37 protein-coding genes and 1 pseudogene (1 of these 38 running past the window's edge) are annotated in these 40,817 nt (G+C 65.8%); 14 read left to right on the forward strand and 24 right to left on the reverse strand.

What is annotated here, in order from left to right:
* Positions 1 to 186, reverse strand: partial view of a LysR family transcriptional regulator gene (locus HWX55_RS08430; protein ID WP_175975314.1) — the 5' end (the start) only. 192 nt of this gene lie to the left of the window's left edge; 186 of the gene's 378 nt are visible here — the first part of the coding sequence; the start codon lies at positions 184 to 186; its stop codon lies off the left edge, out of view.
* Between the two features lie 414 nt (positions 187 to 600).
* Here HWX55_RS08430 and HWX55_RS08435 point away from each other — a divergent pair, with 414 nt between their 5' ends.
* The 5 genes from HWX55_RS08435 (at position 601) to HWX55_RS08455 (ending at position 8,619) form a co-directional block, all read left to right on the forward strand.
* Positions 601 to 1,680, forward strand: coding sequence for a Dyp-type peroxidase (locus HWX55_RS08435; protein ID WP_175975275.1), 1,080 nt, complete (start codon positions 601 to 603; stop codon positions 1,678 to 1,680).
* Positions 1,673 to 2,488 (forward strand): family 1 encapsulin nanocompartment shell protein, encoded by an 816-nt coding sequence (locus HWX55_RS08440; protein WP_175975276.1) that lies wholly within the window; start codon positions 1,673 to 1,675, stop codon positions 2,486 to 2,488. Before HWX55_RS08435 ends, HWX55_RS08440 begins: the two co-directional genes overlap by 8 nt.
* Positions 2,489 to 2,590: 102 nt before the next feature.
* The gene (locus HWX55_RS08445; RefSeq protein WP_050014023.1) at positions 2,591 to 2,860 is read left to right on the forward strand and encodes a hypothetical protein; all 270 of its coding nucleotides are present in this window, start codon (positions 2,591 to 2,593) and stop codon (positions 2,858 to 2,860) included.
* Positions 2,861 to 3,376: 516 nt separating this feature from the next.
* A complete protein-coding gene (locus tag HWX55_RS08450) occupies positions 3,377 to 6,217 on the forward strand; it encodes an AAA family ATPase (RefSeq protein WP_175975277.1) in 2,841 nt (946 codons plus the stop codon).
* Positions 6,218 to 6,339: 122 nt separating this feature from the next.
* Entirely contained in the window at positions 6,340 to 8,619 is a 2,280-nt protein-coding gene (locus HWX55_RS08455; RefSeq protein WP_175975278.1) for an FdhF/YdeP family oxidoreductase, read from the forward strand.
* Between the two features lie 135 nt (positions 8,620 to 8,754).
* Here the strand turns inward: HWX55_RS08455 and HWX55_RS08460 are convergent, their stop codons facing one another.
* A complete protein-coding gene (locus HWX55_RS08460; RefSeq protein ID WP_175975279.1) occupies positions 8,755 to 10,176 on the reverse strand; it encodes a cytosine permease in 1,422 nt (473 codons plus the stop codon).
* Between the two features lie 393 nt (positions 10,177 to 10,569).
* Between HWX55_RS08460 and HWX55_RS08465 the strand changes: the two genes are divergently transcribed.
* Positions 10,570 to 11,493 (forward strand): LysR substrate-binding domain-containing protein, encoded by a 924-nt coding sequence (locus tag HWX55_RS08465; protein WP_175975280.1) that lies wholly within the window; start codon positions 10,570 to 10,572, stop codon positions 11,491 to 11,493.
* A 65-nt stretch (positions 11,494 to 11,558) separates the two neighbouring features.
* Here the strand turns inward: HWX55_RS08465 and argE are convergent, their stop codons facing one another.
* From argE to HWX55_RS08505, 8 genes are all read right to left on the reverse strand, one after another.
* The gene (gene argE, locus HWX55_RS08470) at positions 11,559 to 12,722 is read right to left on the reverse strand and encodes an acetylornithine deacetylase (protein WP_175975281.1); all 1,164 of its coding nucleotides are present in this window, start codon (positions 12,720 to 12,722) and stop codon (positions 11,559 to 11,561) included.
* Complete coding sequence (locus tag HWX55_RS08475) at positions 12,715 to 13,392, reverse strand: DUF1028 domain-containing protein (protein ID WP_175975282.1); 678 nt, start codon at positions 13,390 to 13,392, stop codon at positions 12,715 to 12,717. The genes argE and HWX55_RS08475 overlap by 8 nt, the downstream gene beginning before the upstream one ends.
* Positions 13,389 to 13,838: a RidA family protein gene (locus HWX55_RS08480; RefSeq protein WP_175975283.1), complete on the reverse strand. Its 450-nt coding sequence runs from the start codon at positions 13,836 to 13,838 to the stop codon at positions 13,389 to 13,391. Before HWX55_RS08480 ends, HWX55_RS08475 begins: the two co-directional genes overlap by 4 nt.
* Positions 13,839 to 13,907: 69 nt before the next feature.
* The gene (locus tag HWX55_RS08485) at positions 13,908 to 15,230 is read right to left on the reverse strand and encodes an NAD(P)/FAD-dependent oxidoreductase (RefSeq protein WP_175975284.1); all 1,323 of its coding nucleotides are present in this window, start codon (positions 15,228 to 15,230) and stop codon (positions 13,908 to 13,910) included.
* Positions 15,231 to 15,416: 186 nt separating this feature from the next.
* A complete protein-coding gene (locus tag HWX55_RS08490) occupies positions 15,417 to 15,863 on the reverse strand; it encodes a hypothetical protein (RefSeq protein WP_175975285.1) in 447 nt (148 codons plus the stop codon).
* Positions 15,864 to 16,096: 233 nt separating this feature from the next.
* Positions 16,097 to 16,702, reverse strand: a complete 606-nt coding sequence (locus HWX55_RS08495; RefSeq protein ID WP_244140526.1) for a hypothetical protein — start codon at positions 16,700 to 16,702, stop codon at positions 16,097 to 16,099.
* A 35-nt stretch (positions 16,703 to 16,737) separates the two neighbouring features.
* Complete coding sequence (locus HWX55_RS08500) at positions 16,738 to 17,031, reverse strand: RebB family R body protein (protein ID WP_050014033.1); 294 nt, start codon at positions 17,029 to 17,031, stop codon at positions 16,738 to 16,740.
* Between the two features lie 114 nt (positions 17,032 to 17,145).
* Positions 17,146 to 17,703 carry a sigma-70 family RNA polymerase sigma factor gene (locus tag HWX55_RS08505; protein WP_069619138.1) on the reverse strand — a complete coding sequence of 186 codons (558 nt, stop codon included), beginning with the start codon at positions 17,701 to 17,703 and terminating at the stop codon, positions 17,146 to 17,148.
* A 255-nt stretch (positions 17,704 to 17,958) separates the two neighbouring features.
* On the opposite strand from HWX55_RS08505, the gene HWX55_RS08510 reads away from it, so the two are divergent.
* Complete coding sequence (locus tag HWX55_RS08510) at positions 17,959 to 18,789, forward strand: Crp/Fnr family transcriptional regulator (protein ID WP_244140527.1); 831 nt, start codon at positions 17,959 to 17,961, stop codon at positions 18,787 to 18,789.
* Between the two features lie 85 nt (positions 18,790 to 18,874).
* Here the strand turns inward: HWX55_RS08510 and HWX55_RS08515 are convergent, their stop codons facing one another.
* From HWX55_RS08515 to tssI, 9 genes are all read right to left on the reverse strand, one after another.
* Entirely contained in the window at positions 18,875 to 19,198 is a 324-nt protein-coding gene (locus HWX55_RS08515) for a RebB family R body protein (RefSeq protein ID WP_175975287.1), read from the reverse strand.
* Positions 19,199 to 19,370: 172 nt separating this feature from the next.
* Positions 19,371 to 19,733 carry a RebB family R body protein gene (locus HWX55_RS08520; protein ID WP_175929862.1) on the reverse strand — a complete coding sequence of 121 codons (363 nt, stop codon included), beginning with the start codon at positions 19,731 to 19,733 and terminating at the stop codon, positions 19,371 to 19,373.
* 190 nt (positions 19,734 to 19,923) lie between these two features.
* Complete coding sequence (locus tag HWX55_RS08525) at positions 19,924 to 20,256, reverse strand: RebB family R body protein (RefSeq protein ID WP_175975288.1); 333 nt, start codon at positions 20,254 to 20,256, stop codon at positions 19,924 to 19,926.
* A gap of 79 nt (positions 20,257 to 20,335) precedes the next feature.
* The gene (locus HWX55_RS08530) at positions 20,336 to 20,977 is read right to left on the reverse strand and encodes a hypothetical protein (RefSeq protein WP_175975289.1); all 642 of its coding nucleotides are present in this window, start codon (positions 20,975 to 20,977) and stop codon (positions 20,336 to 20,338) included.
* A gap of 762 nt (positions 20,978 to 21,739) precedes the next feature.
* Positions 21,740 to 22,243 carry a pentapeptide repeat-containing protein gene (locus tag HWX55_RS08535; RefSeq protein WP_175975290.1) on the reverse strand — a complete coding sequence of 168 codons (504 nt, stop codon included), beginning with the start codon at positions 22,241 to 22,243 and terminating at the stop codon, positions 21,740 to 21,742.
* Positions 22,240 to 22,545 carry a hypothetical protein gene (locus HWX55_RS08540; protein ID WP_175975291.1) on the reverse strand — a complete coding sequence of 102 codons (306 nt, stop codon included), beginning with the start codon at positions 22,543 to 22,545 and terminating at the stop codon, positions 22,240 to 22,242. The genes HWX55_RS08535 and HWX55_RS08540 overlap by 4 nt, the downstream gene beginning before the upstream one ends.
* Positions 22,546 to 22,555: 10 nt before the next feature.
* Positions 22,556 to 24,118, reverse strand: a complete 1,563-nt coding sequence (locus tag HWX55_RS08545; RefSeq protein WP_175975292.1) for a DUF6396 domain-containing protein — start codon at positions 24,116 to 24,118, stop codon at positions 22,556 to 22,558.
* Positions 24,119 to 24,227: 109 nt separating this feature from the next.
* Positions 24,228 to 26,309, reverse strand: a complete 2,082-nt coding sequence (locus tag HWX55_RS08550) for a phospholipase D-like domain-containing protein (RefSeq protein WP_175975293.1) — start codon at positions 26,307 to 26,309, stop codon at positions 24,228 to 24,230.
* Between the two features lie 35 nt (positions 26,310 to 26,344).
* Positions 26,345 to 29,215, reverse strand: coding sequence for a type VI secretion system tip protein TssI/VgrG (gene tssI / locus HWX55_RS08555; RefSeq protein WP_175975316.1), 2,871 nt, complete (start codon positions 29,213 to 29,215; stop codon positions 26,345 to 26,347).
* A 513-nt stretch (positions 29,216 to 29,728) separates the two neighbouring features.
* Between tssI and HWX55_RS08560 the strand changes: the two genes are divergently transcribed.
* Together HWX55_RS08560 and trpS are read left to right on the forward strand one after the other, a co-directional pair.
* Entirely contained in the window at positions 29,729 to 29,884 is a 156-nt protein-coding gene (locus tag HWX55_RS08560) for a hypothetical protein (RefSeq protein ID WP_175975294.1), read from the forward strand.
* A gap of 208 nt (positions 29,885 to 30,092) precedes the next feature.
* Positions 30,093 to 31,106, forward strand: coding sequence for a tryptophan--tRNA ligase (gene trpS, locus HWX55_RS08565; protein WP_175975295.1), 1,014 nt, complete (start codon positions 30,093 to 30,095; stop codon positions 31,104 to 31,106).
* A 9-nt stretch (positions 31,107 to 31,115) separates the two neighbouring features.
* Here trpS and HWX55_RS08570 read toward each other — a convergent pair whose 3' ends face one another.
* From HWX55_RS08570 to HWX55_RS08585, 4 genes are all read right to left on the reverse strand, one after another.
* Complete coding sequence (locus tag HWX55_RS08570; RefSeq protein ID WP_175975296.1) at positions 31,116 to 31,529, reverse strand: VOC family protein; 414 nt, start codon at positions 31,527 to 31,529, stop codon at positions 31,116 to 31,118.
* A 93-nt stretch (positions 31,530 to 31,622) separates the two neighbouring features.
* On the reverse strand, positions 31,623 to 32,543 hold the full coding sequence (locus HWX55_RS08575; RefSeq protein WP_175975297.1) for a bestrophin: 921 nt from the start codon (positions 32,541 to 32,543) through the stop codon (positions 31,623 to 31,625).
* Between the two features lie 117 nt (positions 32,544 to 32,660).
* Positions 32,661 to 33,668 carry a cytochrome d ubiquinol oxidase subunit II gene (gene cydB, locus HWX55_RS08580; protein ID WP_175975298.1) on the reverse strand — a complete coding sequence of 336 codons (1,008 nt, stop codon included), beginning with the start codon at positions 33,666 to 33,668 and terminating at the stop codon, positions 32,661 to 32,663.
* 2 nt (positions 33,669 to 33,670) lie between these two features.
* On the reverse strand, positions 33,671 to 35,071 hold the full coding sequence (locus tag HWX55_RS08585) for a cytochrome ubiquinol oxidase subunit I (RefSeq protein ID WP_050014043.1): 1,401 nt from the start codon (positions 35,069 to 35,071) through the stop codon (positions 33,671 to 33,673).
* Positions 35,072 to 35,494: 423 nt separating this feature from the next.
* Here HWX55_RS08585 and fdhD point away from each other — a divergent pair, with 423 nt between their 5' ends.
* The 5 genes from fdhD to moaD all read left to right on the forward strand — a co-directional run bounded on the left by fdhD (position 35,495) and on the right by moaD (position 39,853).
* Positions 35,495 to 36,367 (forward strand): formate dehydrogenase accessory sulfurtransferase FdhD, encoded by an 873-nt coding sequence (gene fdhD, locus HWX55_RS08590; protein WP_175975299.1) that lies wholly within the window; start codon positions 35,495 to 35,497, stop codon positions 36,365 to 36,367.
* Positions 36,364 to 37,578, forward strand: a complete 1,215-nt coding sequence (gene glp, locus HWX55_RS08595) for a gephyrin-like molybdotransferase Glp (RefSeq protein ID WP_175975300.1) — start codon at positions 36,364 to 36,366, stop codon at positions 37,576 to 37,578. The genes fdhD and glp overlap by 4 nt, the downstream gene beginning before the upstream one ends.
* A gap of 217 nt (positions 37,579 to 37,795) precedes the next feature.
* Entirely contained in the window at positions 37,796 to 38,920 is a 1,125-nt protein-coding gene (gene moaA / locus HWX55_RS08600; RefSeq protein WP_175975301.1) for a GTP 3',8-cyclase MoaA, read from the forward strand.
* 47 nt (positions 38,921 to 38,967) lie between these two features.
* Entirely contained in the window at positions 38,968 to 39,540 is a 573-nt protein-coding gene (locus HWX55_RS08605) for a molybdenum cofactor biosynthesis protein MoaE (RefSeq protein WP_175975302.1), read from the forward strand.
* A 55-nt stretch (positions 39,541 to 39,595) separates the two neighbouring features.
* On the forward strand, positions 39,596 to 39,853 hold the full coding sequence (gene moaD, locus HWX55_RS08610; RefSeq protein WP_175975317.1) for a molybdopterin converting factor subunit 1: 258 nt from the start codon (positions 39,596 to 39,598) through the stop codon (positions 39,851 to 39,853).
* 728 nt (positions 39,854 to 40,581) lie between these two features.
* Here the strand turns inward: moaD and HWX55_RS08615 are convergent.
* A pseudogene (locus tag HWX55_RS08615) lies at positions 40,582 to 40,722 on the reverse strand (integrase core domain-containing protein); the annotation flags it as partial.
* Positions 40,723 to 40,817: the final 95 nt, after the last annotated feature.

Consider the following 40,817-nt stretch of genomic DNA (forward strand, 5'->3'; position numbering starts at 1 on the left):
GGCCTCGGTGCACACGACGTCGTTGCCCGAGCGGTCCAGCAGCAACCGGCAACCGAGATAGCGTTCGAGGCCATCGAGCCGCGTGCTCACCTGCGCGACGTCGAGCTTCAGATCGGACGCCGCGCCGGACAGCCCGCCGTGCTCGACGATTGCACCGAAAATACGCATCGCTTCCAAAAGGTTCATCATGATGGTCGTCGTCGGGCGGAGCGGAACCTAATCTACTGCACGCGACACGCACGCTCAAGAGCACAGCGCCGCGCGCGCCAGGAGTACAGCTGCGCGGGCGCCGCACAAAACCGGGCCCTGTTTGATCCATTCGAATGACAGATCATCGATACGTGTTCCAAAGACCCGTCGAAGCTGCTAGATTGCAGGCTCGACGACGTTACGCGGTGCGGACAGCTCACGCGCCGGGCGAACGCGCGGCCGCCACGTCCGCCTCCCCTTCGCGCCGGGGGCCGGCCGCCGCCGCTGCGGCCCGTTGCGCGATGCCCGCGCAACGTCCTTCATCCGCACGTCACAAAGAGAACCGTCGCATGACACAGTTCAACCGTTCGCGTTCGCGCGCCGCGGCTGCCGCGGCCCGTCCGTCCCGACATGACTGACCGGCAGGCCGCGATGCAGATCACCCCTCCCCCGCTCTCCCAGGCCGTCCACAGCCCGATCACGCGCAGCGCGATCTTTCTCGTGGCGACGATCAATCCCGGCGCCGATCACGCCGACACGATCCGTTCATGGTGCGGCGACATCGCCGCGCTCGTGCGCTCGGTCGGCAAGCGCGTGCCGGGCGGCAACCTCACGTGCGTCTGCGGCTTCGGCTCCGACGCATGGGATGCGCTGTTCGGCGAGCCGCGCCCCGCGTCGCTGCATCCGTTCCGCGAATTCGGCGCCGGCCAGCGCGTCGCAGTGGCGACGCCCGGCGACATCCTGCTGCACATCCGCGCGGAAGCGATGGACCTGTGCTTCGAATTGGCGACGCAATTGCTCAATGCGCTCGGCGACGCGGTCACGGTCGTCGACGAGGTGCACGGCTTCCGCAATTTCGACCAGCGCGCGATGATCGGCTTCGTCGACGGCACCGAGAACCCTGAAGGCCGCGAAGCGGTCGACTTCACGGTGATCGGCGACGAAGACGCCGAATTCGCGGGCGGCAGCTACGTGCTCGTGCAGAAGTACCTGCACGACATGGCCGGCTGGAACGCGCTCGCGGTCGAGACGCAGGAGCGCATCATCGGCCGCACCAAGCTGTCCGACATCGAGCTCGCGCCGGACGTGAAGCCGTCGTGCTCGCACAGCTCGCTGACCACGCTCGACGAGGGCGGCCAGGAAGTGAAGATCCTGCGCGACAACATGCCGTTCGGGCGCCCGGGCGCCGGCGAATTCGGCACCTATTTCATCGGCTATGCGCGCTCGCCGGCGCCGATCGAGCAGATGCTCGAGAACATGTTCGTCGGCCGCCCGCCCGGCAACTACGACCGCCTGCTCGACTACAGCCGCGCGGTCACCGGCTCGCTGTTCTTCGTGCCGTCGGCCGACCTGCTCGAAGCGCTCGCCGACCGCCCCGCGCCGGCCGCCGAAGCCGCCCAACCGGAATCCACGCCGTCCGCGCCTGCCGCACCGCGGCGCGACGGCTCGCTGAACATCGGCTCGCTGAAAGGAACCCCGACCTATGAATAACCTGCATCGCGAACTCGCCCCGATCTCGTCGTCCGCCTGGGAACAAATCGAGGAGGAAGTGGCGCGCACCTTCAAACGATCGGTGGCCGGCCGCCGCGTCGTCGACGTCGAGGGCCCCGCGGGCCCCGAGCTGTCGGCCGTCGGCACCGGGCACCTGCTCGACGTCGACGCGCCGCGCGAACTCGTGAACGCGCGGCTGCGCGAAGTACGCGCGATCGTCGAGCTGACGGTGCCGTTCGAGCTGAGCCGCGACGCGATCGACAGCGTCGAGCGCGGCGCGCGCGACGCCGACTGGCAGCCGGCGAAGGAAGCCGCGCAACGGCTCGCGTTCGCCGAAGACAGCGCGATCTTCGACGGCTACCGCGCGGCCGGCATCATCGGCATCCGCGAAGGCACGTCGAACCGCCGGCTCACGCTGCCGGCGGACGTCGGCGCGTACCCGGACGCGATCAGCGACGCGCTGGAAGCGCTGCGCCTCGCCGGCGTCGACGGCCCGTACTCGGTCGTGCTCGGGTCGGACGCATACACCGCGCTCAGCGAAGCGCGCGACCAGGGCTATCCGGTCCTCGGCCATATCAAACGCATCGTCAGCGGCGAGATCATCTGGGCGCCGGCGATCAGCGGCGGCTGCGTGCTGTCCACGCGCGGCGGCGATTACGAGCTGCACCTCGGGGAAGACCTGTCGATCGGCTACACGAGCCACACCGACAAGGGCGTCCGCCTGTACCTGCGCGAAACGTTCACGTTCCTGATGTTGACGAGCGAGGCATCGGTGGCCGTGGCGCCGCAGGGTAACGCAGCCGCCTGAGTGCGATTGCAGGCGCGCGATGTCCGCCCGGGCGTCGCGCGCCGGCCGCGCCGCCGGCCATGGGTTCGTCGCCGCTCCAGCCCATTTTGCATGGAGGATTTCATGAGCGAATCGAATGATGCATTACAGGCGCTGCAGGCGTCGGTCGCGACCCTGAAGCAGACGGTCGACGCGAACGCCAGCCGCCAGGCCGGCGACACCGCCGTGCTGTTTACCGTCGTGTCGCTGATGCTGGCCGAGCTGCCGCCCGACACGCGCAACCTGATCGAGGATTCGTTCTCCGTCTGGGCCAATGGTCTGCAGAATGCGGCACTGTCGGCCGACGTCAAGCAGATCGCGCGGCAACGGCTCGCGATGACACTCTCCGACTGATCGTGGTGCACCGCGGTTGCGCGATGGTCGGCGCGTGCGGTGTCACCCGCCTTCGCCTTCCCCGGCCGCACCGCGCGTCTCGGCTGCGGTGCGCGCATGGCCGGACGCCACCGGTTCGCGCTGGCGCGTCGCGTCCCGTCTGGCCCCCGTTCGGCCGCTGCCGGCGCACTGCGCGCCGATGTCGCACCGCGCGTCGTTCGCGCGCCGCCCTTTCCCGCGCCTTCCACCGCAAGCCGTACGCGCCGCACACGCCCGCGCCGCCGACCGCTTGCGCGTCTGTACTCCTTGCCGCCCCGGCCCGCGTCCATGTGAGGGTGCAATTCACGGCCGGTCCGGCATGGAACTGTGTCTTGGACGGGCCGCGTCGATTCGTTATTTTGAACGCAGTCGAAGCGATGCCGTGGGCTCCTTGCGGCACTCGCGCTTCCCGCCCCGACCGCGATCGGGACGCGCGAGCGCCGCACCGCATCGGGCGTCACGCTTCGACCCACCTTCACCGACAGGAGCCAGACCACCATGCCCGCACTTTGCGATATCTGCCACGCGCGGCCGGCCGTTGCACGCGCCACCGTGATGCAGGACGGCGAGCGCAAGACGATCTCGATCTGCGATTACCACTTCCGCCAGCTGATGCGGCATCAGAGCATGCTGAATCCGTTCGATTCGCTGCTCGGCGGTGGCGGACCGTCGTCGCTGTTCGGCGGGCTCGGCGACGAATCGCCGCTCGCCGCCGAGATTCCGCGCGAATCGGTCGATCCGACCGACGCGTTCAGCGAACAGACGCTCGAACTGCTGCAGCGCGCGGCCGAGAAGGCGCACGAGCTGCGCCGCAGCGAGCTCGATTCCGAACACCTGCTGTACGCGCTCGCGGACACCGACGTATGTGCCGCGCTGCTGAAGGAACTGAAGCTGTCGCCGGAGGACATCAAGACGTACATCGACGCGCACGCGCACACCGGCACGGCCGCTCCCGACGCGCCGCTCGACAAACTGTCGATCTCGCCGCGCGTGAAGAAGGCCGTGCAGTACGCGTTTCAGGCGTCGCGCGATCTCGGCCACTCGTACATCGGCCCCGAGCACTTGTTGATCGGGCTCGCATCGGTGCCTGACAGCGTCGCCGGCACGCTGCTGAAGAAATACGGCGTGACGCCCGAGGCGCTGCGCCAGAAGGTGGTGAAGGTGGTCGGCAAGGGCGCCGAGGACGGCCGCGTCGATGCGCCGACCGGCACGCCGAACCTCGACAAGTTCGGCCGCGACCTCACCGCGATCGCGCGCCAGGGCAAGCTCGATCCGGTGCTGGGCCGCGCGCAGGAAATAGAGAGCACGATCGAGGTGCTCGCGCGCCGCAAGAAGAACAATCCGGTGCTGATCGGCGAGCCGGGCGTCGGCAAGACCGCGATCGTCGAGGGGCTCGCGCAGCGGATCGTCAACGGCGACGTGCCCGAAGTGCTGCGCGGCAAGCGGCTCGTCGAAGTCAACATCAACTCGATGGTGGCCGGCGCGAAGTATCGCGGCGAATTCGAGGAACGCGCGAAGCAGCTGATCGACGAAGTGACCGCGAAGCAGGATGAACTGATCCTGTTCATCGACGAGCTGCATACGATCGTCGGCGCGGGCCAGGGCGGCGGCGAAGGCGGCCTCGACATCGCGAACGTGCTGAAGCCCGCGCTCGCGCGCGGCGAGCTGAGCCTGATCGGCGCGACGACGCTCAACGAATACCAGAAGTACATCGAGAAGGACGCCGCGCTCGAACGCCGCTTCCAGCCCGTGTTCGTGCCGGAGCCAAGCGTCGAGCAGACGATCGTGATCCTGCGCGGGCTGCGCGACAGTCTCGAGGCGCACCACCAGGTGACGTTCGCCGACGCCGCGTTCGTCGCGGCCGCCGAGTTCGCCGACCGCTATATCACGTCGCGCTTCCTGCCCGACAAGGCGATCGACCTGATCGACCAGGCCGCCGCGCGCGTGCGGATCGGCGCGACGTCGCGCCCGGTCGACATTCAGGAAGGCGAAGCGCAGATCGCGCAACTGAAGCGCGAGCAGGACTACGCGACGTCGCGCAAGCGCTTCGACGAAGCGAAGCAGTTCGAAGAGCAGATCAGCGCGAAGCAGAAGGCCGTCGACGAGATGATGGAGGCGTGGCAGCGCAAGACCGGTTCGGAGACGCTCGAGGTGACCGTCGAATCGGTGGCCGAGGTCGTGTCGCGGCTGACCGGCATCCCCGTGTCCGAACTCACGCAGGAAGAGCGCCAGAAGCTGCTGAAGATGGAGGAGCAGTTGCGCGAGCGCGTGGTCGGCCAGGCCGATGCGGTGGTCGCCGTCAGCGATGCGGTACGGCTGTCGCGCGCGGGGCTCGGCCAGACGCACCGGCCGATCGCGACGTTCCTGTTCCTCGGGCCGACGGGCGTCGGCAAGACCGAGCTCGCGAAGGCGCTGGCCGAGACCGTGTTCGGCGACGAGCAGGCGATCATCCGCATCGACATGTCGGAATACATGGAGCGCCACGCGGTCGCGCGTCTGATCGGCGCGCCGCCCGGCTACGTCGGCTACGACGAAGGCGGCCAGCTCACCGAGCGCGTGCGGCGTCGCCCGTACAGCGTGATCCTGCTCGACGAGATCGAGAAGGCGCATCCGGACGTCTACAACGTGCTGCTGCAGGTGTTCGACGACGGGCGTCTCACCGACGGCAAGGGTCGCGTGGTCGATTTCAGCAACACGATCATCATCGCGACCAGCAACCTCGGCGCGGCGATCATCATGGACAACCTCACGCAGCCGGAAGCCGCGCGCAAGACCGACAAGGCGATCCGCGAGGAACTGATGCAGGTGCTGAAGGGGCATTTCCGGCCCGAGTTCCTGAACCGGATCGACGAGGTGATCGTCTTCCACGCGCTGTCGAAGGACAACATCCGCGCGATCGTGCAGATCCAGCTCGATCGCGTGGTGCGCACCGCCGCCGCGCAGGACATCACGCTCGTGATGGGCGATTCGCTCGTCGCACACCTGACCGAAGCCGGCTACCAGCCTGAATTCGGCGCGCGCGAGCTGAAGCGCCAGATCCGGCAGACCATCGAGACGCGGCTCGCGAAGGAAATCCTCGCCGATCGGCTGAAGTCCGGCGACAAGTGCGAGGTCGACTACGACAAGGACAGCGACGAAGTGAAGTTCAACAAGCTCGCCGCGCCTGAAGCGAAGGAGGCGAAAGACGCAAGGGACGCCGACGGCAAGGCCAAACCGAACGGCAAGGCCGCCAAGGCAGCAGCAGACACAAAGCCGGACGACACGCCCGCCGACGCCCCGCCGCCTGCCGCGAAGCTTTCGGGCAAGAAGTCGTCCGGCGCGAAGAAGGACGCGCACTAAAACAACGCATGCCCCGCAACCCGGGGCGCGCATGATCGGCTCCGTCCGCGGACGGAGCCGCCCCACGCCGCGACACGGCGCAACCGAGCCACCCGCATCGGGCCCGGCTATTGGAGATTCACATGACAAATCGACGCGAAGTGCCAGGCATCAGGAAATACGACGGGCCCGCCGGCGGTTGGGGCGCGCTTCGCGCGACAGCCGATGCGGTGCGGTCGCAGATGGAAACCATCGAGGCGCCGATCGTGCTGATGCGGACCAACCAGCCCGACGGTTTCGACTGCCCCGGCTGCGCGTGGCCGGACAAGGAACACAAGTCGACGTTCCAGTTCTGCGAGAACGGCGCGAAGGCCGTCACGTGGGAAGCGACGACCAAGCGCGTGACGCCGGAGTTCTTCGCGGCGAACACCGTGTCGTCGCTGCTGCGCATGTCGGACTACGAACTGGAGAACATGGGCCGGCTCACGCATCCGCTCGTCTACGACCGCGCGACCGACACGTTCCGCGCGATCGAATGGGACGACGCGTTCGCGCGCATCGGCGAAGTGCTGCGCGCGCTGCCGCCCGAGCAGGTCGAGTTCTACACGTCGGGCCGCGCGTCGAACGAAGCCGCGTACCTGTACCAGCTGTTCGCGCGCGAGCTCGGCACCAACAACTTCCCCGACTGCTCGAACATGTGCCACGAGCCGACCAGCGTCGGCCTGCCGCAGTCGATCGGCATCGGCAAGGGCACCGTGTCGCTCGAGGATTTCGACCACTGCGAGCTGATCATCTCGATCGGCCACAACCCCGGCACGAACCATCCGCGGATGATGGGCACGCTGCACGAGTGTTCGCGCCGCAACGTGCCGATCATCGTGTTCAACCCGCTGCGCGAACGCGCGCTCGAACGCTTCGCCGATCCGCAGGACATGATCGAAATGGCGTCGTTCGGCTCGACGCGGATCGCGTCGACGTACTACCAGGTCGACGCGGGCGGCGACGCGGCCGCGCTGAAGGGCATCATGAAGGCGCTGCTGAAGCTCGAGGCCGAACGCGGCGACGTGCTCGACCGCGATTTCATCGCGCAGCACACCGACGGCTTCGACGCATTCTCGGCCGACCTCGAAGCCACGTCGTGGGACGACATCGAACGCGCGAGCGGCCTCACCCAGGCGCAGCTCGAAGAGGTCGCGCTCGCGTACGCGAAATCGAACGCGACGATCGTCACGTACGGGATGGGCGTCACGCAGCACAACAAGGGCACGGCCACCGTGCGCCTGATCGCCGACCTGCTGCTGATGCGCGGCAACATCGGCAAGCCCGGCGCCGGCGTGTGCCCGCTGCGCGGCCATTCGAACGTGCAGGGCAACCGCACGGTCGGCATCACCGAGAAGCCGTCGGCCGAATTCCTGAAGAAGATCGAGGACGTGTGCGGCTTCACGCCGCCCGCGAAGCATGGGCACGACGCGGTGCAGGCGATGCAGGCGATGATCGACGGCACCGCGAAGGCGCTGCTGTGCCTCGGCGGCAACTTCGCGGTCGCGCTGCCCGATCCGGAGCTGTCGTTCCCGGCGATGGCGAAGCTCGACCTGAGCGTGCATCTCGGCACGAAGCTGAACCGTTCGCACCTGCTGGTCGGCAAGGAAACCTTCATCCTGCCGGTGCTCGGCCGCACCGAGCTCGACATGCAGGCCACCGGCCGGCAATCGATCACCGTCGAGGATTCGATGTCGATGGTCCATGCGTCGGCCGGCAAGCTGAAGCCGGCGTCGGACCAGTTGCGCTCGGAGCCCGCGATCGTCGCCGGCATCGCGCATGCGACGCTGCCGAACAGCAAGGTCGCGTGGCTCGACCTGATCGCCGACTACGACCGCATCCGCGACCTGATCGACAAGACGGTAGCCGGCTTCGACGCGTTCAACGAGCGGATCCGCACGCCGGGCGGCTTCCGCCTGCCGCTGCCGCCCACCGAGCGCGTGTGGCCAACGCCGACCGGCAAGGCGATGTTCTCGGTCTACAAGGGCGTGAAGGAGGACGCGGACGTGCTTGGCGCCGAGCAGGTGCTGCGGCTGATCACGCTGCGCAGCCATGACCAGTACAACACGACGATCTACGGGCTCGACGATCGCTATCGCGGCGTGTTCGGCCGGCGCGACGTGCTGTTCATGAACGCGGCCGATCTCGACAAGTACGGGCTCGAACACGGCGACCTCGTCGACATCGAGACGGTCACGGCGTCGGGCCGCACACTGCGCCTCGAAAAGATCACCGCGATCGAGTACGACATCGCGCCGGGCTCGGTCGGCGCGTACTACCCTGAAGCGAACGTGCTCGTGCCGCTCGACTACATCGACAAGGAAAGCGGCACGCCGTCGTACAAGTCGGTGCCGGTGCGCGTCGCGCGCTCGGCGGTGGTCTGATCCGCGGGCGGGCAAGGGTCGCGGCGCACGCCGCGCCCTTCGGCCTGCCTGCCGCCTCGCGCTTGCCGCTCGCGGCCGCCGCATCGCCCCCGATGCGGCGGCCGTTTCATTCGAGCGCGTCGAACGACGGCGCGCTTACCGCACCGCCGTCGGCGGCAGGTGCGCGCCGCCCTGCCTGCGCCGATACGCGCTGTCGCGCGTCGCGAGCCAGTAGTACAGCGGCGACGTCAGCAGCAGGCCCACGAGCCACGACAAATCCGCGCCGCCCAGATGCGCGGGAATCGGGCCCGCATACATCGGCGTGTTCATGAACGGAATCTGCACCACGATGCCGATCGCATACGCGAGCAGCGCCTGCGGATTGAAGCGGCCGTAGATCCCGCCGTCCGCCATGAAGATCGACTGGATGTCGTACTTGCCCTTGTGGATCACGTAGAAGTCGATCAGGTTGATCGCCGTCCACGGCACCAGCACGACCAGCAGCGCGAGCACGAGATCGACGAGGTTGCCGACGAAGTTCGTCGACGCGCCGATCGCCGCGTAGCAGCATGCGACGAAGATCACGACCGACACCACCGCGCGCGCCTTCGCGGTCGGAATCCACTTGTACGCGAACGTCTGCACCGACGTGATCACCGCGAGCACCGCGCCGTACAGGTTCAGCGCGTTGTGGCTGATCACGCTCAGCAGGAACAGCACGAGCATCAGCGGGCCGAGCGGGCCGGTCGCCTGCTTGACCGCGTCCATCGTGTCCGCGCCGGCCGGCACCGCGAGCACGGCCACCGCGCCGAAGATGAACGCGAGCGTCGAGCCGATCGTGCAGCCGAGGTAGGTCGCCCAGAACGTGGACGCGACGCCGACGTCCTCCGGCAGATAGCGCGAATAGTCCGACACGTACGGCGCGAACGCGATCTGCCACAGCGCCGACAGCGATACCGTCGCGAGCCAGCCCGCGAAGTCGAAGCCGCCGCGCGTCAGGAAATCGGCGGTGTTCACGTGCGACAGGATCATCCAGAAGCCGACGGCGATGCCGATGCCGAGCACCCACGTGCCGATGCGGTTCAGGATGTGGATGAACCGGTAGCCGACGATCCCGATCAGCCCGGAGCACACCGCGCCGATCACGATGCCGACGGGCACCGGCACCGACGACGCGATGCCGTGCACCGACTTGCCGGCGAGCACGATGTTCGACGCGAAGAAGCCGACGTACATCACGGCCGCGATCACCGTGACGAGCAGCGCGCCCCACGAGCCGAACTGCGCGCGGCTCTGGATCATCTGCGGGATGCCCATCTGCGGCCCCTGCGCCGAATGCAGCGCCATCAGCACGCCGCCGACCGCCTGGCCGACGACGATCGCGACGATCCCCCACATCAGGTTCAGGTGAAACATCTGCACGCCGAGCGCGCCGGTCACGATCGGCAGCGGCGCGATGTTGCCGCCGAACCAGAGCGTGAACAGGTCGCGCACCCGGCCGTGGCGTTCCGCGGGCGGCACATAGCCGATCGTGTGCTTCTCTATCATCGGGGACGCATTGCGTTCCGCGTTCGTCATGGTGAAGTCTCCAGTCCTGCGCGGCGATGCGCGCGTGCCGTTCACGCCGGCGCGCGTCGGGGTGCGCGCCGGCCATCGGTCCGGATACGCGGGCGACGCCGCGCCGCGTGCACGCACGGCGGTGCCGAACGAAGCGGCGCGTGCGCGGCAAGCGGGGACGGATGACATGTCCCGCCGGCGCGCACGCGGCCCCGTCGCGATCCAGGTTGGAGACGATGGTGCGCCACGTGCATCGCGACCGGAAAATACTAAAAATATTTCCGCGACATACGAAAAAGCTCTGCAGCGGAAATTTCGGCGCCGATCGACTTCAGGTAAGGTGCCAGGGTCTGTTTTCCCATGGAACGCGCATGCGCCCGCGGCGGCACGCCGGGGCAGGTATCAGAGGTGCTTGTGGCTCACTACACTTTGCGGCAACTGAAATACTTCATCACGACGGTCGAATCCGGCAGCGTCGCCGAGGCATCGCGTCAGCTCTTCATCGCGCAGCCGTCGATTTCCAGCGCGATCAAGGGGCTGGAAGAGAGCTTCGGCGTGAAGCTGTTCATTCGCCACCACGCGCAGGGCGTGTCGCTGACGCCGAGCGGCACGCGCTTCTACCGGAAAGCGCAGGAACTGCTGCGCATCGCGCACGAGTTCGAACAGAACGCGCTCGCCGACAACGACGTGATCGCCGGGCAGATCGACATCGGCTGCTTCGAGACGGTCGCGCCGCTCTATCTGCCGCAACTGATCGCGGGTTTTCGCGAGCGTTACCCGGGCGTGAACATCCGGCTGCGCGACGGCGACCAGCAGGAACTCGTGCAGGGGCTGACGTCCGGCACGTTCGATCTCGCGCTGATGTACGACCACGATCTCGACGGCACGATCGAAACCGAGCCGCTGATGCCGCCGCATCAGCCGTACGTGCTGTTACCCGAAAACCACCGGTTCGCGAGCCAGACGCACGTGTCGCTGCGAGACCTGTGCGTCGAGCCGATGATCCTGCTCGACGTGCAGCCGAGCCGCACGTATTTCGTCAGCCTGTTTCATGAACTCGGGCTCACGCCGAACATCGTGTTCGGCTCGCCGTCGATCGAGATGGTGCGCGGGATGGTCGGCCAGGGCTTCGGGTTCTCGCTGCTCGTCACGCGCCCGCATTCCGACTATACGTACGACGGCCAGCGCGTCGTGACGATATCCCTCAGCGAAACGGTCAGCCCGTCGGGGCTCGTGAGCGCGCGGCTGAAGCGCGGTCAGCTCACGAAGCAGGCGCAGTCGTTCGTCGATTTCTGCCGCGAGCGGCTTGCGCAGATCGTCGCCGACGCGGCGCGATGAGATCGCGATAGAGAACGGAAAACGCACGCGCCGCCGGGTGCGGAGCGTGCGTGTCGGCCGCCCGCTCAGGCGGCGGAAGCGAGATACTCGGCTAGACGACCCAGCATCGCGTCGCATCCGTGCAGTTGTTCGAGCGTGACGAACTCGTCGGGCTTGTGCCCCTGGTCCATGCTGCCGGGCCCGCACACGACGGTCGGAATGCCGACCTGCCCGAACAGTCCGCCCTCGGTGCCGAACGCCACCGTGTCGAACGCGTCGGACCCGCTCAGCCACGCGAGCAGCCGCGCGGCCTCGCTGTCCGGCGCGGTCGCCAGCCCCGGATACGCGCCGAGTGGTTTCAGTTGAATGTCGGTATCGGGCTGCACCGCGCGCATCCGCGGCAACAGTTCGGATTCCGCATAGTCCTGCAGCTTTCTCGGCACGTCGTACGCATCGAAATCCGGCAGCGCGCGCACCTCGAAATCGAACTCGCATTCGGCCGGTACGATGTTCAGCGCGCGGCCGCCCTTGATCAAGCCCGTCTGCACGGTCGAGAACGGCGGATCGAAGCGGCTGTCGTGCCGCTCGGGGCGTGCGAGCGCCGCGCCGATCTCGCCGAGCCGGCCGATCAGCTTCGCCGCATAGTCGATCGCGTTGACGCCCGATGGCGCGTACGCCGAGTGACACGCGGCGCCCTTCACATGGCAGCGCATCGCGAGCTTGCCCTTGTGACCGAGCACCGGCTTCAGTTCGGTCGGCTCGCCGATCACGCACAGCCGCGGACGATGTTCGCGCGCGGCCAGTTGTTCAAGCATCGGCCGCACGCCGACGCAACCGACTTCCTCGTCGTACGAGAACGCGAGATGCACGGGCACGCTCAGCGGCCGCGCGACGAACGCCGGCACGGCCGCGAGCACCGATGCGATGAAGCCCTTCATGTCGGCCGTGCCGCGACCGTACAGGCGGCCGTCGCGCTCGGTCAGCCGGAACGGCTCGACCGTCCATGCCTGCCCGTCGACCGGCACCACGTCGGTATGGCCCGACAGCGCGACGCCACCGCGATCGCGCGGGCCGATCGTCGCGTACAGGCTCGCCTTCGTGCATTCCGCGTTGTAGAACAGTTCGCTCTCCACACCGAAACCCGCGAGATAGTTGCGGATGAAACCGATCATCTCGAGGTTCGAATCGCGGCTGACGGTCGCGAAGCCGATCAGCCGTTCGAGCAGCGCGCGGCTCGGCATATCACTCATCGCCCGGTACTCCGTAGCTCGGTGCGGCGGTCGGGTTCAGCGCGCGCGTCTGGTAATCCTGCATCTGCGGCCGATATGCGCGCCACAGCGCATCGAGCTGCCCGATCGGATCGGTATCGGCCCAGTCGACGCGCAGGTCGACGATCGGCCAGGTCACGTCGCCGGCCACCTTCAGCGCGGCCGAATGCACGGGCCCGGCCTCGCCGCCGGCCGCCATCGCCGCGTGCATCGCGGCCAGCAGGCGATCGGCGAGCAGCCCGGGCGCGTGCTCGAAGGCCCGCACCATCGCATCGATCACGGCCGGCGCGGCCAGCAGGTTGCCGGCCGCCACGCATTGCTCGCCCTGCACCGCGTGATGCGTGCCGAGCGCCTCCTTGCCGGTGAAGCATGCGGTCTGCCCCTGCCCGTCGATCGCCGTGACCTGCCGGTACTGGCTCCAGCCGTTCGCGCTCAACGCCCGGTCGAGCGCCGCGGCCGGCGCGAGCTGGTCGTGCTCGATCAGGTCGAGAATCTGCGGCCCAAGCGCCGGCAGCGTGATGTTCTGTGTCGCGACAGCACCGACGCCCGCGCGCACCCACGGGCACCGCGCGCCCACCGCGATGCTCGACGAGCTGATCGCGATCCCGAGTTGCCCCGTCTCCGGGCAGCGTCCGACGATGGAGAACGTCATGTCGCCTCCCGTGCGCGGTTCGGCTGCCAGTTGTCGGGGATCACCGCGATCACGTCGATCTCCATCAGCCACTGCGGCTGGCCGAGCGCGGAAACGACGAGCCCCGTCGAGATCGGATAAACGCCCTTCAGCCACTTGCCGACTTCCTGGTACACGGGTTCGCGATAACGCGGATCGATCAGGTAGGTCGTCGTCTTCACGATATGCGTGATGTCGCTGCCGGCTTCCTCGAGCAACTGCTTGACGTTCTTCATCGCCTGCTCGGCCTGCGCACGCGGATCGCCGAGGCCGATCAGCTTGCCGTCGAAATCGGTGCCGACCTGGCCGCGCACGTAGACGGTGTTGCCGGCCCGCACGGCCTGGCACAGGTCGTTGTCGAGCGTCTGGTTCGGGTAGGTATCCTTCGTGTTGAACATGCGGATACGCGTATGGGTAGGCTGGTTCATCGAGGTCCTTCGAGTGTCGGTGTGGTCGCCCGCCGCGCGGGAAGCGGTCGCGGCGGGGCCGTCAGGTGGTCAGTTCGCCGCTTCGGCGAGCGGGCGCGCGTCCGGCTGCGCCGCTTGCGCGGCCGCGCGGTGCTGCGCCGCATCTTGGTACGCGAGGTACTTGCGCTGCGTGACGATGTGATCGGCGATGTGCTTCGCGTCGTGCCACACGCCCCAGATGAAGCTGGAGCCGCGCCGCGACAGCCACGGCAGCCCGAGGAAATAGATGCCCGGCTCCTTCGACACGCCGCGCTGGTGCTGCGGCTTGCCGTTCGGCGCGAACGCGTCGACGTTCAGCCAGCCGTAGTCGACCGCATAGCCGGTCGCCCAGACGATCGACGTGACGCCCGCGCCGGCGAGATCGAGCGAGAGGATCGGATCCGCGACGCAGTCGGGGTCCGGCAGGATGCGCCGCGCGTCCGGTTCTTCCGGCAGGTCGAGGCCGTTGCGCGCCGCATACGCGTCGGCCGCGTCGAGCAGCGACAGGTAGTTCTCGTCGCCGCGCGCGAGATTGATCGCGAGATCGGGTTCGAACACCGCCACGCCGCCGTCGAACGACTTCGTCAGCCCGACCAGCGTCACGCCCTGATTCGCGAGCGCGCGGAAATCGACCGTATGGCCGCCGCGCGCGCCGCTCACCGCGATCGTCACGTGTTCGCGGCCGGGCGTCGCGACTTCCTTGTCCCATTCGCCGAGCACGCCGAGCCACCAGCAGAAGTCGCGGCCGCGATACGCACGCGGCGGACGATCGTGCGGCCCGACCGACAGATATACCCGCCGGCCCGCGCGCCGCAGCTCGTCGGCGATCTGCACGCCCGACGAACCGGCGCCGACCACCAGCACCGCTCCTGCCGGGAGCTGGCCCGGGTTGCGATAGTCGGCGGAATGGATCTGCACGACGCGCGCGTCGTCCGGCGCGATCGGCGGAATAACCGGGCGCTGGAACGGGCCCGTCGCGACCACCACGCGGTTCGCCTCGATCGTGCCGTCGGACGTCTCGACGACGAAGCCCGGCTTGCCCGTGTTGCGCACGACGTGCTTCACTTCGACGCCGGTGCGGATCGGCGCGTCGAACTTGCGCGCATACGCTTCGAAGTAGTCCGCGACCTGGTCCTTCGTTGCGAACGCATCGGGATCAAGTCCGTCGAATTCGAGGCCGGGGAAACGGTCGTGCCACGCAGGGCCGTTCGCGACCAGCGAATCCCAGCGCCCGGTGCGCCAGCGTTCGGCGATGCGGCTGCGCTCCAGCACGAGATGGGGCACGCCCAGCTTGCCCAGGTGCTCGCTCATCGCCACGCCGGCCTGCCCGGCGCCCACGACGAGCGTATCGATCGAGGTTGTTTCGACTGCCACGGCTGCCTCCTTCGGAAGTGCGGCTCATGCGACGCTTGTGTCGTCGCGTGAGCTGGAATGGAGACATTCTGCTGACAGGCCGCGTGGCGCGAAACGAGGTTTTTTGTTGGCGTTGACGAACAAAAAGCTGGGACGGGGCCGGCGCCCGCGCGCATCGCGGGCACCGGTTTCGACGGATCGTGCCGGCTACACGTTGGTCCACGCGGCGGTGCCCTTCTGATACTGCATCACGCCGCCGTCGAGCCGCACCCGCAGGTTTCCGTCGGGCACCTGCACCCAGTTGGTCATGCCGAGGCTCATCATCAGCGCGACGAAGAAATCCTGCACCTCTGGCGACACGTTGGCCTGCCAGAGGTCGATGCGCCCGAGGCACGCACGCATGTTGCCGCTCTGCTGCATGATCGTCTCGACCTGTCCGGCGACATCCGCCGCCGTGTCGTAGACCTTCGTGCCGCCGTCGCCGACGATCGACAGATGGATGCCGCGCACCAACGTCGGCTGGCCCGGCGTCTGCTCGACGAGCGCGATGCAGCTCGTCATCGCGCCGAAATCGATTTCCGTCGCATCGCCCCATTTGCGCTCGCCAACCCGCAGCGGCGCGGCACCGTGTGCGTTCTGAATGATGTAAGACATGGGTTCCTCACATGATTGGACTGGACTGCCGGTAGCAGGCGCGACGCGTTCGACCACGAACGTGCATCGCGCCCGCCGCTCACATCCCGCATCGGGCCTGACGGCCCGGCGGGTCGTGTCGATGAAGACTGTTTCGCCCGCTGCACGCGTGGCCCGCGATTGCGCCGCGGTTCTCGACGCATGATCGCCCGCGACGTTCCTGTCGACGCCGCGCCCGACGTGCGTGACGTGTCTTAGGCGCCCTTCTTGTCGAGCAGCGCCTGATACTTCTGCAGGCTCTCGTCGATCCGGTCGAGCGCGACGCTCGCGGCCTCCCCTTCGATCGCCTCCGCGGCGCCCGCGACGACCGCCGCGGTCGCGACGAACAGGTCCGTCAACAGCAGGCCCACCGCATCCATCGCCATGCCTTTCACGTCCTCGTCGATGGTCTTCTGCGCGAGGTCCTTCATCAGCACGCTCTTGCCCGCGATCGCCAGCGACGTCGACGCCTCGAAGTAGTTGGCCGCCGCCTGCGCGACCATGCCGCCGGCCTGCGTGATCATCATGTTCGGACCGACGGATATCTGCGTCGTCGCGTAGGACGCCGCCTCCGCGTTGATCGCCTGCACCGTCTTCAACGCCGACGGGGCGGCGCCGGTCACGCCCGCGATCTGGTCCGGCGCCTTCAGCGCGTCGGTGAACCTGCGCAACCGGTTGACCGGCCACGCGCGCTTGCGGGCTGTCGACGTCGCGTCGTGCGGCGTGACTTCGTCCCGCGCCGCAGCTTCGGCCGCGGCGTCCGCGACGTCGTCCGGTGCTTGCGTCGCGCCTTCTCCGCGTCCATCCAAAAGACCTTTCATGTTCATGGTTCAGGTGTCCCGATAGTCGTCGTGTCCTAGTGCGTGGAACCCGTCGGCGACCCGCCCGCCGCGGGCAGCGACGCGCCGCCCGATGCCGGCTTCGGCGATGCCTCGACGGACAGGATCATCGCCACGGCCTTCGACACGACGGCGTTCGAAATCTGGTTCAACGCCGCCTGCTGCTGGGTCATGTTCTGCGCCGAGATGCCGACGGCCTGGCTGAACATCTGGTAAAGCATGCCCAGCGCCTGGGCCGGCGATCCCGCGACGACGTTGACGTTGGTCTGCGTCAGCGCATCGGTAATCTGCTCATTGACTTTGTCTGCCACGAGGCCTCCTCGGATCTCGGCTCCGGCATGCGATTGAAGGAACGGGCGGGCCGGCAGGCCATCGACCCCGCGCATGCCGTTAGGAACGCTGCGTGCCGGCATTCGTGAACGCGCTCACGCGAGTTCCTCGCGCAACTTCTTGCGCAGCAGCTCGACGCGCTTTCTGGCCAGCGGCTCGTTGATCCCGAGCGTCGCGGCGATGTGGAAATACGGCCGGTCTTCCTCGAACTTCAGCGTGAACAGCATCTGCTGCTGCGGCGAGAGCACCGACAGCGCCTGCTCGAGACGCAGCAGCTGTTGCCGCAGCAGCAGTTGCTGCTCGACCGACGGCGCGTGGCCGGCCAGCTCGACGGCGTGATCGTCGTCCCACGCCGGGTCGAATTCGAGCATGCCGCTTTCGCGCAGGCGGCGGCGCGCGCCATCGAGGAACGCGTGATTCAGCGCGAGGAAGAGGAAACCCGTCAGGTTCCGGACGCGCTCGGGCGAGCGCTGCAGGTAAATGTGGACCTTGAGTGCGGTATCGGAAAGCAGTTCGTCGGCGCGGTGAACATCACCCTTGCACAACAGGCGCGCGCGGCGCCGCAATTTCCCCTGCATTTCCCGCCACGTGCGGTCGAGCTGCTGCGCCGGAGACTCGGGCGTCGGGGCAGCGTGCTGGTTCGAGGTTGTCATCCCGTGTCTTCCTTTTTTATGGAAAACACAGAATCGATTCGATGCCGGGAATGGCGCTGTTACCCGTGTAACACCGATATAACGATAATCGGTTTCGGTAAATTTTCTTGATTATTATGCACGGAAATATTAATTCACCGGCATAGCCCGATCCGTCGTTTCAGGTGCGCCGCCGGGCCTGACTGAATAACGGCATTGCGATGAAAAAGAACGATTACCGCCGCGATGCGTCCGTGCGCCGGCAGGCTGCTTTCGATGTCGGTCGATCAAGCGCACTTGCCGCCAAAGTGTCGCCTTGTCCGGACCGCTTGCCCACTATTTCAATACTTTCATTATTCATTTTTCACGCAATGCCGAAGGCAGCGTTTTTCGCTAGGTGGCCGCATCGTCCAACAACCTCGCGCGGAAAACATGCCTGCCCTCGCTAACGCTCAAACGCTGCGCAATATCCCGATACTCGCCGGTCTGCCGGAGAGCCTGCTCGCGCACATCGAGCGGCATGTCACGTCCTGGCCCGAACACGGCAATCGCCTGTTGTTCTTCAAGGGCGATCCGGGGGATTTCGTCGCGTTCGTGCACCGCGGCCGCGTGTACAAGACGCTGCACGAGCCAGGCGGGCGCGAGATCATTCTCGGCCACGCGATGCCGGGCGAACTCATCGGTGAAAACACGCTGATTCTCGCGCACCGACGCAGCTTCACCGCCCAGTTGAGCGCCGACTGCCGCATTTCGCTGCTGCATCGCCAGCACTTCGCGCCGCTGCAGGCCAACGCGGAATTCATGGCGCGCATCCACGAGCAGCTGTGCCGGCACATTCATCAGCTGAGCGACTTCGTCGAGTCGGCGTGCCTGTACCGGCTCGAAGCACGACTCGCGCGCCATCTGCTGAACCGCATGCAAGGAAACGATCTCGAGGTGCCACTGCCGGAGAGCCAGAGCATTCTCGCCGCGATGCTCAACGTCAGCCGGCCGCGACTGAACAGCAGCCTGCAGAAGATGCAGCGCGACGGCCTGATCCGGCTACACGAACACGGCGTCACGATTCGGAAACCGGAGCAACTCCGGACCATCGTCGACGCCAATTGACGCCCGTTCCGGCAAGCGCATGCGCGATGCGGCGCCGCCGTGCGGACAGGTCGAGCGCGCCGCGTTGCGCGGCGCGCGGTGAAGGTCAGCCGCGCCCGTGACCGAGGGCGTTCATCAACTGCGCGACGGCGGCCAGTTGCGAGACGAAGCTGTCGTTCGCCGACCGCGCCGCGCTGGCCTGTGCCACCGGTGAGCCCGCATAAAGTTGCATAATGCCGACGGTCGTGGCCGCGAGGTTGGACGCCGCCTGGTTCGCCTGCATCTGCACCGCGTTGTGAAGCAGGACCGCGGACGCGTGGCTGTTCGATTGCATGAGCGTGCCCAAGGCCACGGCGGGCGCTTCGCCTACCACCTTGACGTTGGCTTGCGTGACTGCATCGGTCATCGCAGGGGAAACCTGTTCCGGCATGTCGTTGCTCCTGATTGGCTCGCCGCTGCGGCGCGGTCGCGGCGAAAGCATGAATGGGTCGGTCGGCGCCGTCGATACCGGCAGGACGTCCGCCGTCACGGGCGTCGACACGACGTCGGGCGCCGGGCGACAGCCACCGCGATCGGGGCCGCCGCCCGGCGCCGACGCCGGGTTACGCGGTCAGCGCCTTGCCGAGCGCCAGCACGTCGGCCAGCACGGACAGCACGCCGTTCGAGCCGATTTCCGTGGCGGCGGCACCGGCGCTCGCCGGCCCGAGCGTGTACAGCTGCATCGTGCCCACGTTCGTCGAGGTCGGCAGCTGCACCGCGGACTGCGACTGCTGCTGCACGGCGTTCTCGAACAGCACGCTGAGCGAATGGCTCTGGGCCTGGTACAGCGAGCCCGTTGCCATCGCGGGCGCTTCGCCGACCACCTTGACGTTGGTCTGCGTGACCGCGTCGGTGATCGCGGCGTTCACCGCACAGGTCTTACAGGGGTCCTTCGTGTCAAGCGGATCGTTGACGTCGTTTGCCATCGTATTTCTCCTGGTTCGCGAACGGGCACCGCATCGAATCGGCTCTGCCCGCTCTGTCGTTTGCTCCGGAACACCGCGCGGCGCCGTGGGTCAGGCGCCGGCGGTCATGCTGCGAATCCGCGGCGCGGCGGCGGTATCGGCGGCGCGTGCCGCTTGCGCCGCCGCTCGACCACGGTGCTGCGATGACGCCTTACGGCCGCACTGCCTTCGCGATCGCGATCACGTCGGCCAGAATGGAAATGATCCCGTTCGCGCCGATTTCCGTGGCGGCCGCGCCCGCGCTTTCCGGCCCGATCGTGTAGAGCTGCATCGTCCCCACGTTCGTCGACGTTTGCGACTGGATCGCGGCCTGCGACTGCTGCTGCACCGCGTTCTCGAACAGGATGCTGAGCGAATGGCTCTGGGCCTGGTACAGCGAGCCCATCGCCATTGCCGGCGCTTCCGCGACCACCTTGACGTTGACCTGTGTGACCGCATCGGTAATCGCGGGATTGACCTGGCACACTTGACACGTATCAGCCATTTGTTGCTCCTTGGTTCACGTAGTTGAGAGGTCGCACACGGGGCCGGCCGGTTTCGCGTTCGGCCGCATGACCCGCGTGCTACTCCATGGACGCTTGGCCGCGCGTATCGTGAACGGCAGCGGTGGGTTCGGTGGGTTCGACCGGGCCGGCGACGATGCTGCGCAACCGGTCCTCCATCGCGTCGAGCCTGACGGCGAGCCGTTCGGCGAGCCCTTCGGCGAGCGCATCGCCGTATTGCCGGAAGCATGCTTCGATTTCCTGGCGGATCAGGCCCGTCAGTTGTTCGCCGATCATCGTCATCGCCTCGCGGGTGCTGTCCTGGATTCCGGCTGCGCCGGATGCCTGCGCGTCGCCGGCCGGCTCGTTCGCGTCGAGTACGTCCGATACTTTTCGCTGTTCCGACGCGAGCATGCCGAGGGTCGTCTCGTTCTGCGTGTCGATCGTCTGCAGGATGCCGCGCATCTTCTCGTACGCCTTTTGCTGGTTGAGTTGCAGAAAATGCTTGATCTGTTGGCGGGCCTCTTGCCGGGTTTTGAACTGCGGCAAGGGCGCGTTCGCGGTGCTCGCCTGCGTGGCCGGACCGGCAGCGGGCGCCGACGCGTTTCCTTGCCGGCCCGACAGCCGCTCCAGCAGCGCCTGTTCGTCGGCGGGCTCGAGAGGCCGTCCGAGTCGCTTCTCCGCGAGCTGCCGCAGCAGCGGGTCGAGTGCTTCGTTGCTCATGGCTCACACCTCCTCGAGGTTCACGCGCGGCACGGGTACGTGCGGTTCGGGGTTGGATGGACGCCGCGCCACGGCGGCTTGATCGGCGTGCTGCAACGGATATCGCATGGGGTTCTCCGGGAAAGGGATGTGCGACGGCCTTGCCGGAAATTCGGCAGGACTGCTGCAAGGACGAACCGTGCGAGGGGTCTGTGAAGTCGGGCGGGACCGCGTGCGGGCGGTGGGTGTCAGGTGGCCGATGTCGTCAGCGTCCGGGCCGCGCGTGAAAGCGTGCATCCCCGGAGTACACGTTGTTCGAGCGGACGGGCCGCGCACGTACGGTCGCACCCGTCCGCTCGGTGATAGGCCGCTTTATGCGAAATGGTATTTTTCGTCGGTGTCGGCGGGCAAAAAAACTGAGGCAGCTTGGGATAGTGCCCGCCCGCCGCGCATCGCACGATTTGGCGGGACATTTGCGCCCGTATCGGATGTGATTCGGATTCGGGCGAAGCGGAATGGCTGCCTCGCGATGTTCCGCGTCGTCACGCGGTACTTTCGCCCCAAGTACTGCTGTATTCGATGTTCCCCAGTTCGAGGCATGTTTCTCAAGCCGACGCGCACACCACTGCCGCCATCGAGAATGTCACCGTGTTGCGCTCGTGCAGATTTGGCGGAACACCATTTTCTCGGGGCTGCGGTGCGGAACCGAATACGCAATGGGTAACCGTCGCGAATCCACTCGCCACTACGTCGACGAAACCCCGCAACGGTGGCGGTCTCGACTCAATTCCCGCCGTTGATTTCCGTATCCTCGAACGCCAGATGCTCGAAATAGCTTCCGGTGAAGTCGACGTCGAGTCCCTTGAGGCCGTGAGCTTCAACCGTCGTGCCGGTACAGTCCAGCACCTGCACCGAATGCCATGTGTTGCCGTCGAACTGGACGCCGTTCCACCTGCATCCGAGAAATTTCACGCCGTTGAAAGTGCTGCCCTGAAAAGCGGCGTCATTGAAGCTGCAATCCACGAATGTGCACCCGGAAATCGCAATCTCTGCAAAATCGCAACCGGTAAACGTGCAGGCCGAGAACCGGCAACCCGTCCAGCCGGCCTGCCGGAATGACGTTCCGGCGAAGCTGCTACCGCTGAAACTGCTACCGGCAAATTGCGCGAGACCCAGATCGAGGCCGGCATAGGCCGAGCTGTCTGCCTGACCGGACAGTCCTGCGGGCATGCCGCCCGCGCCCTTGCGCCACTGATCGTGCTTGTAGATGATGTCAGCACTGCTCATCGGTCTGCGTCCCGGTGCGCGGGAGCAGCCGGATCGCGCTCATCCTCGCCCGAAGGCTGTTCATCACCATCGTCGCGCTCGGATGTTGCCGAACCTCGGCTGGCGAACCATGCGACCAGGCCACCCAACGCAAGCAGCGGACCGAGAAACAGGAAATTCTCGATCGCGAAATCGCTTACATCGTGTGAACCGTAGCTACCTCCGCTGATCTGCGCCACGGCCCCCATTGTTGCAACCGCTCCCCAGGCAGCCAGGATTATCCCTCCGACACACACCGTCGCGGCAATCGTCGATTTACGCATCTCTGCTCCGTCAAGCGTTCTCGGAAGGGTTGCCGACGCTGACCTGAGGCAGCTTCGCGAATCCCGGGTGATTGGCTTCGTTCCACCACGTCCACGTCACGTCCGCCGGCGATACGTCCAGATGCATGGCCCGTGGATCGGGGAACGCGTCACCCTGCAATACGTAGGCCTGGCGATACCACTGATTGAACGTGGCCGCCCGAGGATGATCGTCCGCCACCGCGGCCTGCCAGATACCGGTCACCGGGCACGCGCGCATGCCGCGACACCGGATGGCCGGGTCGGGAAATTCAGCGGCGCGCGCAATGCCCTGCGTCACACGCGGATGCGATTCCACCGATTGCACGGGCATCGGAATCGCATCGCCGACATAGTGGAAGAAGATGCGACCGTCCTCGGGCGCCAGGCCGGGGCGACTCCGATCGAACAGTTCCTCATTCCGGTAATGCATCGGTACCTGAGCCGCATTCCATGCGAAGTGACGTTCGGCGGTCGGATACTTCAATTGTGCGAGCCAGTAACCGCCGGCAGGAGCGGCCGTCGTTTCCGCCTGCGGAGGAACGGCAACCTGTGGCTTCTCCGGCAGCATGTAGCCATCGGGCACGTGCGCGCGGCCAGTACGCAGCGACACGGGGTGCGCCGCGGGTTTGACCGGCGACACCGGCACGGACATCACTGCTTTCGCCGCGTCGATCAACGTCTCCTTGTTGCCGTCCCACTTGGGCAGCTTGGCGGGCGGCAGCGGCACGACCTTGTCCAGATTCGGCAGACGCAGGTCGGGGTCGCGCTCGAGGCGGTCGGCAAGGACACTGTAGCGCTCGGCGCGGGCTTCATCCTTGATATGGCCGACCAAGGCGTCCCCCTTGCCAAACGACGCACTCAGCCACCCCGCGCTCTCGGCGCTGCCGAATTTCACGCCCGCATGCAACGTCTTCAGTGCGCGTTCGTTGTTCTCGCTCAACTCGGCTCGATCACCCGCAATAGTCGTTCCCAACTGATATGCAGCAGATCCGTTGCCCTGCGCGACCGCACATTCAAGCATCTGGAGCGCGATCTTGCGGTTACCCCAGAAGCCAGCCTTCGGGTCGTCATAGAGCGCGTCCATCTTGCCACCCAAATACGCCATCGCACTCGGGCTGCCCATATCGGCGGCCAGTTGCCAAAATGCATAGGCGCGGCTGGCATCCTGCTTAACGCCCATCCCGTTCATGTGGTATGTGCCCATCAGATCATAGGCTGCCGGAATACCCAGTTTCATCGCCTGTTCGGTAATCTGGACGGCATGTTCCGAATCACGTTCCACACCTTGCCCCTGCGCGTACGCATTCGCCAGATTCAGCATGGCTTTCCAGTGCTTGCGCTCAGCCGCCTTCGTCCACAAATCGACGGCGCCCTTGTAATCGCGCTGGTTCGGCCATAACAGCGAACTGGTCAGCGCCATTGCCTGCTGATTCCAGCGATCGGCCTCTGGATCGACCGGGGGAATCACGTCAACCTCGTGCTTGCACTCGAATGCTGTGCGATGCGGGTCGAAGGCGGTCAACGACATGTTGCGAGGAAGAGAATCGTTCATTGAGCAGGCGGCACATGCAAGGAACAGGAAAGCACAAACTAACCGGGCGAAGCCGATACGGTTGGCGAGAGTCGAACGCAATTGATTTAGCACGATTTAGGAAGCCTACTCAGGATAAGCGAATGCCTGTCACACGCTCATCATGGAACGGATGCAGGAAGCCGGTTGGCGCGTCCCCCTTCTTTCGGGCGAGCTCGTTGGCCCGCAGCAATTGCACCCAGTTGCGGAATGCCTTCGACATGGCCTGTGGAGTCAGCGAAGACGGATTGCAATCCGCTGCATTTCCAGTGTGAAGCTTCCACACCCGTTTGCGCAAATCTTCGCTTTTCGCACGGTCGTCGGTTCCCACGTTGATCTCGGCATCTACCGCCATGCTCCGCAAATTCAGATTGGCGCTGCCCAACGTGAAGAAACTGTCGTCGATCATCAGCAATTTACTGTGAATGTAGATCTCCCTGTACCGAGCCGCGAATGATTGTGCCGGCAACGGCAGCATCGGCGCCAAGTCCGGGTCGGGCAGTTCGCCTTTGGCTTGCTGCTTTTTTACGTAGTCATCCCAGCGCGCCTGTTTCTTCTCCGTCTCGGTATTCAGCTTGGAACTGCGCCAATTGTAGTCAAAGGACCATAGGCTACCGACCAGCGCACGAATGCCCATCTGATCCAGCGATTTCGTCAGCGACGCCTTGTCACCGAGGTCCTTGGCGCTTTGCGCCGCAGGCGACAGCGGAGCAGGATAATAGTCGGGGTCGATCCTTGCGCTGCTCTCTTTCTGCCGCTTGACGTAGGCGTCCCAGGTCGCCTGTTGCTGCCGGTTGCGCGCGAGTTCGTCTTCGACCGCCTTGTCCTGATTGGGCATCGAGGTGCCATAGCCGAGCACTTTGACCGTGTCGTGCGTGCGCGGCACCATCTGTATCCGCTCGGGCGTGGGGATGACGGCCATCACGTGCAGATTTGGTATGTCGGCCGGACTCTTTCCGGCCGCCTGACTGCGCGACAGAAACTCGGTTCGCAATTCCTTCAGCTTCGTCGGCCACTCGGTATATTGGAAATACTGGTTTTCGATATAGATATAGCTGCGCGCAAACGATGTCGCCTGGATATACAACGCCTTGACGGATTTGTCCTTTTCTTCGGGCTGCGTACGGACGATTTGCGCACGCTGGCACGGCGTGCCGAGATTCTGCGTCAAGCCGGGGGGCACCTTTTTGAAATCGTGTGTCCGTGCCAGGTTCGCTCCGCGGCCTTTGGCCCGGTTCCATGCATCGGCGAAGTTTTTGCTCACCGCCACCAGAGCTTCGCCCCGAATCCGGCTCGCGTAGTCCTGATAAGGCTTCAATCCCGGTTGCGAGTCGTTGGCTCCCTCCCATCCCTCACCGCGACGGGGATCGTGGAAGAGATGCTGCTGCGTATCCCAATAGTCGGTCACGCTGTTCAGCCCCATCACGTAGCCGACGGCGTGTGTACCACCCTCGTGGTCGTAGTCGATCAGGATGGTCTTCTGATGGTCGGTGGCTAATTTCTCCAGGCCGAAATCTTCCAGGTTGTCGCGCTTGCCCGGCTCGTGCGCCAGGCTTTCGTGAACGTCCTTGCTGCTGCCGTCCCGCGTACGGAGCGACAGGTTCGGCAGGCGGCCGGCAAACGCGTCGTCGTACCATCGCGCATTGAAGTCCTCGCGCCGTTCTTGCGGCGTCTGGGGCTGCGGCGCATCGCCCAACTGCACATAGATGCCGCCTGCCTTGCCGACCTCCATGGCCATCTTCTGCTCGTAAGTAAGGCGGCCTCCGCTGTAGCCCGGCATGTTGTTCGAGATGGTACTTCCGATCACGCCATACCACGAAAGCAAGCGAACCTGCACCGGCTTACCGTTGTTGAATTTCCCGGCCGCCACATCGCGCAGCAGCCCGCCCCACGTATCTCCTCGCGGCCAGACCGTGCCCTTGCGGATCAGTTCCATCCCGGGGTCGAAGCCCCAGCAAATGATTTCGACACTATGCTTGGCCGCCTTCAAGTCGGCCGCAATCTGCGTAAACGCGTCCTCGCCGCAAATGAAGACGTCGAGATTGTTCTTTTCATACGGCGGCGCGTAGTAGTCCGCCTGCTTTTCCAGAAACCATTGCGCACTGGCGACCGCCTGACGCTTGTCGACATCGACCGGCGCCTTCGATTTGTTTTGAGTATTGGTATCGGACATCACGTTTCTCGTCGAAAACTGTAGCGAATCGCCGGTCAGCCCTGTGCGTGGCGCTGGCGCGATTCCGGATCACCGTCGACTGCCCGCCATCCCTGCGCGGCCAGTTGATCATCGTCGCTCAACCCTCCCTCCATCACGGGCACCTCGATCTCGTGCCCGTTGTGCAGCTTGACCGTGTAGGAAGACGTGCCCTTCTGGTGATTCGCAATGATCAGTTGACCATGCTCGTCGGTCACGCCGTCCGCGATCTTCGCCGCCCCCTTGTAAAGGGTGTACGGCTCGTAGGCAAGCGGCCGGCCGTCGTTCGGGTGGGAACGGAGCACCACCGCAAGGCTGTCCTGTTGTTCCAGCTCCTTGAACGTCAGGGGAGCGGGCGCCTTCACAGGCTTGTTGTCCGGCCCAACGAGACTGTGCGACGCTGCATGTTCGCGCCATACCCCACTCGTGCCATGCACGACGCCGCTGCCACTCCACTGGCTGTAGCTCGATCCGCCGTTGATCGACGCTTCCTCCCTCGCCTGGGTATTGACCTTCGGCGAGCGAAACACGATTTCCTCGCCTGCTTCCAGGATGATGCGCTTGGCGGCCTTCACGACCACATCCTCCTTGTGCGCCTCGATTCGCAGCTTCCCGTCCGCCGTCACCAGCGTCATGCCCTTGGCCGCGAAGGCGCTCATCCAGTCTCCGACGCGCATCAACAGGCGACGTCCTGCGCTGATCTGCGTGTTGCCGGCACTCACCGCATCGATGTTGGTCTGCGCCCCGAGCACCATCGCGTCCTGGCTGACCACGGTCACGCCGGCTGGCCCCTCGATTGCCACCATTGGCGCACCGGCGGCGCCGCCGCCACCCTGATCAACGTTGCTGCCTGCATCCCAGCCCTTGATCTGCGATGTGATCTTCTCGATGCGTGCCAGGTCGGTATTGTCGGCGTCGTTCGCGGCGGACGCATCACCAAGGTTCCGCACCAGCTCCTGCAATTGTTCGATCAACGTCTGCAACGCCGTGCGTTCGAGCATCTTGCCTTCGGCACGCCCCTGCTGCTGCGCGGTCACGTAGACGCCCTTCGCGGCGCGAATGACCGCCTGGGCATCGGTTCTGGCCTCCAAACCGTCGCCGCGAGGCGCTCCCTTGCCATCGCTACGAGGCTCCGTCAGGTAGCCAAGGTTCAGTTGGGTATAAGTGTGTTCGCTGGCAAGCTGGCTGCTGATCTGGCCGGGCGTATCGTCGAAACGCAGCTGGTTGTAGCGATCCGCCTTGACCTCCTTGGTCTTGATGCCGGAAAGATATCGATTGCCCGGAAGCGAGCCGGTGTGGCTGAACGTGGTCGGCATGTTGGGACCACCGTGCAGCACCCCGGTCACGACCATCTTGTCGGGGTCGCCGTGCAAATGGTCGATCAGCACTTCCATCCCCGCGCGCGGCAGCATGTCCATGCCGTAGTTCGGGCCGGCCCAAGGGCTGACCCATCTCACCCACGCGCTGTCGCGCTCGGTTCCGCTGGTGCCGGCACCTTGCGCATGAGCATGATCGTCCGCGTGCAAACCAAGAATCTGCACCTTGATGCGCCCCCATTCGTCGCAGTGCACTTCCTCGCCGTCCTGGCCAACCACTTTCGCGGTAAACGGGTGCACGGGCGGCAAATCGACGCGCGGATCGTAAGCAGGTGTCAGCGGCACACCGCGGCGCACGCAAATGAATGTGTTCTCGTAGCGAACCCCGGCACCCTCCTCGACCGGCAACGCATCGAAACTCCAGCGACTCGCGGCAAACAGCGCTTGGGCCCGCTCGTCGAGCGCCTTCGAAAAATTGTTGCTCGCCCGGTGGTGCAAGCTGGTAACGACGAATTGCCGCTGCTCCTCGGGCCGGGTATCGACCTCCGGGTGCCCAAGCAGCGTGAACCAGAAGCCCGGCGAGACATCCCGGACATCGCTCGATGCATGCACGCATTCGGCGCGATGCTCATGTGCCAGAATCCGAGCCTTCGCCAGACGCTCGTGGTCGGCATCCGAGTCCGCCGCATGCGGAACGTCGATGACCGAGTCAGCCAGCAGCTTCGCGAGATCGTTGCCCGCCTCGCCCTGATCAACGATCGTCTCCTGCTCAGCCTGCGCGATCCTGCCGGTCTTGTAATCCCAGCTGGCACGCCGCACACTTCCGGGCGTCAGCGCACGGGCCGTGGACCATAGCGTGACCGAGTCACGCTCCCGGGACTGCGTACCGCGGTGGAAAGGCACCTGGCCTGCCGCCGCCTGCGGCAGCTTCGTCGGATCGTCGCAGAACACGAGCGTATGGACCGGCGTGTCGGCGGCCGCACTATCATGCTTGCCGGCCCGGGCGTACCAGAAAATACCGTCGCGTCGACACAACCGTCGAATGAAGGCCGCATCTGATTCGCCCGTCTGGCGCGTCTGCTCGCGCTTTGGATACTGATTGCGATCCAGCACGAGCTCGAAATCGAAAGCCTGCGCCAACGCGGAACTGCGTTGCTGCCATTCGTGCAGCAGCGTCTCCAGAATGTCCGGGACACTCATCGAACGGAACGTTCTGCTGTTGATCCGCTGATCGAGAATACCCAGCGCATCTCTCAACGTCAGTTGAACGCACGTGAGGGAACCGTCCGATTGACCGGCGCGGACATCCGTGATGATCCCGTTGATCGGATACGGTTTGCCTCGATCCGTCATCAGTTGCACCGAAAGCGGCAACCCCAGAAAGGCGGAGAGCGGCAGATCCGGGCGTGACGACAGGCAGGTCAGGTGCCCTTCGATGCCGACACAGAGACCTTCCGTCAAATCGATGTTCTGTGGCACCAGGACATGCGCCAACGCATCCTGATGACGGCCCCAATGAAACCGGATCGCACGATTGTTCTGATCGAGCGCGCCAACGAAGGCGCGAAGCAGTTCGGTCACGTTCACTTGTCGATGGGCATTCGGCAACGGCGCTCTCAGACCGCCAAGCCACCTGCGCTTAATTGTTTGGTCACCGATTTTAAGTGCAACATTCACACAAAAACAATCACGCCATGCTAGTTAGCGCGACCGAAGGTGCAAAAAATGCTCGATGTCTCGATAGTTGATCGGCCCCCTTAAATTAAACAAATAGCAACCATTTGATTTTATTGGATTTTCACATTCTTTCGGACGATTGACGCCAAACATCGCCATGTCTCAACGCACGGCGCCGAGCCCATTGCCCGGACAATTCTTTAAGGTTCGCGGACCGCCAAACTGATAGCATGCGTGTCGCACATGACGGATCCATCCGGATCGTCGCGCGCCGGGCCGACGCACACATCGACCGCATCGTCAAACGGCACGCGACTTATTTATGCCCCGTAGCCCCCGCAACACCCCGGCTCGCCCCACGCGACCCGTTGCAGTAACCGTTGGAGTGGCGCACCCGCGCCTGCAAGCATGAAGAAATCGAAGCAGCCCACCCATCCCCCTCGCGACAAGGACCGCACGCCGCTCGTACGCGCCGGCGCGTGGCTGCTGATGGCCGGCCTGCTATACCTGTTGTGGCCGTCCGCCGAAACCGCGTACCTCGCGATGGAGTCGGTGATCCGCTGACGCGCACGTCCGCCCGCGCACTACGCTATACTGCCGCGATGGAAACGAAACCCGCCTCGCCGATCGTGCATTGCTGGTGGCGCGCCTGACCCAGGCGGCCCGTTTCCTTTTGCATGTCCCAAACGTGATGCCGCCAGCGATGGCGGCATTTGCGTTTCTGCGCTGACATCATGGCTGGCGGCTTCGATAACCCGGAGCAACGACGACCATGACGCACCCCACCCGCCCGACCATCCTCACCGGCGACCGCACGACCGGCCCGCTGCATCTCGGCCACTACATCGGCTCGCTACGCGCGCGCGTGCAGATGCAGCACGACGCGACGCAGTTCCTGCTGCTCGCCGATACGCAGGCGCTGACCGACAACATGGGCCGCCGCCAGCGCGTCACCGAGAACGTGATCGAGGTCGCGCTCGACTATCTCGCCGTCGGCATCGATCCGGCGATCTCGACGATCGTCGTGCAGTCGCAGGTGCCCGAACTCGCCGAACTGTCGCAATACCTGCTCAACCTCGTCACGGTCGCGCGCCTCGAACGCAATCCGACGATCAAGGAAGAAATCCGCCTGCGCGGCTTCGAGCGCGACATCCCGGCCGGCTTCCTGACCTACCCGGTGAGCCAGGCGGCCGACATCACCGCGTTCAAGGCGACGCACGTGCCGGTCGGCGACGATCAGTTGCCGATGATCGAGCAGACCAACGAACTCGTGCGCCGCTTCAACGCGACCGTCGAGCAGCCGGTGCTGGTCGAATGCGAGGCCGTGCTGTCGGCGGTCACGCGGCTGCCCGGCATCGACGGCAAGGCGAAGATGAGCAAGTCGCTCGGCAACGCGATCACGCTCGGCTCGACGCCGGACGAGATCGCGCAGGCCGTGAAGGACATGTATACGGATCCGAACCACCTGCGCGTGAGCGACCCCGGCCAGGTCGAGGGCAACGTCGTGTTCACGTTCCTCGATGCGTTCGAGCCGGACGTGGCGAAGGTCGACGAGCTGAAGGCCCACTATCGCCGCGGCGGACTCGGCGACAGCGTCGTCAAGCGCGTGCTGAACGAGCGGCTGCAGGCGCTGATCGAGCCGATCCGCACGCGCCGTCGAGCGTTCGAAGCCGACAAGGCCGAAGTGATGGCGATCCTCAAGCGCGGCACGCTGCATGCGCGGGAAGTGGCGGGGGCGACCCTTGCGGAAGTAAAGGGTGCGATGGGGCTCACGTATTTCGATTGAGCGGCGCCGTCACGACCGCTCCCGCTCCGCGGCCGCTGCGTGACACACGGCCTCCATCCGGTTGCCGGCCGGATCGATCAGAAAAGCCGCGTAGTAATCGCCGTGGTACTGCGGCCGCAATCCGGGTTCGCCGTCGGACTGGCCGCCCGTTGCGAGGCCAGCCTCGAAAAACGCATGCACCTGCTCGCGGGAAGCGGCCTTGAAACACCAGTGCCGCTTGCTCGTCCCGATTTCGGCGGGATCCAGATACACCGCGAGGAAGGTCGATGCAGGGTCGTTCGCGCTGCAACGTTCGCCGTAACCGAGCGCATTGGCCCGGTCATAGACCTTGGTCGCGCCGAGCGCAGCCATGACGGCATCGTAGAAGGGGCGTGCCTGGTCGATATCCGGCACGCCGATCGACACGTGATCGAGCAGTTGCATGGTGTGGGCTCCATTGAACGAGCACGAGTCTACACAACCGCCCCCGCTCCGGCCGAGCAACCTTACCGACGACTACACTACCGACCCCGCCGCCTACGTGATCTGATACGTCGACGCCGGCACGAATTCCTCGGGCATCGGCCGATCGCCGAGTTCGAGCACCGACCGCTCGATCGTGCGCGTGATCGCATCGAGCGCGAGCGCATTCGGAGCAAGGCCGAACGGCTCGGCCACTTCGTTCGCGATCGCCTCGAGCGCGATCAGCGTGTAGGAAATGAACACGCAGATCAGCGGCGTGAAGAATTCCGTCGAATCGACGAGCCCGAACGGCAGCAGCACGCAATACGCATACACGGTGCGATGGAGCAGCACGCTGTACGAAAACGGGATCGGCGTCGACAGGATGCGTTCGCAACCACCGACCGACTTGCCGAGCGCGTCGAGTTGCGTCTCGAACATCCAGCAGGTCGCGTCGCTGCCGGGTGCGCGCCCCAGCGCACGCACGATGCCGCCGCGCAGTTCGTCGAGGATCGCGATCGGCTTGTAGCATTTGCCGCCGAGCGCGGCCGTGCGCTCCGCGCCGAGAATGCGCTGCAGGTCCGCGCTCGGATCGGTATGGCGCAGCTGATGCTTCAGCGCATACGCGAGCGCGATCAGCAGATCGGCGAGCCGGTTGCGCTCGGCATCGCTCACGCTGTCGGGCAGGTAGCGATGCAGTTGCGACGTCACGGCGCGTGCGGCGATCAGCAGGTTGCCCCACAGATGCCGCGCCTCCTTGAAGCGCTCGAAGCTCGCGTTGTTGCGAAACCCGAGGAAGATCGCGAGCGCGAGCCCGAACAGCGTGAACGGCGCGGTGTTCAGCGGAATCTTCTCGCCGAAGATGCGCCCGTTCGTGAAGACCGCCAGCGTGCTGACGATCGCCATGAACACGAGCTGCGGAATGATCGACTGCAGCACGGAGCCGTTCCATACGAACAGCATCCGTAGCCAGTTCTGTCGTGGTCGGACGATCATGATGTTTTCTCGACTGGCAAAGGAATAGGGAACCGGAATACGCAACCCGTTGCGCCCGCACCTAATGTGCAACGGCCCGCGCGTGGCGGGCCGCTTTCGCATCGAGTGCCGTGCCGCTCAGTGATAGCCGATGTCGCCCTCGCGCACCTTGCCGCGGAACACGCGGTACTGCATCGCGTTGTACACGAGGATGATCGGCAGCACGATCACGGTGCCGACGAGCGCGAACAACTGGCTCGAATGGCTCGACGACGCGTCCCAGATCGACAGCGACGGCGGCACGATGTTCGGCCAGATACTGATCACGAGCCCCGTGTAGCCGAGGAACACGAGCGCGAGCGTCAGCAGGAACGGCGTGGCCTCGTGCGCACGCTTCACCGCGTAGAAGATGCCCCACACGCATGCGACGACGAGGACCGGCACCGGCAGGAACCAGCCGAGGTTGCCGCTGCCGAACCAGCGGTGCGCGACGGCCGGCAGCCCGATCACGGTCCACAGGCTGACCACGCCCATCACCGCGAGCAGCACACCCGTGAGCGGCTTCATCAGCAACCGCATCTTGCGCTGCAGTTCGCCGTCGACCTTCAGGATGAGCCAGCCGCAACCGAGCGTCGCATAGGTGACGAGCACGCCGATCCCGCACAGCATGCTGAACGGCGACAGCCAGTCGAACGGACCGCCCGCAAAATGGTTGTTTTCGATCTTGATGCCCTGCAGCAGCGAACCGAGCACGATCCCCTGGCAGAACGCGGCGAGCGCCGAGCCGCCGATGAACGCGAGGTCCCACATGTGCTGCGTGCGGGTCGCTTTCGCGCGCAGCTCGAACGCCGCGCCGCGGAAGATCAGCCCGACCAGCATCAGCACCAGCGGCAGGTAGTTCGCCGGCAGCAGCGTCGAATACACGACCGGGAACGCGCCATAGAGGCCCGCGCCGCCGAGCACGAGGAACGTCTCGTTGCCGTCCCACACCGGCGCGACGGTGTCGAGCATCACCTGGCGCTCGGCCTTCGCATCGAAGAACGGAAACAGCAGCCCGATGCCGAGATCGAAGCCGTCCAGCATCACGTAGATGAATACGCCGAGGCCGATGATCGCGGCCCACACGACAGGAAGATCGATATGCATGGTTACTCCGCCTCCGTCACGTTCAGCGGCGTGGACAGCGCGCTCTTGCGCAGCCCCGGATGCCGGTGCAGCTCGATGTAGCCGGCCTGCGCAGCCGGCCCGCGCTTCATCAGTTTCATCATGTAGTAGATACCCGTGCCGAATACCAGGAAATACACGACCACGAAAATCAGCAGCGACACGCCGACCTGTTGCGCGGTGAGCGGCGCGACCGAATCGACGGTGCGCAGCACGCCGTACACGGTCCACGGCTGCCGCCCGACCTCGGTCGTGATCCAGCCGGCCAGCAGCGCGACGATGCCCGACGGGCCCATCGCGACCACGAACCACTGGAACCAGCGCGTCTCGTACAGGCGTCCGCCCTTTCTCAGCAGCAGCCCGAGCAGCGCGGTCAGCAGCATCAGCATCCCGAGGCCGGCCATGATCCGGAACGTCCAGAAGATGATCGGCGAATACGGGCGGTCCTGCGGCGCGAATTCCTTCAGCCCGCGGATCTCGCCGTCCCAGCTGTGCGTGAGGATCAGGCTGCCGAGGTGCGGCACCTGGATCGCATAGCGGGTGGTTTCCGCCTGCATGTCGGGCAGCCCGACGAGGTTCAGCGCGGTGCCGCCCTTCTCGGTTTCCCACAGCCCTTCGATCGCCGCGATCTTCGCCGGCTGGTATTCGCGCGTGTTCAGCCCGTGTGCATCGCCGACGAAGATCTGGATCGGCGCGAGCACCAGCAGCATCCACAGCGCCATCGAGAAGCTGCGCTTCACCGGCTCGTCGCGGCGCCCCTTCAGCAGGTGCCACGCGCCGCAGGCGGCGACGATGAAGCCCGCGACGATGAACGCGGCGATCGTCATGTGCGCGAGACGGTACGGAAACGACGGGTTGAAGATGATCTTGAACCAGTCGACCGGCACGATGAGGCCGTTCTCGATCTTGTAGCCTTGCGGCGTCTGCATGAAGCTGTTCGACGCGAGAATCCAGAACGTCGAGATCAGCGTGCCGACCGCGACCATCAGCGTCGCGAAGAAGTGCGCGCGTGGGCTCACGCGCTGCCAGCCGAACAGCATCACGCCGAGGAAGCCGGCTTCGAGGAAGAACGCCGTCAGCACTTCGTACGTGAGCAGCGGCCCGGTGATGTTGCCCGCGACGCGCGAGAACCCGGACCAGTTGGTGCCGAACTCGTACGCCATCACGACGCCGGAGACCACGCCCATCCCGAAGCCGATCGCGAAGATCTTCGACCAGAACTGAAACATGGACTTGTAGGCGGCGTCGCCGGTGACGAGGTAGCGCCATTCCAGCACCGCCAGGAAGCTCGCCATGCCGATGCTGATCGCGGGGAACACGATGTGGAACGACACCGTGAATGCGAATTGCAATCGGGCGAGATGGAACGCATCGAAGATTTCCATGACCGTAATTTGCTCGTGGTTGTGAGGACGTACGCTCGAAGCAGGAAATCGCGCGACGGCTTGGCGACGACACATGCGAACCCGAACGGCGGCTCGCACGGCATCGAAGCGTGAACGACGATATCGCGTTTGCAACGATACTCGCAATCAATCGAACGTGCGCTGAAACTGTGCTGCTTGCGCCGCCGAAGATGTGTGCACGGAAAATAGTTACCATGCCGGCGGGACGCTCAGCTGTACTGCTTTTCGTGTGGCGGCGCTGTATCTCGGGCGCACTGTTCACTCCACTTAACATGTTGTCCAACGCCTGCCCGCGGCGGTCGCGCGCCCCTCGCCGCCCGCCCGGCGGCCTCGATTCCCGTGGTTCGGCGCACACGCCGAGCCCGGCCGGCGCGCCGGCCGCCCCGCTCTGGAGAAACCTGCATGGAGTCCTGCATTCGCCGCGACGATCCGACCGGCAGCACCGCGTGTCGGGTGACGCGCCATCGTGCCGGCGACGCGCGCGACACCGTCGATCGCGTCGTCGACGAAACCCCGGTTGCACTCGTGTTCAACGGCATCTCGCACACGGTCATGATGGCGACGCCGATCGACCTCGACGCGTTCGGCCTCGGTTTCGCACTGAGCGAAGGCATCGTCGAGCGCGCGTCGGACGTCTTCGACATCGAAAGCGAGTGCCGGCCCGGCAGCGCCGAAGTGCGCCTGACCGTGTCGCAGCAGGCGTTCATGGCGCTGAAGGCCCACCGCCGCGCGCTGGCCGGCCGCACCGGCTGCGGCGTGTGCGGCATCGAAAGCATCGCGCAGCTCGACCTGCACCCGCCGCGTATCGCGGCCGCCGGCACGGCCGCGGGCATCGGCGCCGACGCGATCGCGCGCGCCGCACGTGCGTTGCCGGCCCGGCAGACGCTGATGCGCGAGACGGGCGGCATCCACGCGGCCGCGTGGTGCGATAGCAACGGCGCCGTGCTCGACGTGTGCGAGGACGTCGGCCGCCACAACGCACTCGACAAGCTGATCGGGCGGCGCGCGCGCCGCCGCGCCGACCTGCACGCGGGTTTCGTGTTCCTGTCGAGCCGCGCGAGCTACGAACTGGTGCGCAAGGCCGCGCGGGTCGGCATCCCGATGATCGCGACGATCTCGGCGCCGACGTCGCTCGCGATCGACGTCGCCCGCGAAGCCGGCGTGCGGCTGCTCGGTTTCTGCCGCAACGACGGCTTCGTCGAATACGTGTCGCCTGATGCCGCTTCCCTCAACTCACCGGCGCCTGCACCGGCGCACCCGGCCCATTCGTCATGAAGCACCTGACCGATTTCGATACCGCGCAGCAGCAATTCGCCGGCGCGTTCGCCACGCTCGATCGCACCCAGTCCGTGCCGATCGCGCAAGCGGCCGGCCACGTGCTGGCCGTGCCGCTGACGGCCGTGCTCGACCAGCCGCCGGCCGACCATAGCGCGATGGACGGCTACGCGGTGCGTCATGCGGACCTCGCGCACGGCGAGCCGCTGCGTGTCGCGCAGCGCTGCTATGCCGGCGATACGCCGGCGCCGCTCGCACCACGCACGGCTGCGCGCCTCTTCACCGGTAGCCTGATTCCGCCCGGCGCCGACACCGTCGTGATGCAGGAGCATGCGCACGAACGGGACGGCTGCGTCACGTTCGACGCGCCCCAGCGCAGCGGGTCGCACATCCGCCGCCGCAGCGAGGAAGTACGCGCTGGCGATCGTCTCGTGCCGGCCGGCGTGCGGATGGACGCGATGCACGTCGGCGTGGCCGCCGCGCAGGGGTTCGCGCGGATCGACGTGCGCGCGGCGTTGCGCGTCGGCATCCTGACGACCGGCGACGAACTGGTCGCGTGCGGCGAGCCGCGTGCGCCGCAGCAGATCTACAACAGCAATGCGCCGATGCTCGCCGCGCTGGTCGCGGGAACCGGCGCCGACGTCGCGATGAGCGTGCACGCGGCCGATACGGCGGCCGCCGTCGATCGGGCGCTGCGCGACCTGCACGCGCAGTGCGACCTCGTGATCTGCGTCGGCGGCGCGTCGGTCGGCGACAAGGACCTGCTGCGCCCGGCGCTGACTGAGCTCGGCGCATCGTTCCTCGTCGCCGGCGTGCGCATGAAGCCCGGCAAGCCGGTCGCGCTCGCGCGGCTCGATGCGCGGCCCGTCGTGCTGCTGCCCGGCAATCCGGGCGCCGCGATGACGACGTTCGCGCTGTTCGTCGCACCGCTGATCCGCCGCCTGCAGGGGCGCGACGCGTGCGTGCCGGTCGTGCCGTCGCTGCCGATCGACACCGGCTTCGAGCCGGATGCGCAGCGCGAGCGCTTCGTGCGCGTACGCTGTACGGTGGACGGAAACGGTGCGCCCGTACTCGATACGCTGCGTCAGCAAGGCGCCGGCACGCTGCAGTCGCTGGTGCAGGCAAGCGGGCTCGCGCGGCTGCCGGCCGGGCGCACCATCGCGCGCGGCGACGCGGTTCCGTACTACGAATTCGCGCGCTGGCTCGCATGAGCGAGAAGTCGACTCTCCACCCGATACGGCGCGTTCGCCCCATTCGCCGCGCCCGTCGCGCGTCCCGCGCGGCGAACTGTATTCCTGCGATTCGGGCGCGATTGTGTCTCTGCCGGCCCAACCCGGCGGACTATGCTCACGATGAGGCTCGTCACGACCCGTGCGTCGACACGTCGACACACGCACGGCCGAGCGGCGACGCCCCTCCGCTTACTTCATGCAGGCCGACGACCCGATCGTGAATGCCATCGTTTCCGCCGCGCCGGCCGCCGCCGCTTCATCCGGCGACGCATCGCCCGGTGCTTTCCTCCGCCCGTCCGACACGCTCGGCCGTCCGCTGCGCGACCTGCGCCTGTCCGTCATCGACCAGTGCAATTTCCGCTGCGGCTACTGCATGCCGCGCGACAGTTTCGGCGCCGACTACGCGTTCATGCCGTCGTCCGAACGCTTGTCGTTCGCGCAACTGGAAAAGATCGCCCGCGCGTTCACGTCGCTCGGCGTCGAGAAGATCCGCATCACGGGCGGCGAGCCGCTGCTGCGCCGCCACCTCGAAGCGCTGATCGAACGGTTGGCTGCGCTGACGACCGTCGACGGCAAGCCCGTCGAAATCGCGCTGACGACCAACGGCTCGTTGCTCGCCGCGAAGGCGCGCACGCTGCGCGACGCGGGGCTGTCGCGCGTGACCGTGAGCCTCGATGCGCTCGACGACACTGTATTCCGCCGGATGAGCGACGCCGACGTGCCGGTGTCGCGCGTGCTGGCCGGCATCGAGGCCGCGCACGCGGCCGGGCTTGCGCCGGTCAAGGTCAACGCGGTGATCGAGCGCGGCGTGAACGACGACCAGATCCTGCCGCTCGTGCGGCACTTCCGGCACACGGGCGTGGCCGTGCGTTTCATCGAATACATGGACGTCGGCGGCGCCAGCTTCTGGTCCGGCGACAAGGTCGTGCCGGCCGCGCGGATGCGCGAGCTGATCGACGCGCACTACCCGCTCGTGCTCGTCGGCGAACCGGGGCACGACGCCACCGCGATTCGTTGCGCGCACATCGATGGTGCAGGCGAAGTCGGCTTCATCGCGAGCGTGTCGCATCCGTTCTGCGGCACCTGCTCGCGCGCCCGCGTGTCGGCCGACGGCCGGCTTTATACGTGCCTGTTCGCGACGCAAGGCGCCGACCTGCGGCCGTGGCTCGACGATGCGGCGTCGATCGCCGACCTCGCCGCCGCCGTGCGCGAACGCTGGACGCGGCGCGACGACCGCTATTCCGAGCGTCGGGCCGCACGGCCGGCCCGCGCGCCGGGCAAGACCTATCCGACCGTGCGCATGTCGCTCGTCGGCGGCTGACGGGCCGCCGCGCGACAGCGGATGCGCCGCCCACTGGAGAACCTGTCATGACGACTTTCACCGAATCCCGCGCCGGGCTGCCGGACGATCCGCTGCGTGCCGGCAGCCCCGCGCCGCCCGTCGATGCGGCCGGCACTCCGCCCGAATCGGCGCCCGCGATTGCCGCCGGCTTCGAAGTACGCGTGCAGCATGCGCCGATCGACGCGGGCGCGGAGCTTGCACCGATCGTTCGCAACCCGAATGTCGGTGCGGTCGTGAATTTTCTTGGGGTGGTGCGCAAGGAAGGCGATGTCGACGACGTCGTCGCGCTGGAAGTCGAGCATTACCCGACGATGACCGAACAGGCGCTGTGGAGCATCGTCGAGGAGGCGACTGCGCGCTGGCGGCTCGAAGCGGTCAGGATCGTGCACCGCGTCGGCCGCATTCCGCTCGGCCACCCGGTCGTGCTGGTCGTGGTGGCCGCCGCGCATCGCGCGTCCGCGTTCGATGCGTGCGAATTCCTGATGGATTTCCTGAAGACCCATGCGCCATTCTGGAAGAAGGAGATCCGGCACGACGGGGAATCCGGGTGGGTCGAGGCGAAGGCGCACGACGATCAGGCGATGCGGCGCTGGGGGTGATTGCGTTCGCTTCGCGCTTTCCGATTCCGCTGTTCCTGCTCGAGACATCCCAATGATGAAACTGACGATCAAATACTTCGCGAGCATTCGCGAACAACTGGCGCTCGATGAAGAAACCGTCGAGATCGACGCACGCGAACTCACCGTCGACGCGCTGCGCGGCACGCTGGCCGCACGCGACGCGCGCAGCGCGGACGCGCTGCGGATGGATCGCCCCGTGCGGGCGGCCGTGAACCTCGAAATGGTGACCGGGGACTTCGTCGTGCGGGAGGATAGCGAGGTCGCGTTCTTTCCGCCGGTGACGGGGGGATGATGCGACGCGCGGGGCTGTGCGCTTGCATGCTGTCGTTTCGCCGCGCTCGATGGATCGAGCGCGAATGCGGTCATCGGCGCCGGCGTGAAACAGCATGGGTTCTTCGCGGATTCCCGGGGGAGAGCCGGGGAGGAACGCCGGCGGTCGGCCAAAAGCAGCCGGTCGGATCATCGCTCAAGAGCTGTCATCCAACGTAGAAGTGACCGGCCTGCGCGGCATTTCGCGCAGATCCGATCGACTGCCGGGTTAGAAGGGCAAATTAACTAGAGCCCCTGTCATTTACTCTTTGGGGGATTGCTAGATTTGCTAGGTTTGAGGGATGGTGTATTTCCTGGTGTGGTCTTGTTATCACGGCGGCGCTGATCCGGTTTCCCTGTTGATTTTGCTATCGGCTTTGGTCCTGGTTTAAGTGCCATGAATGCTCTCCTTTGTGGTTAAAAAATTACAGTGTGCGAGTACCTTCTAACTTGGTTTCAGGACAACAGCGTTGCCGTGTAACAGCCCGCACGAGTGCTGGCTGAAGTCACGTTGCTTCACTTTACCCATGAACGGCAGTGCGTGCGAGCGGGTTTTCACGTATGGATGAAGATTCTGAGCGCCTGCTGTCGACTTGCATTGGCGCCAGCTTTGGGTCGTAAGCATCTTTTTTTGGGTAAGAACGGGATTCCTTTCATCGAAGTAGAATCCCATGCAACCGGAACGCCTGAGCGGCTGACCTGCCCCCGGTTTTAGTCCGGACTGCAGTTAGAGTCCGAGGTTAAAAACTGCTGCTTCGCGTCGTGCGCCCGGGCGAACTGCACAGGCGTCAGATAGCCGAGCGAACTATGAGGCCGCTCGGTGTTGTACTCGATACGCCATTCCTCAATCTGAACCGCACCGGGAATCGTGGAGGTCGGTTGGTTTAAGTTAATGCAGGCACTTCAGCCGCATTTCTGAGTTGCCTGTAGTAGTTTGCCTCAGCTTC

It is taken from the genome of Burkholderia sp. BCC1047, from assembly GCF_902833155.1.
GTDB lineage: Bacteria > Pseudomonadota > Gammaproteobacteria > Burkholderiales > Burkholderiaceae > Burkholderia > Burkholderia sola.

Bases quoted from the DNA above. Each gene is read 5' to 3' on its own strand.
- HWX55_RS08475 (WP_175975282.1), bottom strand. From the start codon at position 13,392: ATGACGTTCTCCATCGTCGGACGCTGCCCGGAGACGGGGCAACTCGGG.
- HWX55_RS08450 (WP_175975277.1), top strand. From the start codon at position 3,377: ATGCCCGCACTTTGCGATATCTGCCACGCGCGGCCGGCCGTTGCACGC.
- HWX55_RS08530 (WP_175975289.1), bottom strand. From the start codon at position 20,977: ATGAGCAACGAAGCACTCGACCCGCTGCTGCGGCAGCTCGCGGAGAAG.
- HWX55_RS08535 (WP_175975290.1), bottom strand. From the start codon at position 22,243: ATGAGCAGTGCTGACATCATCTACAAGCACGATCAGTGGCGCAAGGGC.
- moaD (WP_175975317.1), top strand. From the start codon at position 39,596: ATGAAACTGACGATCAAATACTTCGCGAGCATTCGCGAACAACTGGCG.
- HWX55_RS08545 (WP_175975292.1), bottom strand. From the start codon at position 24,118: ATGAACGATTCTCTTCCTCGCAACATGTCGTTGACCGCCTTCGACCCG.
- cydB (WP_175975298.1), bottom strand. From the start codon at position 33,668: ATGCATATCGATCTTCCTGTCGTGTGGGCCGCGATCATCGGCCTCGGC.
- HWX55_RS08560 (WP_175975294.1), top strand. From the start codon at position 29,729: ATGAAGAAATCGAAGCAGCCCACCCATCCCCCTCGCGACAAGGACCGC.
- HWX55_RS08480 (WP_175975283.1), bottom strand. From the start codon at position 13,838: ATGAACCAGCCTACCCATACGCGTATCCGCATGTTCAACACGAAGGAT.
- argE (WP_175975281.1), bottom strand. From the start codon at position 12,722: ATGAGTGATATGCCGAGCCGCGCGCTGCTCGAACGGCTGATCGGCTTC.
- HWX55_RS08495 (WP_244140526.1), bottom strand. From the start codon at position 16,702: ATGAAAGGTCTTTTGGATGGACGCGGAGAAGGCGCGACGCAAGCACCG.
- HWX55_RS08455 (WP_175975278.1), top strand. From the start codon at position 6,340: ATGACAAATCGACGCGAAGTGCCAGGCATCAGGAAATACGACGGGCCC.
- HWX55_RS08585 (WP_050014043.1), bottom strand. From the start codon at position 35,071: ATGGAAATCTTCGATGCGTTCCATCTCGCCCGATTGCAATTCGCATTC.
- HWX55_RS08445 (WP_050014023.1), top strand. From the start codon at position 2,591: ATGAGCGAATCGAATGATGCATTACAGGCGCTGCAGGCGTCGGTCGCG.
- HWX55_RS08435 (WP_175975275.1), top strand. From the start codon at position 601: ATGACTGACCGGCAGGCCGCGATGCAGATCACCCCTCCCCCGCTCTCC.
- HWX55_RS08510 (WP_244140527.1), top strand. From the start codon at position 17,959: ATGTCGGTCGATCAAGCGCACTTGCCGCCAAAGTGTCGCCTTGTCCGG.
- moaA (WP_175975301.1), top strand. From the start codon at position 37,796: ATGCAGGCCGACGACCCGATCGTGAATGCCATCGTTTCCGCCGCGCCG.
- HWX55_RS08605 (WP_175975302.1), top strand. From the start codon at position 38,968: ATGACGACTTTCACCGAATCCCGCGCCGGGCTGCCGGACGATCCGCTG.
- glp (WP_175975300.1), top strand. From the start codon at position 36,364: ATGAAGCACCTGACCGATTTCGATACCGCGCAGCAGCAATTCGCCGGC.
- HWX55_RS08440 (WP_175975276.1), top strand. From the start codon at position 1,673: ATGAATAACCTGCATCGCGAACTCGCCCCGATCTCGTCGTCCGCCTGG.
- HWX55_RS08515 (WP_175975287.1), bottom strand. From the start codon at position 19,198: ATGCCGGAACAGGTTTCCCCTGCGATGACCGATGCAGTCACGCAAGCC.
- HWX55_RS08505 (WP_069619138.1), bottom strand. From the start codon at position 17,703: ATGACAACCTCGAACCAGCACGCTGCCCCGACGCCCGAGTCTCCGGCG.
- fdhD (WP_175975299.1), top strand. From the start codon at position 35,495: ATGGAGTCCTGCATTCGCCGCGACGATCCGACCGGCAGCACCGCGTGT.
- HWX55_RS08570 (WP_175975296.1), bottom strand. From the start codon at position 31,529: ATGCAACTGCTCGATCACGTGTCGATCGGCGTGCCGGATATCGACCAG.
- HWX55_RS08575 (WP_175975297.1), bottom strand. From the start codon at position 32,543: ATGATCGTCCGACCACGACAGAACTGGCTACGGATGCTGTTCGTATGG.
- HWX55_RS08540 (WP_175975291.1), bottom strand. From the start codon at position 22,545: ATGCGTAAATCGACGATTGCCGCGACGGTGTGTGTCGGAGGGATAATC.
- HWX55_RS08550 (WP_175975293.1), bottom strand. From the start codon at position 26,309: ATGTCCGATACCAATACTCAAAACAAATCGAAGGCGCCGGTCGATGTC.
- HWX55_RS08490 (WP_175975285.1), bottom strand. From the start codon at position 15,863: ATGTCTTACATCATTCAGAACGCACACGGTGCCGCGCCGCTGCGGGTT.
- trpS (WP_175975295.1), top strand. From the start codon at position 30,093: ATGACGCACCCCACCCGCCCGACCATCCTCACCGGCGACCGCACGACC.
- HWX55_RS08520 (WP_175929862.1), bottom strand. From the start codon at position 19,733: ATGGCAAACGACGTCAACGATCCGCTTGACACGAAGGACCCCTGTAAG.
- HWX55_RS08460 (WP_175975279.1), bottom strand. From the start codon at position 10,176: ATGACGAACGCGGAACGCAATGCGTCCCCGATGATAGAGAAGCACACG.
- HWX55_RS08525 (WP_175975288.1), bottom strand. From the start codon at position 20,256: ATGGCTGATACGTGTCAAGTGTGCCAGGTCAATCCCGCGATTACCGAT.